Genomic DNA, 56,709 nt, shown 5'->3' with positions numbered 1-56,709 from the left:
GCATGTCGGCGGTGACGGCGGGGAACGCCCCGGCCGCGACCCAGCCGCCCACGCGCCACAGCAGGTTGTCGGCGGACAGGACGGCGACCAGGACCGCGAAGGCGGCCCAGACCTCGCCGCCGCCGGGGCCGGCGGCAAGCGAGTCGATCAGGTTCTTCACCGCGTAGTGCGTACCGACGGAGCAGGCGACCGCGGCGAGGACGGCGCCGAGCACCACGCCGTGCGCCAGCGCGCGCCGGCGCACGTACCACAGCAGGAAGCCGAGGGGGCGCGCGGCGTAGCGGAGGAGATCGGCCGGGGAGGCGCGCCCGGTGGTGTCCGGTCCGGCTCGAAGGTCGGCGACGGCAACGGTCATCCGTGTCCTCTCGGTAGTTCTCGGCTTGGCTTGGCTTGGCTTGGCCTGCCTTCACAGGCGCGCGAGCGAGCGGCTTGGCCGCACTGGTCGCACAGCGAACGCCATGTTCTCGGCGGAATCATGGCATTCGGTCTTCGATATGCGCGTTTGAGCCTTCCCTTCCGATCACCCACGCATCCGGAGCCCTCGACGCATGCGCATTGCCCAGATCGCGCCGCTCACCGAAGCCGTGCCGCCGCAGCTCTACGGCGGCACGGAGCGGATCGTGTCGTTCCTCACCGAGGAGCTCGTGGCGCTCGGCCACGACGTGACCCTGTTCGCAAGCGGCGATTCCGTGACATCGGCCCGGCTCGCGGCCATGTGTCCGCGCGCCCTCCGCCTCGATCCCGGCGTCCGCGACGCGATGGCGCCGCATCTCCTGATGCTGGAGATGGTGATGCGTCAGGCGCACGAGTTCGACATCATCCACTTCCACCTGGACTACTGGTCGTTCTCGCTGTTCTCCCGCCAGGCCACCCCGTTCGTGACGACGCTGCACGGGCGGCTCGACCTGCCGGAGATCTGGCCCCACTACCGGATCCACGGCCGGGTGCCGCTCATCTCCATCTCGGACGCCCAGCGCGCGCCGATGCCGTGGGCGAACTGGGCGGCGACGATCCACCACGGGCTGCCCGAGGGGCCGCTAATGCCCCGGCCGGACGTGACCCCTTCCTACCTCGCCTTCCTCGGCCGCATCGCGCCGGAGAAGCGGGTAGACCGGGCCATCGAGATCGCCGGCCGGGCGGGACTGCCGCTCAGGATCGCGGCGAAGGTCGATCGTGCCGACCGCGACTACTTCGAGCAGCGGATCCGCCCGCTGCTCGCGCAGCCTCACGTCGAGATGATCGGCGAGATCGGGGACGCGGAGAAGCCCGCCTTCCTCGCCGGCGCGCACGCGCTGCTGTTCCCGATCGACTGGCCCGAGCCCTTCGGCCTGGTGATGATCGAGGCGATGGCCTGCGGCACCCCCGTGATCGCCTTCGCGGCCGGATCGGTCCCCGAGGTGATCGAGGACGGGCGCACCGGCTTCGTGGTGCGCGACGTCGCGGGCGCCGTCGCCGCGGTCGGGCGCCTGCCGTCCCTCTCGCGCGCCGCCGTCCGCAGACGCTTCGAGGAGCGCTTCACCGCGCGCCGCATGGCCGAGGACCACGTCGTCTTGTACGAGCGGCTGGTCGCCCAGGGCGGGCTGTCGCGCATCCCGGCGCTGGCCGCCGAGTGACGTGACTCGGCGCCGCGCGCCGCGCGGGCTCCGCGCGGCGCGGTGCCGCCCCGCTCGCCGCGGCGGCCGGAGGCCGCCTTCGCCACCGCGCCCCGGATGGCGGGCAGGGCCGCCCCGGGTCCGTCCCGCCGCCCGAACCGATCGCGGACGGCTGGAAGCCGCCGGGAGCGTGAATCGGTCCGGCGAGCAAGGAGCGCGAGCGGTGGCAGCGCGCACAGCCGAGCGAAACCGGCCCCCCAGCGGTCCGCTCGCCGCATGCCGGCGCCCGCCGGAACACCCCGTCACGCGCCGCGGCGCCGGCGCGCGGCAGCCTCCTTCGCCCGGCGGCGCACATCGCGCCAGAGGGCGAGCTTGCGGCGGGCGTCCTCGGCGGCCCTTTGCGCCGGCGGCAGGGCGGTGGCCGCGCGGCGCGCCATCGAATCCGGGGCGCAACGGATCGAGGCCCCTGCCGCCAAGGAGGCGGGGTCGGCGCGGCCCGATGGCGCGCATCCCACCCGCCCGCCCACTCGCGCCCCGCGCGCCCCGTGCCGATACTGGCGCCGAGGGCCGCGACGGCGAGTCGTGCGGCCGCCGGGGAGAAACGACCAGTGCCGAGCGGTGGCAGCGCCAGGTGAGCCCGACACGCCGCGCCTCGGCTTTCGCGCCCTTCGGGCAGCGCAGCTTCCGGTTCCAGTGGCCGGCCGACCTGGCCACCTCCTGGGCCTTCGAGATGGAGACTCTCATCCTCGGCTGGTACGTGCTCACCGAGACCGGATCGGTCGTCTGGCTGACCGTCTTCGCCGCGCTGCAATCCTTCGGCACGCTGATCTCGCCCATGTTCGGCCTGATGGGCGACCGGGCCGGTCACCGCAACGTCCTTTGCGCCATGCGCGCGACCTACGCGCTGCTCGCCGCGATCCTCGCCCTGCTCGCCCTGACGGGCTCGCTCGGGCCGGCGCAGGTCATCCTCGTCGCGGCGCTGTCCGGGCTGGTGCGTCCGTCCGACATGGGCATGCGCAACGCCCTGATCGGCGCCACCATGCCGCCGGGCCTGCTGATGGGCGCCATGAGCATCGAGCGGATGAGCGCCGACACGGCGCGCGTCGCCGGCGCCCTGACCGGTGCCGGGCTGGTCGCGATGCTCGGCATGGGCCACGCCTACCTGGTGCTTACCGGCCTCTACCTGGCGAGCCTGACGCTTACGCTGTGCGTCGACGGCGAGCCGCGGTCGCATCGCGCCGGCGGGGTTCCGGCCTCCGCCCTCGCGTCGGCCTGGCGCGATCTCGGCGACGGCTTCGCCCACGCCTGGACCACGCCGGCCCTGCTGGCGGCGCTGTGCCTCGCCTTCCTTGCCAATCTGGCCGCCTATCCGCTCTCCGGCGGGCTGCTGCCCTACGTCGCCCGGGACGTCTACGGCATCGACCGGACGGGCCTCGGCTATCTGGTCGCGAGCTTCGCCGGCGGGGCCCTCGCCGGCTCGCTGGTGCTGGGCGTGTGGGGTGCCCGCCTGTGGCCGGGGCGCACCATGGTCGTGGCGAGCCTGCTCTGGTTCTCGGCGCTTCTCGCCTTCTCGCGTATGGAGACCGCCGTTGCCGGGATGGCGCTCCTCGCCCTCGCCGGCTTCGTGCAGAGCTTCTGCATGGTGCCGATGTCGGTGCTCCTGCTGCGTGTCTCGCAGGACGCCTTCCGGGGCCGCGTGATGGGGCTGCGCATGCTCGCAGTGTATGGCCTGCCGATCGGCCTGCTGGTGGCCGGGCCGGTGATCGAGCGGATCGGCTTCGCCGATGCGGCGACGCTGTACGCCGGCACCGGCCTGGCGCTCGCGCTGGCGATCGCGCTCCGCTGGCGGGCGCATCTCTGGCCACGGGGCGCGCCCGCGAATGCCGCCGCGACCGGATCGCCGGAGAGTCGCCGCCCGGGGAGATAGGCCGATGCGGGCTGCGCCGGTTCCGGAGCGAGCGCCGGCCGACCCGGCCGGTTTCCTTCGCAGCCCCGCGCGGCAGCAGGATCGCGAAGCGGACCTCCGGATCGGCGCGGATTGCCGTTCACGACGCCGGTGGCACGCATGGCGTGCGCCGGCCCGTGGCGGGGACCCCGATCGCCCCATGCCGCAGGACAGCGCCGCAGCCGGTGCGGACCGGTCCTCGGGAGGAGCGGCTCACCCCGTGGCCGTGGCCGGGTAGAGCCAGGCGCGCGCGGCGCGGTCGCGCGCCTCATGGGCGGCGATCTCGGCCTCGCGCGACAGCGTCAGCGCGACGTCGTCGAGGCCCTTGAGCAGGGCCTCGCGGCGCAGCGCGTCGATCTCGAAGCGCCAGCGCCCGCCGCTCGGCGCGATGACCGTGCACTCGCGCAGGTCCACGGTGACCTCGGCCCGCCCGGCGGCGGCCTCGACCTCCTCGATCAGCGCGCGCACCGCGGCCTCCGGCAGCACCACGGGCAGAAGGCCGTTCTGGTAGCAGTTGTTGACGAAGATCGGCCCGAAGCTCGGCGCGATCACGCTGCGGACGCCGAAGCCGCGGAGCGCCCAGACCGCCGCCTCGCGCGAACTGCCGCACGCGAAGTTCGGGCCTGCCAGGATGATGCGCGCCCGGCGGTAGGGTTCGCGGTTCAGCACGAAATCAGGCGTCTCGCTGCCGTCCGGGCGGTAGCGGCGGTTCTCGAAGGCGTAGGGGCCGAGCTGGTGCGGCTCGAGGTCGCGCAGCCGCTCGATGCGGATGATCATGTCGGTGTCGATGTTGGGCTCGGGCATCGGCGCCGCGATGGCGGTCAGGACGGTGAAGGGCTCCATCTCACAGCCTCCGGACGTCGGCGATGCGGCCGCTGATCGCGGCGGCGGCGGCCATGGCCGGGCTCGCCAGGTGGGTGCGCGCGCCGGGGCCCTGGCGGCCCACGAAGTTCCGGTTGGTGGTCGAGACGCTGCGCTGCCCGCGGGGCACGCGATCGCCGTTCATCGCGAGGCACATGGAGCAGCCCGGCTCGCGCCACTCGAACCCGGCATCCTTGAAGACGCGGTCGAGCCCCTCCGCCTCCGCCTGGCGCTTGACCGCCTCGGAGCCCGGCACGACCCAGGCATGCACGCCCTCCGCCACCCTGCGCCCGCGTGCGACGGCGGCCGCGGCGCGCAGGTCGGAGATCCGGCTGTTGGCGCAGGAGCCGATGAAGACCCAGTCCACCGGCGTGCCGGCGATCGGGGCGCCGGGCTGCAGTCCCATGTAGTCGAGCGCGGCCTCGATGGCCTGCCGCCGGGCGGGATCGGGCTCGGCGGCCGGATCGGGCACGCGCTGATCCACCGCCACGACCTGCTCCGGGCTGGTACCCCAGGTGATCTGCGGCGCGATCGCGCCGGCGTCGATCTCGACCTCGCGGTCGAAAACGGCGTCCTCGTCGCTCGGCAGGCCGCGCCAGTATCGCAGGGCGGCCTCCCACGCCGCGCCGGCGGGCGCGTAGGGGCGCCCCGCCAAGTACTCGAATGTGGTCTCGTCCGGCGCGACGAGGCCGATCTTGGCGCCCATCTCGATGGAGAGGTTGCAGAGGGTCAGCCGCTCCTCGATCTGCAGCGCGCGTACGGCGGCGCCGGCGAACTCGACGGCGTAGCCCACGCCGCCAGCGGCGCCGATCCGGCCGATCAGGTGCAGGATCATGTCCTTCGCGGTGACGCCCGCCGCGCGCCTGCCCTCGAAGCGGACGCGCATGCGCCTCGGCTTGCGCTGCACGAGGCACTGCGTCGCCAGCACGTGCAGGACTTCGGAGGCGCCGATGCCGAAGGCGACAGCGCCGAGACCGCCATGCGTGCAGGTGTGGCTGTCGCCGCAGACGATGAGGCTGCCGGGAAGGCTCAGCCCCAGTTCCGGCCCGATCACGTGGACGATGCCCTGGCCCGGCTCGCCGATGTCGAACAGCCGAATGCCCGCCGCGGCCGCCCGCGCGCGAATGAGGGCGAGCCGCGCGGCGAAGGCGGAGGCGGTCGCCGGGGTGCGTCCTGGCTCGGTGCTGACGGTGTGGTCCAGGGTGGCGAAGGTCAGCTCGGGACTGCGCACCTTCAGCCCACGGGCGGTCAGCCGCTGCAGCGGCACGCCGTCGCCGTCGTGCATGAGGTGCCGGGTGACGTGCATCAGCGAATGGCCGCCGCCCAGCTCGGCGACGACGTGCGCGTCCCAGATCTTGTCGAACAGGCTCCGTCCTGGCCTCACCGGCGAATCTCCCCTTCTGGCCTGCCTCCGCCCGCGCCCGGGCACCGCCCTCGCGTCCCGTTCCCATTGTGCCAGCCTTCCGGGCGTGCGCCAGCGGGCGCCCCGCGAAACGCCGAAGTCCATCCCCGCAGCACGCGCCTCGTCCATCCCGCTGGACGGCCATCGTCGGCCCCTTGCCCGGGACGGACGCCGCCGTGGGGCCCGACGGCACGGAAGGCGCCATGCCACGGAACGGGGTTCGCGCCGCGTGCGCCGGTGCGGGCCTCAGCGCGCCGCCGGCCGCGGCGAGAAGGGGCCGCTCCGCGCGGCGAGGGCGTAGGCCGCGTCCACCATGCGCATCACCGGCACCATGTCGCCGAGGCCGGCGAGCGGCGCCGCGCCTCGCCGGACGCGCGCCAGCACGTCGCGAAGGAAGGTGCGGTAGTGCGCGACGTTGGTGGTGTGCATCCGGCGCACCTCCCGGCGACCGGAGGGGTCCAGCAGCACCACCGTCCCGGGGTCCGGCGCGACGATGTAGCGCCGCGGCGTGCGGATCGCGAAGTGCATGTCGAAGGTGCTGGTCGGCCCGGGATAGAGGTAGCCGGTCTCGACCAGGCAGAGCTCCGACCCGGTGCGGCCGAGGGTGACGGCGCTGTAGTCCTCGATCGGATGGCCCCAGGCGGCGTTCGACATGGCGGCGGCGATCGGTCGCGCCTCCGGCCCCCAGAGCAGGCGGCAGATGTCGAGGAAGTGCACCGCGAGGTTGATGGTGCAGCCGCCGCCGGCGGGGCCGGGGTCCAGCATCCAGTCGCAGCCCGCCTGCCGGTAGCGGGCGGGGAAGCCGGCGATGAAGCGGAAGGTCATGCACTGCGCGCCCTCCGCCGCCGCCTCCTCGCGCAGCAGGGCGAGGAAGTCGCCGTTGCGGAACACCAGCGGCACGGCGGCGAAGGCGCCGCGCGCCTCGGCCAGGCGGGCGATGCGCTCGACCTGCGCCGCGTCGAGGCCGCAGGGCTTCTCCAGGGCGAAGGGGATGCCCTCCGCGATGAGGAACTCCGCCTCCTCCGCCATGTCGGCGTGGCGGCCGAGGGCGACGACGAAGTCGGGCCTGGTGCGGCGGCAGAGGGCGCGGAAATCGGGGTCCGCGGGGCAGCCGAGCCGGGCGCCGAGCGCCGCCGCGGCGCCCGGGTCTGGGTCGCTGACGCCGGCGAGGCCAACGCCCGGGATCTCGAGGGCGGGGTCGAGGTAGAGCGGCAGGTGCCAGTGCGACGCCCCGATGAATGCGATCCGCATGCCGCGCCCCTCCCCTTCCCCGATCCGCGCTGGTTACCCGATCGGGCGGCGAAGTGTCGACAGGTCGCTTGCCACCTCGCCGGCCCGGCGTATAGTCCGGCGAAAACCACCGCTTCTGTGCACACTCCAGGCCGCGCCGCGCGGCCGGCACGCGTCCGGGCCTGCCCTGCCGGCGGGCGGCGCAGCGAGGGAGGAAGGGATGGCCGTGAACCACATCACGGACGCCGTGCGTGCCCTGATCGGGCTGCGCTCCGACTGGATCGAGGCCTGCCATCCCGTCGAGGCGAGCGAGGTCCGCCGCTTCTTCCAGGCCCTCATGGACCCCAACCCGCGCTACTGGGACGCCGCGAGCCCCGCCGCCGCGCGCTATGGCGGCCCGGTCGCGCCGCCGGGCTTCGCGGTGCACGCCTTCCGCCGCCCGCCCGACGAGATCGAGGACCCGCTCGGCGCCGATGGCGATCCGGAGTTCGACGGCACGTCGCGGCTGGTCCGCCGCGGGCTGCCGCGCGTGCCGGTGCCGCTCCGCGGCGTGCTGAACGGCGGCTACGAGTACGAGTTCTTCTCCTACCCCCGCCTCGGCGAACGCATCCTCTGCCGCAGCGCTTACCGCGACATCACGCAGCGCGAGGGCCGCTCCGGCCCGATGGTGCTGATCGTCGTCGAGGACGAGTACGCCACCGGCGGCGAGTTCCGGCCGCTCCTGAAGTCCGTGAGCACGCTGATCACGCGCTGACCGATGCGCGGCCGGCCGGTCCGTCACGGCGGCCACGCCAGGAAGGCGGAAGGCCATGGCGCCCGTCCGGCTTCGCCTTGCCGTGAACTCGCCGGGGTGGGGGTGATCCGATGAGACGCAGGAAGGACGGAGTGCGCGGATGCTGAAGGTGAGGACCGTCGAGCCGGAGGAACGCTGGTTCGAGGATTTCCACGAGGGCCAGGAATTCCCGGTGATCACCAGGGGCCCGATGATGGTCGGCCACCAGGTCCGCTGGGCGGGCGCCTGCGACAACTACGAATCCGAGTTCCACCACGACGAATACGTCGCCAGGGCGCAGGGACTGCCCGGCATCATCCTCTCCGGGCCGCTCATGGCCTCCTACCTGCTGACCGCGGTGACGCAGTGGCTCGGGCGGCATGCGCGGCTGGTGCGCTTCTTCGACCAGAACCGCGGCCCGACCATGCCGCGCGACATGGCCCATCTGCACGGCAGGGTGCGCCGCGCCTACGAGCAGGACGGGCGCTGCCTCGTCGAGCTGGAGTGCTGGATCACCAACCAGCGCGGCGAGGTGACCACGCCCGGCTCCGCGCTCGCCGAGCTGCCGCGGCGCCCGGGCGGCGGACGCTGAGGAGGACCGCCATGACCGCCGAGATCTCCGACGCCGAGATCGAGAAGCACCTCGCCTCCCTGATCGGCCCGGTCGGCGAGCCGGTGACCGCGCTCGTGGAGTTCGGCGCGGTGCGGAGGATGGCGCTCGCCATCGGCGACCTCGACCCGATCCATTTCGACGAGGCGGCGGCGAGGGCGCGCGGCTACCGCGGCATCGTCGCGCCCTGGCCGCTGCTCTGGCTCTACTTCTTCACCTGCACCGAGTACGAGCACGACTTCCCCTTCGGCCGGGCGACGGTGCACGGCCAGGACGAGTACGAGTTCCACGAGCCGATGATCGTCGGCGACCGCATCACCGTGACGACGGCGATCACCGGGGCACGGCTGAAGCACGGCCGCGTCGGCCGGCTCGGCCAGGTGGTGTCGGAGCGGCGCTTCGTGAACCAGGACGGCGCGCTCTGCGCCGTGCTGAAGACGACGCTGTTCCGGCGCTGAAGGAGGCCGCCCGCATGGGAGCGATCTTCGAGGATGTCGAGATCGGGCAGGAGATCCCGCGCCTCGTGAAGGGGCCGATCACCACGGCGCACATCGTGCGCTGGTCGGCGGCGATGGAGAACTGGCACCGCATCCACTTCGACTGGCACTACGCGACGCAGCACGACGGGCTGCCGGACGTGCTGGTGAACGGAAGCTGGAAGCAGCACGTGATGATCCAGCTCGTCACCGACTGGGCGGGCGAGACCGGCTGGGCGTGGAAGATCGCCTTCCGCTTCCGCGGCATGAACCTGCCCGGCGAGACGCTCACCGCCTGGGGCCGGGTGACGGGGAAGGAGGAACGCGGCCGCTTCGGCGTCGTGGACCTGGAGATCGGCCTGCGGAACGAGCAGGGCGCCGAGGGCACGCCCGGCACCGCGCGCGTCGTGCTGCCGAGGCGCGGCGGGCCGCCGGTGCCCTATCCCTTCGATCCCGCGGTGCTCGCAGGCTGAGGGAGGCCGGTGATGAGCGCCCTGCCCCTCGCCCGCTTCACCGTGCTCGACCTGACGCGCGTGCGCGCCGGGCCGACCTGCGTGAAGCAGCTCTCCGACTGGGGCGCCCGGGTGGTGAAGGTCGAGGGGCCGGGCGAGGACGACATGACCGGCGCGCGCGACGGCTCGGACTTCCAGAACCTGCACCGCGACAAGCGCTCGGTCGTCCTCGACCTGAAGCGTCCGGAGGCGGTGGCGGCGCTGAAGCGCCTCGCCGCGCGGGCCGACGTGCTGGTCGAGAATTTCCGCCCCGACGTGAAGCACCGGCTCGGCATCGCCTACGAGGCGCTGCGCGCGGTGAACCCGCGCCTCGTCTATGCGAGCATCTCCGGCTTCGGCCAGGAGGGGCCCTACCGCGACCGCCCCGGCTTCGACATGGTGGCGCAGGCGATGGGCGGCCTCATGTCCGTCACCGGCACGCCGGCGGGCGGGCCGCTGCGCGCCGGCATCCCCGTGGCGGATCTCTGCTCCGGCCTGTTCGGCGCCATCGGCATTCTGATCGCGCTGCTCGACCGCGAGGCGACCGGCGAGGGCCGCTGGGTGCAGACCTCGCTGCTGCAGGCGCAGGTGGCGATGCTGGACTTCCAGGCGGTGCGCTGGCTGGTGGACGGCGTCGTGCCCGGGCGCACCGGCAACGACCACCCCTACATGACGCCGATGGGGGTCTATCCGGCCGCCGACGGCGAGATCGTCATCGGCGCCTCCGGCCAGGAGCAGTACCGCAAGTTCTGCGCCGCGCTCGGCGCGCCGGAGCTGCTCGAGGACCCGCGCTTCGCGACCATGGAGGCGCGGGTGGAGAACCGCGCGGCGTTCACCGAGGCGGTCGCGGCGCGCACCCGCGCGGCGCCGGCCGGGCACTGGGTGGCGCTGTTCAACGCCGCCGGCATCGCCTGCGGCCCGATCAACGCGATCGACCGGGTATTCGCCGACCCGCAGGTGCGGGCGCAGGGCCTGGTGCGGCCGGTGCGGCATCCGCGGCTCGGGGAGCTGCGCCTGCTCGGCTCGCCGATCGGCCTGTCGGGCGCCGCGCCGGGCGACGCGCGCCCGGCGCCCGAGAAGGGCGAGCACACGGACGAGGTGCTGCGCGAGTTCGGCTTCTCCGCGGAGGAGATCGAGCGGCTGCGCGCGGCGGGCGCCGCGATGTAGCGGCGCCGGGGCGAACACCGCCGAGCCGATGGCGGCGCGGAGGGAATGAGGGAGGAACGAAGTCATGGACAGCATGTCGAGGCGGAGCGTGTTGGCGGCCGCCGCGGTCGCGGCGCCCTTCGTCGGGCGGGTGGCGCGGGCGCAGGCGGACTGGCCGACGCGACCGGTGCGCTTCGTCATCCCCTTCACCGCCGGCGGCGCGGGCGACACGGCAGCGCGGGCGGTCGGCCAGAAGCTCGGCGAGATCCTCGGCCAGAACATCGTCATCGAGAACCGCACCGGCGGCAACGCCGTGGTGGCGGCCAACGTGGTGCTGCAGGCGCCGCGCGACGGCTACACCTATCTCTGGGACGCGGCGAACCAGATCACCAATCCGGTGCTCGTCCGCGATCTCCCCTTCGATTACAGGACGTCCTTCGTGCCCGTCTCGCTGCTGGCGCTGTTCCCGCAGGTGCTGGCGGTGAAGACCGATTTCCCGGCGCATACCCTGGCCGAGTTCATCGAGGTCGCGAAGCGGCGCCCGGGCACGATCACCTGCGGCACGCCGCCGACCGCCGGCATGGGGCACCTCGCGCTCGAGCTGTTCCAGAAGCTCGCGGGCATCCGTCTCGTGCATACCGGCTACCGCGGCGGGGCGGACGCGGCGCGCGACATCACCGCGGGGCACATCGATTCGATCCTACTCACCAGCTCGACGGTCCGCGGCCCGGTGCAGGCAGGCAAGGCGCGCGTCCTAGCGGTGACGAGCGCGCAGCGGATCGCCGCGCTGCCCGACGTCCCGACCTTCGCCGAGCAGGGCTTCCCGGGCTACGAGATGGACGACTGGAACGGCCTCTACGCCCCGGCCGGCGCGCCGCGGGAGATGCTGCCGCGCCTCCAGCGGGCAATCGCCGAGGCCACGCGGGATCCGGCCGTTCTCGCGCGGATGGCGCCACTCGGCACCGTTCTGGTTGGCGCCGGGGCGGACGAATTCGCCTCCTTCCTGGAGCGCAAGCGGACGGTCATCGAGCAGCTGATCCGCGACGTCGGGATCACGCTCGGCTAAGCGGAGCGCAGCGGCGGACTGGCTGTCTCGCCGCCGCACGCCGCCGTGGTCCCGGTCGACCCCGGCAGCCCGGCGTCGCCTCCCGCCAGCATCCGCTCCAGCGCCCGGAGAGCGCCGAGGACGTTCGCCTTGGCCAGGGCCGAGGCAAGCTCCAGGTCTCGGTCCTCGAGCGCGCTGACCAGCCGCAGATGGTCGGCGAGCGAGCGCCTCACGCGCTCCGGATTGGCGAGGGAGAGCCGGCGGAAGCGCAGGCTGCGCAGCACCAGGGAGTCGAGCACGCGCTGCAGCGTGCGGTTGCCGGAGAGCTCCGCGAAGCGCTCGTGGAACCGGACATTGCCCCAGTAGTAGCCGTCGCGGTCGCCGGTTTCGGCGGCCGCGCGCATCCGCTCGACGATGTGGCGGAGCTCGGCGATCTCCTCGGGCGTCGCCCGCTGTCCCGTCGCGGCGGCCACCAGGCCGAGGATCGCGGCGCGGACCTGGTAGATCTCCCGGATCTCGGTGAGGCTCAGCATCGCCACGCGCGGGCGGCGCCGCGGCGGGATCTCGACCAGGCCTTCCTTCTCCAGGATGACGAGCGCCTCGCGCACCGGCGTGCGGCTGGTCCTGAAGCGCCGCGCGAGCTCCACCGAATTGAGGTCGGCGCCGGGCAGCCTAACGCCTTCGAGAATCTCGGCCCCGACCACGCAGGCGATCTCGGCGACGAGGGAGGGGCGTTCGGCGTCCTTCGAAACCGTGCGACGCACGATCGCCTGGAAGCGCTCCAGCGTGGCATCGGCGGCTGGCGCGGACGACGCGCGCGAGCCGAGCGCGGCTCGGCGGCCGCGCGGCAGCACCCCCCGCGAAGGCCGGTCATCCTCCGCTCCGCTCCGCCCGGTCGCGCCCATGCTGCCCGCACTAGCCGGAAGTGCGGACCCGTTTCAACAGGCCGGCGCGGAGGGCCCGGCTGTCGCCGGACAGGCGGGTCTCCGCGGTTCTTGCCTCCAGCAGGCCGAGCGCGCCGGCGCCGCCCCCGAACCGGCGCGCCGCCGCGGCCCCCGCAGACGAGCCGGGGCCGCCTGATCACCGTCGCTCGGAGACGCGCCGCGAAACCGCCGGCGCCCGGTGGAGGACCGGATCTCGGGCACAGCGCTCCCGGACCGGCATGGCCGGAGTGGTGATCGGCCAGGCGGTGCCGGAGTTCCGCATCGTCGAGCATCACCTTCGGGCACGCGTTCGGACGCGGTTCGCGACGCAGCGGGGCACCGCCAAGCAGGACGGCGCATCTGGCGGGCCACAGCGCGGCGCCACTTCCGGCAGCGGTGGAGGCCGATGCGCCTGCCGCCCGGCGAGGCGGTGCGCGGGTGCTGCTGCGGCTCGTCGTCACGGTTGGCCGCGACCGGCTGGATGCCGGATGGCGCAGCCCGCCGGCTCCTGCGCCGATGGAGCGCGGCACGTCGGCGCCGGCGCCGCCAGGCCAGCGGAGGCCGCCGTGCCGCCGGCGCGGTCACAAGCGCGGATGGCGCCGACCGGAAGTGCGTCGGCGACGCGCGCTTCGGCGAATGCCGGCGCTGCCACCGCCTGTCCCACGCGTGGCGACGCCGTCATGCAGCGTGCGTCAACGGGACTCATCGTGCGTGCCTGATCGCACGCCGCGGTCTTCGTACCCGACTTGGCAGGTCGACAATTCCCGATCATGCGCGGTATCCGCAACTTCCATCCAGAGGTTGGTGCACCGGGCGGGGCCGGGGCGGCGCAGTGCGGAACGGCGTCGCGCCGACCGCCAGGGCATGGCTCGACGCGCCCCGGTCGGCGGATGTGCCGGCTCGCCGTCGGGCGCGCTTTACGGCCCGGCATGCAGCAAGGGGAATGCAGAGCTGATGGTCCGCTGCGTCGTATCGCTCGCGTCCGTCCTGCTCCTCGCCGTCGCGGCGCCGCCGCCCGCCGCGGGGCAGGATGCGGCAGCGGGTCAGCGTGTCTTCAACCAGTGCCGCGCCTGCCACACGATCGACCAGGGCGGGCGCAACCTGGTTGGCCCGAACCTGCATGGCGTGGTCGGCCGCAGGGCGGGATCCGTCGAAGGATTCCGCTACTCCCGCCCGATGCAGGAGAAGCGCGAGCAGAACTTCGTATGGACCGAGGAGAACCTGCGCGCCTATATCCGCAACCCGAGAGCGGTCGTGCCCGGCGGCAGCATGTCCTACCCGGGCTTGCGCAACGAGCAGCAGCTCAACGACCTGATCGCCTACCTCGAATCGCAGAGATGAATCCGCGCGGCGTCGCCGGAACGGTGTTCGGGCCGTTCCGCCCCCGCCGCCCATGCCTCGCGAAGGCGATCCTTGGAGCCCGGCCGGCACGTCGGGACCTATTCGAAGGGCATGCGCCAGCGCCGCGGCCTCGCCCAGCCGCTGATCGGCGCCCCGCGGGTCCTGCTGCTCGACGAGCCGACCACCGGCCTCGATCCGGAGATGCGGCAGAGGCTCTACGACATCCTCGCCGAACTCGCGGGCGGCGGCACCACGGTGCTGCTCTCCTCCCACGCGCTCCCGGAGCTGGAGGGACGAGTCGAGCGCGTCGTCATCCTCGACCGCGGGCGCCTAGTGGCCGACGGGCCCCTGGACGAGTTGCGCCGGCTCGCGCGGCTGCCGCTCCGGCTCCGCCTGACGCTGGCGGCGGCCGGCGCCGCACCGCCCCGCCACGCGCACTGAACGGGGCGGCCAGGATGCGCCAGGCGACCACCCCATATCGGGGGCCGGCGCGCTACGGCCCGATCTCGGAAGGGCGCGTCGCCGCAGATCATGACGCGGTGCATCACCCGTGCCTCGCCCGGGTAGTCATTGATCGCGAAGCGCATCGTGCACCGGTTGTCCCAGAAGGCGCGCGAGCCGGCTTCCCAGCGGAAGCGGATCTCTCCCATCGTCTCGTCGTCGAGGTGCCGGGAGAGGTCTGCGCCCTCCAGCTCGGCGCCGAGCATGCCGGCCGCCGCGGGAAGGGCGGCGCCATGGCGGGCCGGATCAGCTCAGGCTGCCGGGGTAGTCCTTCCAGATGCTCGGCTCGAGCCTGAGGTGGCTCTCCTTCGGATAGGTCGCCTTCCAGTGCCGCGCGCACTCGGCCGCCGTCGGGTTCCACAGCCCGGGATGGCGAAGCGCCTGGGCGAGGAACTCGTCGAGCAGCTGCAGCCGGTGCGCCCAGCCGATGTGGCGGGGATGGAGCACCATGTGGAAGTGGCGCCCGCGCCCGTATTGCGCCGCGAACTCCGCCCGCCAGTTGCGGAACAGGAAGTCCGCGTGCTCCAGGCCCGTGCCCTTGGACGGGAACATCAGGAACCACTGGTCGTCGAAGTGGTAGTAGTAGGGCATCGCGAGGATCGCGCGCCGCGTCGCGAAGTCCGTCACCCACCAGTGCGGGATGTCGTCGGCGAGGCCGTTGCCCATGTACTCGTAGCCGGCCTCGATCAGCAGATCCACGGTGTTCGGGCTGATCGTCCCGCCCGCGAAGGGATCGCCCTGGCGCGGCAGCGAATACCAGCCGACCGGCCGGCTGCCCGCGACCTCGGCGAGGATGGCGCCGGCGCGCTCGATGCGCGCCTTCTCCTCGGCGCGGTCGAGGCCGGACACGTCCTCGTGGCGCAGGCCGTTCGCCGCGATCTCGTGCCCCTCCGCGGCGAGGCTCTTCACCGCGTCGGCCTGGATGCGCGCCATCACCGCAGGCACGGCGAAGGTCGCGCGGATCCCGTACCGCGCGAAGACCGCGCGCAGCCCCGAGAGTCCCTCGTGCATGCCGAAATAGGCCGGCCCAGTCGTGAGGTCCGCCGCGCGGATCCCCTCCGGTCCCGCGGCGACGCTGAGGTCCACCGTGACGCTGAAGCAGCAGCGCGCGCCGCCCGGCCAGCGGATCTCGGGGTCCGGCAGGCTCTTCTCGTCCGAGATGGTGTAATTCTGCTTCCAGGGCATCGGCCGCGTTCCTCTCCGCTCACGCCGCGCGCGGCGGGTGGTTGGCGAGGCAGTGCCGCGCCACCTCCTCGCAGGTCGGGAACCACACCCCGGGCAGGCGCTTCATCCGCTGGATCAGCCGCTCCAGCATGGCGATGCGCAGCGCGCGGCCGGAGACGAAGGGGTGCAGGCAGATGTTCAGGTAGCCGCCCTCCTGCTGGTACTGCTGCCAGAAGGCGTTCCACCACAGCTCCTCGACCCGGTCGGTGTCGCTGAGGCGCTGCGCCGGGTTGGCGCTGCCGAGCCAGGCGAAGCTGTAGTACATCGCGTCGTCGATGCTGTAGTGGAACGGCAGGTTGAGCATCCGGCTGCGCCGCTCGGCGTCCCAGATGTAGTACGGCCGGTGGCTCGCGTGGCCGTGCGAGTTGTAGAGGAACCCCTCCCCGACCAGCAGCGCCTGGGTGTGCCAGCTCCGCGTGCCGTAGGGGCGCCGGCCGGTGACGGATTCCAGCGCCGCCATCGTCTTGCGCAGGTGGTCGTGCTCCAGCGCCGGATCCTTCGGGACGTGGTGCTCCCACATGTGGTCCGCCACCTCGTGGCCGCTGCGCGCGGCGGCCCTGAGCGAGTCCGGGTAGAGCTCGGCGATCCGCCCCGGCGTGAAGAAGGTCGCCTTCACGCCATGGGCGTCGAACAGCTCGATCAGCCGCCAGATGCCGACACGGCCGCCGAACTCGCCCTTGGCGAGCTGCATCGGCGGCTCGTTGAGCAGCCGGCGCAGCAGCATGGCGTCGAAATCGGCGGTGAAGTTGACCGCAATGCGCACGCCGTCGGGCCAGCGCAGGTCGGTGATGGGCTCGTGGCGGGCGACGTGGTCGCGGGCGACCCTGACGAGATCCTCGATCTCGCGATCGAGCGTGTCGGCTGCTGTCATCACGGCGTGCGCGAGCCCCTGCGGTTCCGGCGAGGGCGGGGGAGCGGGATGCCCCCGCCGGCGACCTCACCCCTTCTCGATGTTCCAGTAGAACAGCGCCGGCCCGGGCAGCAAGCCGCGCAGCGCGCGCCGGTGCGCGATCACGCTGCGGTACTGGCCGAGCGGGATCTGCGTCACCGTCTCGACATGCACCTTCTCGAGCCGCTTCAGGATCCGCTGGCGCTCCCCGGGATCCGTCTCGAAGGTCCAGGCGCGCGTCAGCTCGCCCACGCGGCGGTCGCAGGGCCAGCCGAACCAGCCCTCCTCGCAGTGCCGGACGAAGGTGTTGAGCAGCGGGTTGGCGATGCCGGTGATCGTCGCGTTGGTGACGAAGACGTTCCACCCGCCCTGCCCCGGCGCCGCGCGCGAGTTGCGGCGCTGCACCAGCGCGCTCCAGTCCATCGCCTGGAGGTCCACGGCCGCGCCGATCTTCCGCAGCGCCTCGGCGATCAGCAGCGCCCCCGGGTGCAGCGTTGCGTTGTCCGCCGGATCGAGCACGACGATCGGCCGCCCGTCGTAGCCCGCGGCGCGCAGCATCGCCGCCCCTTTCGCCGGATCGTGCGGTTCCCAGCCGAGCGTGTCGAACTGCGGCGGCTCGTCCGGCCGGCAGCCGAACACGGCGGCGCATTCGCGCCAGGGCGTCCCCTCCCCCACCGTCCCCGCCATGAAGTCCGACTGCTTCACCGCCGCCATCAGCGCCCGCCGCGCCTCGACCCTGTCGAAGGGCGGGTGGAGGTGGTTGATCACGCAGAACAGGATGTAGCCGAGCGGGTCGTTCGGCACCACCACCACGTCGGGCGCGCGGCGCATCCGCGCCACCAGGTCGGGCGCGGGCGATTCCAGCAGGTCGAACTCGCCGGTGAGCAGCCCGTTCATCGCCGTCGCCGCGTCCGGCGTGTAGAGCGACTCCACGCGGTCTATCCTCGCCACCTTGCCGCCCGCCGCCTGGCTCGCCGGCTCGTCGCGCGGCACGTAGCGCCGGAACTTCTCGTACACGACCTTCACGCCCGGCACCCATTCCTCGCGCACGAACCGGAAGGGACCGGAGCCGACGGCCTCGGTGACCGCCTGGTTCGGGTCGGTGCGCGCGAGCCGCTCCGGCATCATGAACGGCACGCTGCTGTCGATCTTGCCGAGCGCGTCGAGCACGAACCCGACGCGCTGCTTCAGCCTCAGCCGGAAGGTGCGCTCGTCCGCCGCCTCCAGCGAGTCCGTCACCGCCATCAGCGCGCGCCCCATGCCGTCGCGCGCGCCCCAGCGCCGGATCGAGGCGACGCAGTCCGCGGCGCGCACCGGCGTGTCGTCGTGCCACATCAGCCCGGGGCGGAGCTGGAAGGTCCAGGTCAGCCCGTCGCCGCTCGTCTCCCAGCCGCCGACCATCTGCGGCTGCGGCCGGTTCTGCGCATCGAGCGCGAACAGCGTGTCCCAGACCAGATATCCGTGGTTGCGCGTGATGTACGCCGTCGTCCAGATCGGATCGAGGGCGCGGAGGTCGCCGATCGGCACGGAGCGGACGACCTTGCGCCCCTCCTGCGCCGCCGCCTCGCGCGTCGCCCGGGACAGGAGCGCCGGGGCGGCGGCCGCCCCCTGCAGCAGAGTCCTTCGCCGGATGCCCATCGGAACCCGCCTCCCCGCGCTGCAACGGGCGAGCATAGGCCCCGCCGCGCGGCGGGTTCAACGCCCGCGTGCCCAGGCGGCCGGCGGGGGCGCGAAGCCGGGCGGCGCCGCGAGCTCCGGCCGCTCGGCGAAGAGCCGCGCCCAGGCGCGGCGCGCGATGCGGTCGGCCTCGCGGACGATCGCCGCCTCGTCCATGGTCAGCACCCGGCCGTCGCGCATGATCCAGCGCCCGTCCACCATCACGGACTCCACGTCGGACGCCTGGCCCTGGTGGACGAAGTCGGAGACGATGCGCAGCCGCGGCACCAGGTGCGGCCGGTCGGTGCGGATCACGATCAGGTCGGCGAGGTTCCCCGGCGCCAGCCAGCCGCCCTCCGCGATGCCCATCGCGCGGTAGCCGTTGCGCGTCGCCCAGCGCAGCGCCTCCTCGGGCGTCGGCCGGCGCCCGTCCCGGCGCCGCACGCGCTCCATGAAGAGGCCGGTGCGCGTCACCTCCACCATGTCCTCGGCCATGTTGTCCGAGCCCATGCCGATGGTGCAGCCGAGCTCCTCCAGCACCGAGATCCGCGGCGACAGGCCGCGCCGCGCCGCGATCGCCGCGTTGAAGGCGACCGCGGCCCGCGCCCTGCCGAGCAGCCGCTCCTCGCGGTGCTCCATGCAGCGGCAGTGCGCCGCGACCAGGCGCTCGTGCAGGAAGTCGAGGCTCGCCAGGTACTCGGTCGGCAGCATCCCGCCGCGATGCGCCTGCACCGCCGCCACCTCGCCCCAGATCTGGTTGAGGTGGATCGTGCAGATCGCGCCGAGCCTCTCCTGGAGGTCGCGCAGCTTCCGCAGCAGCCCCGGCGTGCACATGTCCGGCGCCCAGGCGGCGACGCCGACCGTGATCCGCCCCTCGCCCGCGCCGTGCCAGCGCGCGTGCAGCGCCGCGATGCGCTCGAGCCCGGCCTCGCCGAGCCGCGCGTCGGCGACGAAGGGTCCCGGATCGCCGATGCCGGCCCCGGCGCGGTCCCAGGCGCGCTCGGCGAGCAGCATGCGCAGGCCGGTGTCCGCCATCTGCGGCGCGTAGTGCGCGATGTCCGCGCCGTCCTCGAGCAGGGCGGTGGTGCCGCTGCGGATCGCCTCCAGCGCGCCGAGCTGGCACATCACCGCGTTCTCCTCCGCCGAGAGCCGCGGCAGCGGCAGCGGCGCGAGGCCGCCGCAGAAGGGCGGCAGGTGCGGCGGCGAGAGGTCCTCGAACACGCCGCGCGCGAGGGTCATGCCGAGATGGGTGTGGATGTTGGCGAAGCCGGGCAGCACCGCCCGGTCGCGGCCGTCCACCAGTTCCGCGCCGGGGAAGCGCGCGCGGAGCGCCTCGCCCGGCCCGATCGCCGCGATCCGGTTGCCCTCGACGGCGATGGCGCCGTCGTGGTGGATGGTGCCGGCGTCGTCGCCGGTGACGATGGTGGTGCCGTGGATGACGATCGCCATGGCGCGCCCCTCCCTCCCGCAGCGGAGGGGAGCGAGCCTAGGACGATTCCGCCCCCGACGCGCCAGCCCGCCGGCGGCGCCGGGGGCCCGGATCAGTCGAAATCCCCCGCCAGCGCCGCGCGCACCCGTTCGGGCAGCACCGCCATGTGGCTGTAGTTCGGGTGCCGCAGCCCGAGCACCACCTGCGCCCCCGGCGTGCGGAACGCCGCGACCTGCGCCTCGGTGAAGGGGAAGTGGACGAACTGGACGGAGGAGGCCTTGCCCTCCGCCGTGGTGCGGTCCTGGTCGGTCTCCGGCACGCCGGCGATGGTCTCGCCGCCGACCGTCAGGAAGGCCGTCTCCTCGATGCCGCCGAGCCCGGCGAGGACGCGCTTGCGCCGCACCGGGTCGTCGATCTCGATCATGAAGGTCGCGACCAGCTCGCGCCCCTTCGGGATCAGCGGGTTGTAGGCGGTGAGCTCGTCGGGCACCTGCTCCGGCCCGCCCTTCTCGATCCAGACCATCTCGTGGACCTGCAGCCACATGGTCTCGTAGTTCTCGAAGTAGAAGGTCACGTGCGGCCCGACCTCGACGCGGCGGTCGCGCTTGAGCGCGGCGATGCGCCGGCGCTCCGCGGCGCGCACCTTGGCGTATTCGGCCATCGGCAGGATGTCGGCCGCGGTCAGCTCGTGGCGGCGGATGGGCTGCGTCGTCATGGCGCGGTTCCTCCCTGCGCGGTGCCGTCGAGGCCGTAGGCGCGGGCGAGGAGCTGGATCGGATGGCGGACCAGCTCCGGCCCGGCCTTCTCGCCCCCGCCGAGCCGCTCGATCCCCTGCATGATGTGCACCCCGGCCAGCGGGCATTCGGAGGTGACATAGGCCTTCCCCGCCTCGCGCGCCTGGCGCGCGACGGGGCGGCCGACCTTCAGCGCGGTCTCGAAATTGGCCTTCTTGAATCCCCAGGCGCCGCCGTGGCCGGAGCAGCGCTCGATGACCTGCACCTCGGCGCCGGGGATCAGGCGCAGCATCTCCGCGGCCTTCTGCCCCATGTTCTGCGCCCGCGCGTGGCAGGCCATGTGCAGGGTCATGCCGCCCTCGATCGGCCTGAGGCCCGGCGCCAGCCCCTCCTTGCGGGCGATGTCCACGACGTACTCGGCGACGTCGAAGGTCGCCTCCGCCAGCCGCTTCACCGCCTGCTCCTCGGGCAGGATCAGCGGCCACTCGAACTTCAGCATCAGCGCGCAGGAGGGGACGAGCGCGACGACGTCGTAGCCCTTCTCGATCCACGGCAGGAGCGCCGCGGCCACTTCGCGCGCCGCCGCCGCGACCTCCTCGATCAGCCCCTGCTCGAGCGTCGGCATGCCGCAGCAGCGCGGATGCAGCACCTCGGTCTCGACGCCGTTGCGCGCCAGCACGGCGCGGGTGGCGAGGCCCGGCCCGGGGTCGTTGTAGTTGCCGAAGCAGGTGGCGTAGAGCACCGCCTTGCGCTTCCCGAAGGCCGGCGCCTCGCGGTTCACCGCCGGCGCCTCCTTCCGCGCCCGCGCCGCGAGGCTCCTGCTCGCGTAGCGCGGCAGCTCCGCCTCGCGGTGCAGCCCGGCGCGGCTCTCGAGCAGCGCGCGGCCGCGCGCGTTGCCGCGGTCGGTCAGCCAGTTCGCCAGCGGCGCGGCGAGGGTGCCGAGCTTCCCGTTGCGGTCCGTCTTCGCCAGCTCCCGGTCCGCGAAGGGCACGCCCTTCGTCTTCGCCTCCATCGCCCGGTAGCGCAGCATCAGGTGCGGGAAGTCGAGGTCGAATTCGTGCGGCGGGACGTAGGGGCACTTGGTCAGGAAGCACATGTCGCAGAGCGTGCAGGCGTCCACGACCGGCTTGAAGTCCTTGCTGTCCACCGAATCCAGCTCGCCCGTCCGCGACGCGTCGATCAGGTCGAACAGGCGGGGGAAGCTGTCGCACAGGTTGAAGCAGCGGCGGCAGCCGTGGCAGATGTCGAACACGCGCCGCATCTCGGCGTCGAGCTTCGCGGGGTCGGTGAAGTCCGGGTCCCGCCAGGCGAGCGGGCGCCGCACCGGCGCCTCGAGGCTGCCTTCGCGCATGGCTCCTCGTTTCTCGGTCGTGCCGATGAGGGTGTGCGGACGAATCACGGGGGGCGCCGGCCGCGCCGGCCGCCCCCCAACCGGTTCGGGCGCGCCGCGCCGCCGCGGCGATCAGGCCTTCCTCAGCTCGTCGAGCGCGCGCTGGAACCGGCCGGCATGCGAGCGCTCGGCCTTCGCCAGCGTCTCGAACCAGTCGGCGATCTCCTCGAAGCCTTCCTCGCGCGCGGTGCGCGCCATGCCCGGATACATGTCGGTGTACTCATGGGTCTCGCCGGCGACGGCCGCGGCGAGGTTCTTCTCGGTCGAGCCGATCGGCAGGCCGGTCGCGGGATCGCCGACGGACTCGAGGAACTCGAGGTGCCCGTGCGCGTGGCCGGTCTCGCCCTCGGCGGTGGAGCGGAACACCGCGGCGACGTCGTTGTAGCCCTCCACGTCAGCCTTCTGGGCGAAGTAGAGGTAGCGGCGGTTCGCCTGCGACTCGCCCGCGAAGGCGTACTTCAGGTTCTCTTCGGTCTTGCTGCCCTTGAGCGCCGGCATCGTTCCCTCTCTGTCCGTCCCGTTCGCGCGACGGAGGACGGGGACCGGGCCGTCATCCCCCGGCCCGGTCCCTCCCGTCGCGTTGCGAGCGTATGCCATGGGCCCGGCTCGCTCGCTAATGGATAGTTTCGAACGGTTTGATCGAACGTTTCGATGAAATGCCGGTGAGCGCCCCGTGTGTCCCCTGCCGATATCCCGATCGGTCCCCCATACCCCGTTGCCGACCGCGCGGCCTGTGTCCGGACCCGCGCCCCCTAGCGCCGGGCCGGCACGGTTCAGTTCGTCACCGCCGCCAGCGCCGCCCGCACAACGGAAACCGCCTTGTTGCCTTCCCTCACTGCCCGCGGACCGGGATCGTCGTGATCTTCGTCCAGCGCGGGCACGTCGCCGGCATTCGCCGTGCTCGGCGGCTGGCCGGCGGCGCCCGCCCCCGCGGCGGCGGCTGACCCGGCCGGCGCGCCCTCGGCGCCGCCGTAGAGGGCGATCAGGCGCCGGATCGCGTCGAGCCTGCGGAAGGTCACGGTCGCGCGGAGTTCGGTGACGAGCTGGCGCTCCTCGCTCTGCAGCGCGGCGATGAGGCTGGCGTGCATCCTGGCCTCCCATCATCAACTTATCGGATTACAACCATACCGGGAACTTCGAGAGACATGCTCGCGTAATAGAATCACGATTTCGTGAACGAAAGGCCGATCGCCGAACTGCTTGCGCGGCGCAGGCGTTCCCGATAAACGAACGTTCGTTCATTTCTGGGCCGCGATGCGAAACGCCCCCGACACCCGCGCCCGCATCCGTCGCGAGGCCCTTGCCCTCTTCGTCGCCCGCGGCGTGGACGCCGTCTCGGTGCGCGACATCGCCGCCGCGGCGGGATGCACCCCCTCCAGCCTCTACACCCACTGGCCCTCCCTCGCCGCGCTGATCGGGGAACTCTTCGCCGAGGGCTACGCCGCCTACGGCCGCGCCCTCGCGGAAGCGGCGGCCCGCCCGCTCCCCTTCCTGGCGCGGCTCGAGGCCATGATCCGCCGCATCTGCGCTCTGCACGCGGAGGACCGGATCCTGTTCGAATTCCTCCTACTCTCCCAGCACCGCGCCCTCCACGCCGCCCCGCCCGTTGAACCGGACGCCAACCCGATCGAGGTCCTGCACCGGACCGTCGCCGCGGCGATCGCCGCGGGCGAGCTGCCGCCGGGCGATCCCGCCCTGCTCACCGCCGCCCTCGTCGGCGTAGTCGTGCAGGCCGCGACCTTCGCCCATTACGGGCGCATCGCCCGCGGCCTCGACGCGATGGCGGACGAGATCGTCGCGCTGTGCCTGCGCCTGACCGCCGCGCAACACGAGGGTGCCCGCCGATGACCGCCTCCTCGCCCGCGCCCGCAGCCCTTGGCGCCGCCGCCCCGGCCGTTGCCCGCCTCGCCGTCGCCGGCGCCCCCGTGGCGCCGGCCACGGGCCCCGCGCACCTCCTGCGCACGCGGCGCTTCCTGCCGCTGCTGGTCGCGCAGACGCTCGGCGCGCTCAACGACAACCTGTTCAAGAACGCTCTCGTCGTGCTCGCGCTCTTCCAAGCGGGCGAGCGCGGGCCGGTCCTCGTCGCCCTCGCCGGCGCGGTGTTCATCCTGCCCTACGTGCTGTTCTCCGCCCTCGCCGGCCAGGTCGCCGACCGCGGCGAGAAGGCGCGGCTGATCCGCGCGACCAAGCTGTGGGAAGTCGGCCTGATGGGCCTCGCCGCGCTCGGCTTCCTCACCGGCAGCATGGCGCTGCTGATGGCCGTGCTGTTCGGCCTCGGGCTGCAGTCCACCTTCTTCAGCCCGCTGAAGTACTCGATCCTCCCCGACCACCTGGAGGAGCACGAGTTGGTCGCCGGCAACGGCCTGATCGAGGCCGGCACCTTCCTCGGCATCCTGGCCGGCACGATCGCCGGCGGCGCGCTGATGCTGTTCGAGGACGGCGGCGCGGTGGTGAGCGCCGCGGGCCTCGCGGTCGCGGCGGCGGGGCTCGTCGCGGCCTTCGGCGTGCCGCGCGCCCCGGCCGCCGATCCCGGCCTGCGGCTCGCCTGGCACCTGCCGCGCGCGACCTGGGCGCTGATCCGCGAGGCGCGCGGCAACCGGCCGGTCTGGCTCGCCATCCTCGCCCTGTCCTGGTTCTGGACCATCGGCGCCACCCTGCTCGCCGCCTTCCCGGTGATCGCCAGGGACACGCTCGGCGCCGACGGCGCGGTGGTGACGCTGCTGCTCACGGTCTTCGCGCTTGGCGTCGGCGCGGGCTCCCTCGCCTGCGCGCGCATCCTGGCGGGCGAGATCAGCCCGCGCCTCGTGCCCTGGGCGGCGCTCGGCATCACCCTCTTCACCGCCGACTTCGCCATCGCCGCCCTCTCCGCCGCCGGCGACCCGCGCATGGCGACGGTGGAGGGCATGCTCGCCGCCCCGCCCGGCTGGCGCATGCTCGCCGACCTGTTCCTCGTCGCCGCCTGCGGCGGCCTCTACTCCGTGCCGCTCTACGCGATCGTGCAGGAATGGTCGCCGGCGGCACTGCGGGCGCGGATGATCGCGGCCAACAACGTCGCCAACGCCGCCTGCATGGCGGCCGGGGCCGGCGCCGCCGCCGCGCTCGCCGCCGCGGGCGTCGGCGCGCCCTGGGTGCTGCTGATCGCCGCCGCGGTCAACCTCGGCGTCGCGCTGCGCATCGCCGGCGCGATCCCGCAGGAGACGGTGCGCGCGGCGCTGCGCCTCTACCTGCGCCTGTTCCACCGCTTCGAGGTGCGCGGGCTCGAGCATTACCGCGCCGCCGGCGACAACGCGATCCTCGTCGCCAACCACCTCTCGCTCGCCGACGGGGCGCTCATCGCCGCCGCGGTGCCCGACCGGCCGAGCTTCGTCGTCAACACCTTCATGGCCCGCAAGTGGTGGGCGCGCCCCTTCCTCGCCCTGGTGCGGACCTTCGAGGTGGACCCGAGCAGCCCCTTCGCCTTCAAGGCGATGGTCCGGGCGGTGCGCGAGGACGGCCGCAAGCTCGTCATCTTTCCCGAGGGCCGCGTCAGCCGCACCGGCGCCCTGATGAAGATATACGAGGGCGCGGGCATGCTCGCCGAACGGACCGGCGCGCCGGTCCTGCCGGTGCGGCTCGATGGGCCGCAGTACAGCAAGTTCGCCTACACCAAGGGCGTGCTCCGCCGGCGCTGGTTCCCGCGCGTCACCGTCACCTTCCTGCCCCCGGTGAGGATCGCGGCGCCCGAGGGCGTGCGCGGCCGCGCCCGCCGCCGCGCCCTGTCGGACGCGCTCGACTCGGTGATGAGCGACGCGGCCTTCCGCACCGCTGAGACGGGCAGGTCGCTCTTCGCCGCCCTGCTCGACGCGCGCGCGATCCACGGCGGCCGCGCCAAGGTGCTCGACGACCCCGACTTCGCCGCGCTGTCCTTCGACCGCGTCGTGCTGGGCGCCGCCGTGCTGGGCCGACGCCTGGCCGGGATCGCGGCGCCCGGCGAGCGGGTCGGCGTGATGCTGCCCAACGCCAAGGGAACGGCCGTCACCTTCTTCGCGCTCCAGGCCATCGGCCGGGTGCCGGCCATGATGAACTTCTCGGCCGGCGCCGACGGCATGCTCGCCGCCTGCCGCGCCGCGGAGATCCGCACCGTGCTCTGCTCCCGCCGTTTCGTGGAGCGCGGCAAGCTCGGCCAGGCGGTGGCGCGCATGGAGGAAGCCGGGCTGCGCTTCGTCTGGCTCGAGGACGTCCGCGCCGCGATCGGCCTCGGCGCCCGGCTGCGCGGCCTGCTCGACGCGCGCCTGGCGCGGCGCCTGCCCGGCGCCCGCGTCGCGGCGGACGCGCCGGCGGTGGTGCTGTTCACCTCGGGCTCGGAGGGCACGCCGAAGGGCGTGGTCCTCTCCCACCGCAACATCCTCGCCAACTGCGCCCAGCTCGCCGCGGTGCTGGACTTCAACCCGGCCGACCGCGTGGTCAACGCGCTGCCCATGTTCCACAGCTTCGGCCTCACCGGCGGGACCCTGCTGCCGCTGCTCAACGGCGTGCCGAGCTTCCTCTACCCCTCGCCGCTGCACTACCGGATGGTGCCGGAGATGATCTACGACCGCGACGCCACCATCGTCTTCGGCACCGACACCTTCCTCAACGGCTGGGCCCGCTACGCGCATCCCTACGACTTCCGCGCGGTGCGCCTGATCTTCGCCGGCGCGGAGAAGCTGCGCGACGAGACCCGCCGCCTCTACGCCGACCGCTTCGGCAAGGGCATGCTCGAGGGCTACGGCGCGACCGAGACCGCACCGGTGCTCTGCGTGAACACCCCGAAGCGCAACCGCGCCGGCACGGTGGGCCTGTTCCTCCCCGGCATCGAGCACCGCATCGAGCCGGTCCCCGGCCTCGACGACCATGGCGCCGGCCGGCTCTGGGTGCGCGGCCCCAACGTCATGCTGGGCTACCTGCGCGTCGAGGCCCCGGGCGTCCTGCAGCCCCCGCCCGGGGGCTGGTACGACACCGGCGACATCGTCTCGGTGGACGCCGAGGGCTTCGTCACCATCCGCGGGCGCGCCAAGCGTTTCGCCAAGATCGGCGGGGAGATGGTCTCGATGGCCGCGGCCGAAGCGCTGGCCGGGGCGCTGTGGCCCGACGCGGCGCACGCCGTCCTGCCGCTGCCCGACCCGCGCAAGGGCGAAAGGCTGGTGCTGCTGACCACGCGGCACGACGCCACGGTGGCCGCGATGCTGGCGCTCGCGCGCGAGCGCGGCGTGCCGGAGCTGCTGGTGCCGCGCGAACTGCTGGTGATCGAACGGATGCCGCTGCTCGGAACGGGCAAGGTCGACTACCCGGCGGCGCAGCGGCTGCTCGCCGAGCTGTGGGCCGCCCCGGCGGGCGCGCCGGGGCCGCGATGACGACCGCCTCCGCGGCGCCCCTCCCGCCCGTCCCGGTGGTGGACGCACGCGCGGGCGGCGCCCTGGCCGCGGTCGAGGCTCTGCCGAGGCAGGTCGAGCTGCTCCTCGCCGCCGCGCGCCGCCGCTACACCCGGCCCGGGCTCGCCCTCGGCGACGTGCTCTCGCGCCGCTGGCTGCGCCGCAATGCCAACCCCTACCTCCCCGAGATCGCCGCCGTGGCCCGCCGCCTGGGCGCGCCCGGCGCCTATGCGCTGAACCTCAGCTACGAGTGGGCCTGCACCACTGGCCTGGTCGCCGGCGGCCCGTTGCTGCGCGTGCTCGACTGGCAGCTCGATGGCCTCGGCCGCGGCCTCGCCGTGCTGCGCCGGCGCGGGCCGGCCGGGGAATGGCTCGACCTCGGCTGGCCCGGCTTCGTCGGCTGCGTCACCGGCCTCGCCCCGGGGCGCTTCGCGGCGGCGATCAACCAGCCGCCCCTGCCGGGCACCGGCCTCGGCCCGGTCGCGGACTGGATCGCCGCGCGGCCGGCCTTCTGGCGTTCGCGCGCGCTGCCGCCCGCGCACCTGCTACGCCGCGCCTTCGACGAGGCGCCGGACTACGCCGCCGCCCTCGCTTTCCTCCGCGACACGCCGGTCTGCGCCGCCGCGTTCTTCGTCCTCGCCGGCGCGGCCGGGGAGGGCTGCGTCATCGAGCGCACGCCGGGAGTGGCCGCGGTCCGCCTCGCCGCGCCCGTCGCCGCCGCCACCAACCATTGGGTCACCATGCCGCGCCGCGACGCACCGCGCGGCCGCGGCAGCGAGGCGCGGCTGCGCGCCGTCGAGGCGCTGCTCCGCGCCGGCGTCGATCCCTGGCCGCTCGCCTGGGTGGCGCCGCCGATCCTCAACGCCGACACCAGGCTCGTCGCGGTGGCCGACCCCGCGACCGGACGGCTCGCCCTCCAGGGCTTCGAGCGCGACGGGCCGGCGACCCGGCCGCTGCGGCTCGACCCGTAGCGCGCCCCCCGGCGCCGGCCGGTCAGACGGCCGCCATCCCCGCCGCACTCCGCTCCCGGCACCAGACGGCGAGCTCCATCCGGCTGGTCACGCCGAGCTTCTGGTAGATCGCGTGCAGATAGATCTTCACCGTGCCCTCGGTGATCTGCAGCCGGTCGGCGATCTGCTTGTTGCGCAGCCCCTGCAGCACCAGGCCGACGATCTCCTGCTCGCGCCGGGTCAGGCGCACCGCGTCCGGCGCGGCGTCCTGGCCGCCCGCGCCACGCCGCCCCGAGGCCGTCCCCGGCCCGGAGGCGACGGGCGACGACGCGCCGCCGCCCGCCATCGCGGCCGCGGCGGCGAGCGCCCGCCGGCCGATCTCGCGGTCCACCCACTGCCCGCCGGCCGCCACCTGCCGCAGGCACTCGAGGAGCTGCTGCGGCGCGGATTCCTTGAGCACGAGCCCGTCCGCGCCGAGCCGCATCGCCTCCGCCGCCTGCGCCTCGGTCAGGCCGGAGGTGAGGAGCACCACGCGCACCCGGCCGTACCCGCCAGACGCCGCCTGCGCCTCCGCGTTGAGCCGCCGGAGCACCGCGAGCCCGTCCATCCCGGGCATGTGAAGATCGAGCAGCAGGATCTCCGGGCGCAGCCGCGGCACCGCCTCCAGCACCTCCTCCCCGCGGGCGCACTGCGCCAGCACGTCGTGCCCGGCCCCGGCGAGGAGGGCGGCGAGACCCTCCATGACGATCGGATGGTCGTCGGCGATCACCAGCGATGTCATGCGGCGACCCTTTCCTTCTGGGGCGCGGCGGCGGCGACCGCGCCGCCGAGCGGGATGTCGATCAGCAGGCGGAGCCCCGCGGGGCTCGAATCCAGCACCAGCGACCCGCCGAGGGCGAGCACCCGCTCGCGCAGCGAGCGCGGCCCGATGCCGCGGGCGCGCAGGGTCGGGGCGTCGAACCGGCCGTGCTGCGGCAGGCCGGTGCCGTCGTCCGCCAGGCGCAGGCACAGGGTCTCCCCGAGATGGGACGCCTCCACCGCGAAGTGCTCCGCCTTGCCGTGGCGCGCCGCGTTGGCGGCCGCCTCCCGCACGAGCTGGCGGAAGTGCCAGACCAGCCGCTCCGGCACCGTCGCGCCCGGCGGGTTGACGGTCAGCGTCACCCGCATCCCCCACTGGACCTGCAGCGCGAGCACCACGCGCTCCAGCTCCGGGGCGAGCTCGACCTCGGCGAGCGTCACCGCCCCGGGCTCCGGCCGGAGGCGATTGATGAAGGCGCGCAGCTCGCGCTGCTCGGCGGCCAGCAGCTCGCAGACCTCGGTCACGCTGGCGGCGAGGCCGGGCGGCGGCGTCTCCCGCCGCAGCGCCGCCTGCAGCTTCAGCACCGCGCCGGCGAGCGACTGCAGGATGCCGTCGTGCAGATCGCGGCCGAGGCGCAGCCGGTCCTCGGCGGCGGCGGCGCGCAACAGGGCGTCCTGCGCCGCGGCACGCTGGAACGCGGCGGCGATGCGCGCGGTGGCCACCGCCCCGATCAGGAAGTCCTCGGCCGAGCCGCTGTCGCGGCCGGGGATCACCAGCCAGGCCTCGAGCTCCTCGGCCCGCACCGGCAGGCAGAGCGCGGTGTCGATGCCGAGGCGGCGGCGCAGGGCCGGGCTGAGCGGCACCTCGGGCAGCGGCTCGAGGACGTCGCCGCCGCGGTGCACCATCGCCATGCCCTCGGCGAGGACGAAGGGGGAATGGCCGACCGCCTCCGACACGACGGGCCCGATCTCGTCGGGCGAGAGGCGCTCCTCGCGGAAGGTGCCCGGCGCCCGGGCGACGCCGCCCGCTCCCGGCCCGCGGCCTCTGCGCCGGCGGCCGGTGCCGTCGGCAGCGCGCCATTCGGCGACGTGGAGCCATGGCTCAAGGGGATCGTCGCGCACCAGCAGCGCGCGCGGCGCGTCGAACACGCCCGCGCCGTAGGCCAGCGCCTCGCGCAGCGGCACCGGGTCGCTCGAGGCCGTGGGCCAGCCGCCCGCCAGCCGCAGCACCTCGGCGGAGAACCGCTGCTGGTAGGCGCCGAAGAACACCAGCATGGCGCCGATCGTGAGCAGGTGCGTCAGGCGCAGCATGAAGCGGTTCGGGTCGAAGGCCCCGCTGGCGAGGCTGCCGATGAAGACGATGCCGACGAGGAAGAACAGGCCGGTCAGGGCCACGGCGGTCCACAGCGCGCCGCGCCAGCCCCAGCGCAGCGCGGCGGCGAGCAGGGAGAAATTGAACAGCACGAAGAAGGGGCTGGCCGGGCCGGCGGTGAGGAACATCAGCACCGTGAAGACGCCGATGTCCACGACATGCGCCACGGTGCCGAGCGCCGGGCGCTGCACCACCCGGAAGCCGCCGAGGGCCACCGCCAGCATGACCGCGTAGAGCGCATAGGCGGCCATCAGCGCGCGGGCATGGATCGAGAGCTGCTCCGGCTGGCCCGGCTCGAGCCGGATCGCCAGGAAGGCGACGATGGCGACGCCCGCCCGGACCAGCGCGATCACCCGGTCGGCCCGGCGGTGGAAGAGGCCGGCGGGCGGGCCGCCGCTCGACCAGGCCTCGGGGGGCGAGGCTGCGCCGCCCGCGACGCTTCCCGAGGCGCGCCCATCGGTGGATGTCTCGGTCATCCCCTCCGATCGTGTCCCGACCCCGCAGCCCCGCGTCCGATCGCCCTCGCCTCGGCCCCGCGGAGCCGTCGGTGCGATCACCGCTCCATTTCTACGCCAGAAACAACCGGGGGGCGAGAAGTGTCCGCCCCGGCGCCGCCCTCCTCCCGGCCGGGCCGATCACGACGCCGCCATCCCGAAGGGCCGGCCGGGCGCCCGCCCGTCACCTGCCGACGAGGCGACGACGGCGATACCGCGGAGCGGATGCGGGAACGGCGCCGGGCGCGCCGGATGCGGGCCTGGTCGCCGGCGCGGCCGAACCGGCGCATGCCCGGTGGAGGCCCGGCACCTCACGCATTTGGCATCGGACCATTCGCGACTTCTTGCGTAAAGCCTCTCCAACAACCCGGGGGGGGAGGGACGGCCGTATGCGCATCCTGGTGGTCGAGGACGAGGCATTGCTCGCCATGCACCTCGAGGACCTGCTCGCCTCCCTCGGCCACGAGAGCTGCGGCGCCGCGCCGAACGGCGCCGCCGCCGTCGCGCTCGCCGAGCGCGAGCGGCCGGACCTCGCCCTGATGGACCTCACCCTGGCCGGCGGCGACGACGGACGGGAGGTCGCCCGCGTCCTGCACGACCGTTTCGGCGTGCGCTCGGTCTTCGTCACGGGCAACCCGGACCTCCTCGAGACCGCCGAGGGACACGCCGCCGCCCCGCTCGGCGTCGTCGGCAAGCCGTTCACCGACGAGGACATCGCCGAGGCGATCGTCCGCGCCGCCGCGGCAGCGGCCCTGCCCCGCGCCATCCAGCGCATCGCCGCCGATTGAGCCGCCGCTGCCGGGATCGCCGGCGCATGGCGATCCCTCCGCGCGGCCGATCCGGCGGGCGCAGCGGCGCCGTGACCGGGGCTGCGGAGCCGCTCGGCAGGGCAAGGCGGAGGGCGGCGGCGCGGCGGAGGGTGGCGGGGCGGCAGGGCGCGTGCCCGGCCGTCCGCTACCGCGGCAGGGGGTCGTAGGGAATGACGGGCGGCCCGGCGGCGCCAGGAGCGCCGGGCGGTGCCGCCGCGCCCCGTCCGACCGGAAGGGGCAAGGCGCCATCCTGCGGGGGAGCCTGCGCCAGCACGCCGAGAACCAGCGCAACCAGGACCAGGAGGACGCCGACGGAGGGAGGCGTTGCCGGCACGACGCCGAGGCCTGGATCGGGGCGGGACGAGCGACTGCCCTGTCCCAATCGGCATCACGACGACCGCCTTCGACGACAAATCCGGACGCAGAGATGCCTACTAGTGCAATCATAGCACGTTATCACGGAAACGTGATCAAAAAATTCGGTGCATTTCCCCGGGGTTTCGCAACTCATCGGCCGAACGCCGATACCCCTGCCCTCCCGCGCCCCGTCCTATGCACGGTCGCGGGCCGCCACCCGGTCGGCCATCCGCGCACCGCGCACCCCGAGCGGCTGCGCCGGCCCGGTGGTCGTGTCCCGCGCCGTCTGGTGCTCGAGCTCCGCGTTCACCTCGCCGCCGAGCAGCACCACGGCGGCCGACAGCCAGATCCAGACGAGAAAGCCGACGACCGCACCGAGCGAGCCGTAGGTTTCGTTGTAGCTTCCGAAGTTCTCCACATACCAGGAGAAGGCAGCCGAGCCCACCAGCCACAGCGTCGCCGCCAGGGTCCCGCCCCAGCTCAGCCATTGCCACCGCGCCGACTCGCGGCTCGGCCCGAACCGGTAGAGCACCGCGAGCATCAGCGAGACCGCGATCAGCAGGATCGGCCAGCGCGCCAGGTGCAGCACCCGCTCGACCCAGCTCGGCACCCCCAGGAACCCCAGCACCACCGGCAGCACGACCACCGCGCCGAGCGCCAGCAGGACGAACACGAGCCCGCCGAGCGTCACCGCCAGCGTCACCAGGGTGAAACGGATGAAGCCGCGCTTCTCCTCCTCGCCATAGACCACGTTCAGCGCGGTGAAGAGCGCCTTGGTCCCCTGGTTGGCGCTCCACAGGGACACCGCGAGGCTCATCGCGAAGCCGAGGCCGAGTTCGGTCCTCCCGCCCGCGGCGACCCGCTGCATCTGGCCGCGCAGCACCTCCAGCGCGCCCCCCGGCAGGATCCCCGCGAGGGCCTCGACCTGCCGCTCGACCGCCTGCGGGTCGGCGAACAGGCCGTAGAGCGAGACCAGCGCGGCGATCGCCGGGAAGATCGCGAGCAGCGCGAAGAAGGCCACCGCCGCCGCCTCGGTCAGCACGCGATCCGCCGAGAAGGCGTGCACGACGCGCCAGAACACGTCGCGCCAGCCGGCGGCGGGGACCTGCAGCGGCCCCTCTGCCTCCCTGCCCCGCCCCGCTTCCCCCGCATCGCGGGCGCCGGCGGGGGTCACTGCAACGCCCGCCCCGGCCTCGCGCCGGCGCAGCCCGAGCGCGAGCAGCATGGCGACCAGCGTGGCGCCGAGCAGGGCGGTCCTCGCCTGGCCGGGCCCGGCCGGCGCTTGCGGCCCAGGGCGTCTCGGCATCATGCCGGCCTCGCCCGCGATTCAGCGCGGCCCTTCGCGCCGGGCCGGGTCCGTCCCGGCGCCATCGCCAGGGATCCCGGGCGTGGCCTCGCCCCCGACGCGCCGCATGGCCTCCCTGGCCTCCGCGGCGCCCCCGTGCAGCGCGTCGCGCACGGCGCCGACGAAGTCTTCCGCAACTCGGCTGGCCGTCTCGCCCGCATGGTGCGGTCCCTCCCGGTCGGCCGCGCCGCGCGTCCCGTGCGCCGCGCCGCCGAGTGCCTGCCGGACCCGACCGTACCGCTCCGACGCCGGCCCGCCAACGGCGGCGGCCACCCGCGCGCCCTGCCCGGCCGTGCGGGCGAGGTTGTCGCGCGTCTCGCCCCTCGGGCGATCCTCGGTCTCGGTCCGAGGCAGCACCGGCGGCATCGCCCCGACGGCCATGCCGATCGCCAGGCCGGTTGCGGTCTCGCCGGCGGCGCGACGGGCCGCCGCGCCTTCCGACCGGTCCGGCCCGCGCGACGGCGGCCCCGGCGCCGGCTCGTTCCTCGGCACCTCGCTCACTTCGCGTACCCCTCTTCGACGTCGCGACCGATGGGCAGTCAACAGCAAGGCCCGGTCCGCGTTCCCGACGGCGACGGTCGCGGCCGCCACGGCCCCGCGCCGGCACGCGGCGCGCACGCCCCGTTGCCAAGCCCGCGGCCCCGCGCCACGCTGCGGTTGACGACGCGCGGCCCGCCCGGCCCGCCGCGCTCGGCGGCCGGGCAGCCCTCGGGCGAGCGGAGGGCCGCCGATGCGCGCGGGGCGCCGGTCGCCGGATCGTTCCGCCGGACCCGAAGAGGCGCGATGCGATGAGCGCGATCCCCCCTCCCCTCTCCAACTCGCCGATCGTCGCCGCCTTCGTCGCGCGCACGCCGGGCTCGGCCGCCGCCTACGCGAAGGCGCGCGAGATCTTCCCCGGCGGCGTGACGCACGACACGCGCTACGTCCGCCCGCACCCGCTCGCCATCGCCCGCGCCGCGGGCGCGCGGAAGTGGGACGTGGACGGCAACGAGTACGTGGACTACTTCGGCGGCCACGGCGCCCTGATCCTCGGCCACGCGCACCCGGAGGTCGCCGCGCGCATCGCCGAGCAGGCGGCGAAGGGCACGCACTACGGCGCGAGCCACCCGCTCGAGCTGCGCTGGGGCGAGCTGGTGCGCGAGCTGGTGCCGAGCGCGGAGATGGTGCGCTTCACCAACTCCGGCACCGAGGCGACGCTGATGGCGCTGCGCCTCGCCCGCGCCGCCACCGGCCGGCCGAAGCTGCTCCGCCTGCGCGGCCACTTCCACGGCTGGCACGACCACATGGCCTTCGGCGTCACCAACCACTTCGACGGCACGCCGACGCCGGGCGTGCTGGAGGGGCTGGCGAGCAACGTCGTCCTCGCCGACCCCAACGACGCCGCGGGCCTCGTCGCGCTGCTGGAGGAGCACGGCCCTGAGATCGCCGCCGCGATCCTGGAGCCGACCGGCAGCACCTACGGCCAGGTGCCGCTGCGCCCCGACTTCGTGCGCCTGCTGCGCGAGGAGACGGCGAAGCGCGGCATCCTGCTGATCTTCGACGAGGTGGTGACGGGCTTCCGCGTCGCCCTCGGCGGCGCGCAGCAGGCGCTCGGCATCCGCCCGGACCTGACCACGCTCGCCAAGATCCTCGCCGGCGGGCTGCCGGGCGGCGCGGTCGTCGGGCGGCGCGACGTGATGGAGCTGCTCGACCCCGAGCGCGCGGCGGCGCGCGGCATCGAGAAGATCCCGCACCAGGGGACGTTCAACGCCAACCCGCTCTCCGCCGCCGCCGGCGTCGCGACGCTCGAGATCCTGAAGTCCACCGACGCGATCGCGCGCGCCCATGCCCACGCGGCGCAACTGCGCGAGGGGATGAACGCCGTGCTCGCCGAGGCCGGCGTGCCCTGGGCGGTGTACGGCACCCACACCGGCTTCCACGTCTTCACCAACCCGCGCGGCCTGCCGGGCATCGGCCCGCGCAGCTTCGACCCCTTCGCCTTCGGCTACGAGGACCTCAAGGTGCCGCGCGGCGCGCAGGCGCCGACCAAGCTCGCGCTGGCGATGCGCGTGCACGGCGCCGACATCATGCCCTGGCCGGGCGGCACGGTCTCCGCCGCGCACGGACCGGCGGAGCTGGACCGCACGCTGGAGGCGTTCCGCAGGAGCGTGCGGATGCTGAGGGACGAGGGCGAGATCCGCTGAGCGCCGGCGCCTGCCGGGCTCAGGTCGCCGACGCCCGGAGACGGCCGGACGGGAACGGCCCCGGCTCCCGCCCGCCCGCGCGCCGGCACTGGATGCGCGGGCGGGCCGCGGCCGCGAGCAAAACACGCGCGCAGGCCAGCGCGGCGCCGCGCCGCGGCACTACGGCACCAGCACCAGCGCGCCTTCCACCTGGCCGGCGCGCAGCCGCGTCAGCGCCTCCTCCGCCCGCTCCAGCGGCAGCGTCTCCACCGCCGTCCGCACCGGCACCTTCGGCGCCAGCGACAGGAACTCCTCCCCGTCGCGCCGGGTGAGGTTGGCGACGGAGCGCACCGTCCGCTCGTGCCACAGGATCTCGTAGGGGAAGGAGGGGATGTCGCTCATGTGGATGCCGGCGCAGACCACGACGCCGCCCCGGTCCACCGCGCGCAGCGCCGCCGGCACCAGCGCCCCGACCGGGGCGAACAGGATGGCGGCGTCGAGCGGCACCGGCCCGGGCGCGTCCGACGGGCCCGCCCAGACCGCGCCGAGGCCGCGCGCGAACGCCTGCGCCGCGGCGTCGCCCGGGCGGGTGAAGGCATAGACCTCCCGCCCCTCCCAGCGCGCCACCTGGGCGACGATGTGCGCCGCGGCGCCGAAGCCGTAGAGGCCGATCCGCCGCGCCTCCGCCCCCGCCATGCGCAGCGCGCGGTGGCCGATCAGGCCGGCGCAGAGCAGCGGCGCCGCCTCCGCGTCCGCATAGGCGTCGGGCAGGGCGAAGCAGAAGCGCTCGTCGGCCACCGCCAGCTCGGCATAGCCGCCGTCGAGCTGGTAGCCGGTGAAGCGGGCGGACTCGCACAGGTTCTCCCGCCCGCCCACGCAGAAGCGGCAGGCGCCGCAGGCGAAGCCGAGCCAGGGCACGCCGACCCGCGCGCCGGGCGCGAAGCGCGTCGCGCCGGGCCCGGCCTCGACCACGCGGCCGACGATCTCGTGGCCCGGGATGACGCCCGGCTTCGGGTCGGGCAGCTCGCCGTCCACCACGTGCAGGTCGGTCCGGCACACGGCGCAGGCGCAGACGCGCAGCAGAACCTGGCCGGGACCGGGCCGCGGGTCCGGCCGCGTCTCCGCGCGCAGCCGGCCGCGCGCGGCGGGGTCGAGCGCCATGCAGCGCATCGCCGCCTACCCCGATGCCGCGAGCGCCGGCCGCCGCTGCCGCCATGCGGTCGCGCGCTCGAAGGCGTGCGCCGCGCGCAGCACCGTCGCGTCCTCGAACGGCCGGCCGGCGAGCTGCACGCCGACCGGCATCCCGCCCTCGCCGAAGCCGGCGCAGACCACCATCGCCGGCTGGCCGGTGAGGTTGAAGGGGATGGTCAGGTTCGGCGCCTCGAAGCTCGCCCACTTGCCCATCTGCCCGATCGGCCGCGCCTCGCCGGGCTGCGCCGCGGTGAGCAGCAGGTCGCAGCGCGCCATCGCCGCGGCCACCGCGGCGCACAGCTCGCGCCGCCGCCGCTGCGCCTGGACGTAGTCGGCCCCGGTGATCAGCGCGGCCAGCGCGAGCCGCTCGCGCAGGTATTCGCCGTAGTCGTGGAAGCGCGTGCGCAGCCACTCCTCGTGCACCGCGTAGGCCTCGGCGGCGAGGATCAGCCAGCCGGCGGCGTTGAAGTCGTGCAGGCTCGGCAGCCGCACCTCCTCGATGCCGGCGCCGAGGCCGCGCAGCGTCTCCGCCGCGCGCGCGACGGCGTCGCGCACCGCCGGGCTGGCGGCGAGGTCCTCCTCGTGGAAGTGCCGCACCACGCCGATGCGCAGGCCCTTCACGCCGTCGTCCAGGCGGGAGAGCAGGTCGGGAGCCGGGCGGTTCGCGCTCGAGGGGTCCTCCGGGTCGTGGCCGGCGATCGCCTGCAGCAGGATGGCGCAGTCCTCCGCCGTCCAGGCGAGCGGCCCGGTGGTGTCGAGGCTGTGCGCCAGCGGCAGCACGCCCACCCGGCTGCACAGCCCGTAGGTCGGCTTGATCCCGGCGACGCCGCAGAACGCCGCGGGCATGCGGATCGAGCCGGCGGTGTCCGAGCCGGTGCCGCCGAGGATCATCCCCGCCGCCACCGCCGCCCCGGTGCCGGAGGAGGAGCCGCCGGTGAAGCGCTCCGGGTCCCAGGGGTTGCGTGCCGGGGGCCAGGGCAGGTCGAAGCTCGGCCCGCCCCAGGCGAATTCGTGCGTGGCGAGCTTGCCGAGCGAGATCGCGCCGGCCTCCGCCCATTTCCGCACCACCGCCGCGTCGCGCTTCGGCACGTGGTGTTCGAGGAGGCGCGAATGCCCGGTCGTCGGCACGCCGGCGGTCTCGTAGATGTCCTTGTGCGCGATCGGGATGCCGTCGAGCGGCCCGCGCGGGCCCTCCCGCATGATCCGCGCCTCGGCGGCGCGCGCCTGGTCCATCGCGGCCTCGGGGGTGAGGCGGATGAAGGCGTGCAGCGTCGGGTTCAGCCGCTCGGCGCGTCGCAGGCAGGCGGAGACCAGCTCGACCGGGGAGAGCTCCCTGGCCGCGATGCGCCGCGCGGCCTCGGCGATGGTCGGGATCACCGCGGCGCTCCCGCCGGCGCGAGCGGCGCGAACACGGTGGCCGGCTCCGCCGCGAGCGGCAGGACCGGCGTCCGCACCCGTGCGCGCAGGCGCTGCAGATGCGCGGTCGCGCCCGTCACGCTCGCCCGCTCGGCCTCGGTCAGCTGCGCGAGGCCCGCGCGCGCCAGCGCGGCGTCCACCTCCTGTCGGCTCATCGGTTCGGCCATGCGGACTCCTCCGGCTCCCGCGCGCGCGCCATGATGCGCGGCGTTCCCGCCCCGGAGGATGCGCCGTGTCCGGCAAGCCTGCCAACCTCGCCGTGCTCGTGCTCGCCCAGGTGTTGGCGCTGGGGCTGTGGTTCTCCGGCACCGCCGCCGGCCCCGGCATGGCGGCCGAGGCGGGGGCGGAGGCGGTCGGCCCGGGCTTCCAGGCCTGGCTGACCGGGGCGGTGCAGGCCGGATTCGTCGTCGGCACGCTGGTCAGCGCGACGCTTGCGCTGCCCGATCGGTTCGACCCGCGCGGCGTCTTCGCCGGTTCGGTCCTGCTCGGCGCGGCGGCGAACGCGGCGCTGCTCGTGCTGCCGGTCGGATCGGAGGCGGCGGTCGCGGCGCGCTTCGTCACCGGCGCGGCGCTGGCGGGCGTCTATCCCGTGGGCATGAAGCTCGCCGCCGGCTGGGCCGACCGCAACGACACCGGCGCGATCGTGGGACTGCTGGTCGGCGGGCTGACCCTCGGCTCCGCCCTGCCGCACCTGGCCAACGCCTTCGGCGGCGCGGCGTGGCGCGCGACCGTGCTCGCCGCCACGGCGGCGGCGGTGGCGGCGGCGGCGCTGATCGCCCTGGTGCGGCCCGGCCCGCTGCACGCCAGGGCGCCGCCCTTCCATCCGGCGCTGGCGCTCGGGCTGTGGCGCAACCGCGGCACGCGGCTCGCCACCCTCGGCTATCTCGGCCACATGTGGGAGCTCTACGCGATGTGGGCCTGGATCGGCCTCTACCTCGCCGCGAGCTTCGCCGCCGCGGGGGGAGCGCCCGCGGGCTCCGCCGCGGCCGCCGCCACCGCCTCGCTCGCCACCTTCGGGGTTTTCGCCGCCGGGGCGGCGGGCTGCATCGTCGCCGGGCTGCTGGCGGACCGGCTCGGCCGCACCCGCATCACCATCGCGGCGATGGCGACGAGCGGCGCCTGCTGCCTGCTCGCCGGCCCCCTCTTCGGCGCCCACCCGCTGCTGACGACCGCGCTCTGCCTGGTCTGGGGCGTCGCGGTGGTGGCGGATTCGGCGCAGTTCTCGGCGAGCGTGGCGGAGCTTTCGGAGCCCGGGCTGACCGGGACGATGCTCACCGTGCAGACCTGCCTCGGCTTCGCGCTGACGCTGGCGACGATCCACGTGATGCCGCCGCTGGTCGCCGCCGCCGGCTGGGGCGGGGCCTTCGCCGTGCTCGCCATCGGCCCGGCGCTCGGCTGCGTGGCGATGGCGCGGCTGGCGCGGAGCCCGATGGCGGCGCGCCTGGCCGGCGGGCGCGGTTGAGCCGGGCGGCGGACGGGACGCGGCGGCGGGTCCGCCGGCGCGCCTAGCGCTTCGCCCCCGCCCGCTCCTTCGCCAGCAGCGCCCGCTTGCGCGCGATCCCCCAGCGATAGCCCGTCAGGTCGCCGTCCTTGGCGACGACGCGGTGGCAGGGCACGGCGAGGCCCACCGGGTTCTGCGCGCAGGCCCGCGCCACCGCGCGCACCGCCGCCGGCGCCCCGATCTCCGCCGCGAGCTGCGCGTAGTGCCGCGTCTCGCCGAAGGGGATGCGCGTCAGCGCCTCCCACACGCGGCGCTGGAACGCCGTGCCGCGCAGGTCGAGCGGCAGCGCGAGCGCCGCCTTCGGCTCCTCGAGGAAGGCGACGACGGCGCGCACCGTCGCGGCCAGCGCCTCCGGCGCGTCCTCGATCCGCGCCTCGGGGAAGCGCCGGCGCAGGTCGCCGCGCAGCGCCGCCTCGTCCTCGCCGAAGCCGAGGAAGCAGACGCCCTGCGCCGTCGCGCCCACCAGCAGGAGGCCGAGCGCGCTCCCGGCGAGCGCGACGCGGATCGTCTCGCCCCGCCCGCCGCGCCGCGCCGTGCCCGGCGTCATGCCGAGCAGCCTGCCGGGCCGCCCGTACACCCGGCTCTCGGAGCCGAAGCCGGCCTCGGCCACCGCCTCGGCGACGCGGGCGCCCCCGGCGAGCGCCGCGGAGAGGCGGCGCGCGCGGACGGATTCGGCGTAGGATCGCGGGGTCACGCCGGTGATCTCCCTGAACAGCCGCAGGAAGTGGTGCTTCGCGTAGCCCGCGCGCTCCGCCAGCGCCGCGAGCGAGGGGATGGTCTCGGAGCGTTCGATCAGGAGGCAGGCCGCGCGCACCGCCTCGGCGTGCAGGGCGGCGCGCTCGCCCTTCGGGTCGCAGCGTTTGCAGGCGCGGAAGCCGTCGGCCTCGGCGGCGTCGGGCGTGGGGTAGAAGCGCACGTTGCGGCGCAGCGGCGGCCGCGAGGGGCAGCCGGGGCGGCAGTACACCCCCTGCGTCGTCACGGCGTAGAGGAAGGGCCCGCAGGCCGGCCGCGGATCGCGCGCGAGCACGGCCTGCCAGAGCGTCTCGGGATCGGGCATGGCGAGGGCGTCGGGCATGGCGCGCCCTGTGTCGCATGCCGGCCGGCGTCCGGGCCATCCGCGCGTTGCGCCGGAGCGCGGGCGGAGCTCCGGCGCGTCCCGGAGACGTGAGCGGCGCCTGCGTGCCGGGTGCCGCGAACGCGGCGCTTGCGCCGGTCACGAAGCGGGGCGACGGCGGGCGCGGCCGGCCGACGACCGGCGCTTCCAGGAGCTGCGCGGCCGGTCAGCGCGGCCCGTGCGCGGGCGGCCCGCTCAGGTCTCCTCCCCCTGCGCCCGGCGCCGAAGATCCCGCAGCCGCATCTCGGCGCCGCGCATCTTCGGATGAAGCGCGAGCGCGGCCTCGAGGCTGCGCACTGCCCCGGCGAGGTCGCCCGCCTCCTCCTGGATCGTGGAGAGCGTCGTCAGCGCGCCGAAATGCCGCGGCTCGAGCCGCAACGCCTCCTGGAGATCACGGGCCGCCGCGGCGAGGTCGCCCGACGCGGCATGAGCCTGGGCGCGCCGGTGCCAGGCCTCCGCGAAGTCGGGCGCGAGGGTGATCGCCGCATCGAAGTCCTCGAGCGCCTCTTCCGGCGCGCGCGCCTCCATGTTGCGAAGGCCGCGCCGCATCAGGAGCTGGACCGCGGGGCTCGCGGCCTGTGTCCAGAGCGCCCAGATTCGCGCCTCCACCAGCGCGGCGCCCGCCTCGTCGGGCGCGTCGCGCAACGCGGCGAACAGCCGGTCGAGCTCGGCGCGGCGCGCCTCGTCCGGGCTCATCCGCGGCGGACGGCGGGGATCGCCGCCATTCCGCGCCCGCGGTTCGGCCTGGGCCTGCTGCCACGCCACCGCCGGCGGCAGCGCCTGGCCCTCGGCGCGGGCGCTCCCGCCTCCGCCATGCCGGTCGGGTGGCGGGCCGAACCACAGCGCGGCCGCCACGGCAGCGGCCGCCGCGAGGTGCCGGGGCCTCGGGCATGGCGACGGCCACCGGCGTCGCGCGGCAGCGACGGTCCGATCGGCCGGCGCGCCTGCGGAAGAGCGGCTTTCCGGGGAGCGGCGGCGCATGGTCTCGGACGGCCAGGCGCCGGCGGCACCGGCCGCCGGTCGGTCGGCCGCGCGCGGCGTCCGCTCCCGATCGGGCCCTTCGCTCACCAGGGACTTGGCTCTCATGACAGGGCGATGCTCCGCACGCCGGGTATCGCATGCAATATCGGCGGGATCCCGGCAAGATGACCGGCCGCCCGCGACCCCTCGCGGCTCCTCCGACCGAGCGGCAACCCTCGCAGCCGGGGGATGGTTCCGGCGTGCCGCCGGCCGGCGCGATCGGCCATTCGCATGCCGGCAGGCGGCGGATGCGGTCAGGGCGCCGCGCCGACGGGCGCTTCTTCCGGCACCTCCGCCGTCGCGATCCGAGCCGGTGCGCCATGCGCGCCGAGCGCTGACCCGGCGAAAGCGGTCCCGCCATCCTCGGCCGGCGGCGGTGGGGCGGCGCCCCCCGTTCCCGTCGCCGCCGCGGTTCCCCGCGGCGCGTGACCGGTGCCGCCGAGCGGCGCACGGCCGCGATCGCCATCCTCGCCGGCGGCAGGGGGCGTCGCGAGGGGCAGGCGTGGCGGCGATCGGCCGAACACCGTCTCGCCGCAGCGCAGGAACCGTTCGGCTGCGATGCCGGCGGGAGGCAGCCGGGTCTGACCGACGGTGGTTCCGGCAGCGGCGACCGCGAGCGAGCCGCCGCGCAGCAGATCGGCCACGCGCGCGCTGCCGGAGGGGTCCTCGGGAACCGCCCAGACCACCGTGTCGGCACTCACCGCCTGCGCCCCGGCGGTCCAGGCCGCCGCGGTGCCCGAGCCATCGCCCGTGAAGCGCAGCTCGTATCGGCGCCCGCGCTCGAAGGCGCCGTGGCCGTGCACCGTCACGGCCAGGCCGGCGCCGCGCAGGCCGGCGACCGAGACGCCGATCGGCCCATCCAGCCGGTGCAGGCCGCAGGCGTCGCGCCGCCGAACGACCTCCCAGCCGCCCGGCAATCCCGCCTCGACGACCGGCGGACCGGGCCGGGAGGCGGCAACGGTTTCGACGCAGCCCACGAAGTCCTCCGCCGCCGCGGCGCTGGGCGCCAGGGCAAGGGCCAGTGCCAGGCCCGGTCCGCGGACCGTCGCCGCCCGCGCGGCCGGGATGGCGACGAGCAGCCGCCCGCCGGCGACGGTCGGGGGGATCTCGGCTTCGGCGACCCACGCATCGCGTGCGGCGAGGGCGATCTGCGGCGCTGCGGCGCCGGAGCCGGAAGCCCGGTCGTCACCGGCAAGGCGCAGCGCGTACCGGCCGCCGGGCCGGAAGCGCATGGGCCGTGCCGTCCCGCCCGGGACGGCCAGCCGGAGCCGCACGAGCGCCGGCGCCCCGCCTCCGCCGCCTTCGAGGCTGAGCCTGGCGGCACCCGCCGGCGCGGCGGCGGAGAGCCGGCAGCCGCTCTCGTCCATCGCGGTCTGCCATGCGGCCAGTTCGACCCTCCGGGGAGGCCCGGTGCGCGGCGGCACCGGCGCGCCGACGCTCCGCACGACGCGCGCCTCCTTCGCGCGGGGGACGGTGCAGGCGGAAGCGAGCAGCGGAAGGCCGAGGGCGAGGAGCGATGCGGCGCCCCGCCACGCGGCCCGCGGCCGATCCCGGGATCGGCCGCGGGCCGCGCCGTCGGGGTCCGGCCTCGGGTCACTCCAGCCCATGCGCCGAGCATTCCGGCGCCGGCCGTACTCGCAACCCAATCGGACGCGACCGCGCACGGTCGTGACCGGCGGGATCGCGCCGCCGCGCTGCGCTGCCGCAAGGTTACGCGCCTGGACCGCCGCGCCAGAACGCTTGCGCGGCGCCCGCCGACAGGCACAAGTTTCTCAAATTGGCAAGGCGGGGGCGACCTTTGGGGGCCGACTGGCGTGCACGACCCGTTCCGGCGCTCGCTGCGGATGCCGGCGAGCTGGCCGAGGCGCAGGCGCCGGCCGCGGGCGCGTGCGCCAAGGGCGCTGCCCTCGCGGCGGAACTGTCGCGGGCGCGCCTCGAGAACGCCGCGCTGGCGGCGGAGCTGGCCGAGGCGCGCGCCGAGCTGCGCGCCCGCGCCGCCGATGCCGCGCGCGAGGCCGGGGAGCTGCGGGCGAGAGCCGACGCCCTCGCCCGGGAGAATGCCGAGCTGCGCGCGCGCATCGAGGCGCGCAGCGCCGCGCTGGCCGCGACGGAGGCCCGCCTGCGCCTGGCCTTCGACGCCGCCGGCATGGGCAGCTGGGACTGGGACCTGGCCACGGGGCGCGCGGAGTGGGACGACGCGCTGCGGCGCCTGTTCGGTCTGCCGCCCGACACGCCGCCGGGCGACATCGGCCGCTTCAACGCGCTCATCCATCCGGAGGACCGCACCGCGCGCGACGCCGCGATCCGGATCGCGGTGATGGAGACGGGCGAGTATCGCGCCGAGTTCCGCATCCGCCGCGCCGACACCGGCGAGGAGCGCTGGCTCGCCGCCCGCGGGCGCGCGGTGACGGGGCCCGACGGCCGGGTCGAGCGACTGGTCGGCGTCGATTTCGACATCACCGACCGCCGCGCGGCGGAGGCCGCGCTGGCGGAGAACGAGGCACGGCTGCGCCTGGCGCAGGAGGCCGCCGGCGCGGGTGCCTGGGAGGTGGACCTGAGGACCGGCCGGATGCGGCTCTCGGGCGAGAGCCGGCGCCTGCACGGGCTGCCCGCGGACCATCCCGAGGTGTTCGACGAGGCCGAATGGGCCGAACGCATCCATCCGGAGGATCGCGCCCCGGCGCGCGCGGCGGTGGCGCGCGCCCTCGCCGCGCGCGGCCTCTACGACTTCACCTACCGCGTGCCGCTGCCGGACGGTTCGGTGCGCTGGATCCAGGGCCTCGGCCGCGCCGTCTACGACGGCGACGGCCGCGCGACGCGCATGCTCGGGCTGAGCATCGACGTCACCTCCAGCAAGCGGGCCGAAGCCGCGCTCGCGGCGAGCGAGGCGGAGTTCCGCGCGGCCTTCGAGGGGTCCGGCCTGCCGATGGTCCAGTCGGACTACGCGACCGGGCGCTACGTGCGGGTCAACGCCGCCTTCTGCCGCCTGGCCGGCCGCCCGGCCGCGGATCTCATCGGCCGCCACTACTCGGAATTCACCCACCCCGACGATCTCGCCGCCCAGCGTGCCGCGATCCGGCGCGTCACGCGCGGCGAGGCGGCGTCCTACGAGACGGTGAAGCGCATGCTCCTGCCCGACGGCGGCATGCGCTGGGTGCGCGTGTCCTCCTCGCCGGTGCGCGACCCCGCGGGGCGGCCGATCCGCACCGTGGCGGTCTTCCAGGACATCACGGAGGCGAAGGCGGCGACGGAAGCGCTGCGCGTCTCCGAGGAGCGGCTGCGCCTGGCGCAGAACGCTGGCGGGATCGGGGCCTGGGAGGTCGACCATGCGACCGGTCGGAGGCACTGGTCGGAGAGCACCTACCGCCTCTGGGGCATCGAGACCGACTCGCCGGTCACGCTGGACCTCATGCTGTCGGTCATCCATCCCGAGGACCGGGATCGGTTCCGCGCGAAGGTCGCGGAGGCGGCCACGCGGCGGGGGCCCCTGCCGGAGGCGGAGTTCCGGATCGTGCGGCCCTCCGACGGCGCGGTGCGCTGGCTGTACTCGACCGGCGAGGCGATGACCGACGAGGACGGCCGTCCGGTCCGGCACCTCGGCATCATGCGCGACATCACCGCGCAGAAGGAGGCCGAGGCCGCGCTCGCCGAAAGCGAGGAGCGGTTCCGCACGTTGTTCGAGGCGGTGCCGGTCGGGGTGGCGGTGATCGACCCGGAGACGCTCGGCTTCGTCGCGGTCAACGACCGCGCGTGCGCGCTGCTGGGCTACACGCGCGAGGAGTTGGCCCGCCTGCGCCTCCCCGACATCGAGGCCGCGATGTCGGAGGCCGAGATCCGGACCGAGGCGCTGGCCCACGCCGCGCGGACCCGCCTTAGGGAGTTCGAGACGCGGCACCGGACGAAGTCGGGCGCGATCCGCGACGTGCTGGTCCGGACCGCCGACGTCCAGCTCGGCGGACGGACGCTGCGCTACTCGGCATGGGTCGACATCACCGGGCGCAAGCTGGCCGAGGCACGCCAGGCGCTGCTGGCGAAGGAGCTGGACCATCGGGCGAAGAACGCGCTGGCGGTGGTGCAGGCGGCGCTGCGGCTGACGCCGAAGGACGACCCGGAGGCCTATGCGCGCGCCGTCGAGGGCCGCGTGGCGGCGCTGGCCCGCGCCCATACGATGCTTGCGGCGGGGCGGTGGGAGGGCGCCGAGCTGCGCGCCCTCATCGAGGCCGAGCTGGCGGCGTTCCTGCCCTCCGCGGAGGCGGGTCCGGATCGGGGCGACAGGCCCATGCCGCGGGTCGAGGTGGACGGCGCGGAGGTGACGCTCGCGCCCTCCGCCGCGCAGGCGCTCTCGATGGCCTTGCATGAGCTGGCGACGAACGCGGTGAAGTACGGCGCCCTGAGCGTGCCGGCCGGGCGGGTCGCGGTGCGCTGGCACCTGGACCACGCCGCCGGGATGCTGCGGCTGCGCTGGGCCGAGAGCGGTGGCCCGCCGGTCGCCGCGCCGCCGCGGCGGCGCGGCTTCGGCTCGCGCGTGATCGAGGGCACGGTGAGGGATCAGCTCGGCGGCCGGATCGAGCGCCTGTGGGATGCCGGCGGTCTCGCCTGCGAGATGTCGGTGCCGATCGGGCGCGCGCTCGCCAGGACCGAGCGGGACCGCCACCCGGGCGACGCACCGTGACCTGGCCTCGAGGGCGGCGGCGCGGCGGCCGCGGCCCGGCAGGTCGCGCGCCGTGGGATCCGGCATCGCCGGCCCCGCCGCGGGGCGGCAACGCAGGCGGCCCCGGCCGGCCAGGCGCCCAGCGGCGGAGCGGCGCGCCCCTGGAGGATGCCGAAGCCCGCGATCCGGACCCGCGCCGCGAGCATGCCGATGCGGCCCTGCACGGCGCGGCGCCAGCTCGCCTCGCGCAGGACCTCGGCGATGCGCTCGCGCAACGCCTCGAAGGGCGGCACTCGGCCCTCGACCTTGCGGGGCATCTGGAGCACGTGCATGCCGTAGCGGCTCCGCACGAGCACCGGCAGGGCGGCAGGACCGGCCGCGGGGCGGGAGGCTTCCCCGCCTGCGGCGACCTCCCCGCGGCGTCGCCGCGCATCCTGCAAGCCACGGCTCGCGCCCGCGCCGACGGCGCCCGCGCCGGCTCGCGGACCAGGCCGCCGGCGGCCTGCGCGTCACCCTTCCGGGAGACCGCGGTCGCGGTAGCGCTCGCGTAGCGCCGCCTTGCTCACCTTGCCGGTCGCGGTGCGCGGCAGCTCGGCGACGACCAGGATCTCGTCGGGCAGCCACCAGCGCGCCAGCCGCGCGGCCAGGAAGCCGCGCAGCGCCGCCGCATCCACCGCGCGCCCGTCGCGCGCGACGACGAGCAGCAGCGGGCGCTCGCCCCATCTCGGGTGCGGCACGGCGACGGCGGCCGCCTCGGCGACGTCCGGGTGCGCGGCGGCGGCGGTCTCGAGCGCGATCGAGCTGATCCACTCGCCGCCCGACTTGATCATGTCCTTGGCGCGGTCCACGACGCGGAGGTAGCCGTCCGGGTCGATCGAGCCGACGTCGCCGGTGGCGAGCCAGCCGTCCGGGGTGATCGCGGCGGCGGTCGCCGCCGGGTCCCCGAAGTAGCCGCTGATCACCCACGGGCCGCGGACCTGCAGCTCGCCCACCGCGCGCCCGTCATGCGGCAGGACCGCGCCGTCCGGTCCGACGATCCGCATGTCCACGAGGAAGGGCGGGCGGCCCTGGGTCTGGTTGACCGCGTCCCGCTCGGCCTCCGACGCGCCGAGGTGCCTGTGGCGCGGCGCGGCGGTCGCGCCGAGGGGGTTCATCTCCGTCATGCCCCAGGCCTGGATCACCCGCACGCCGTGATCGCGCCGGAACGCCTCGACGAGCGACTGCGGCACCGCCGAGCCGCCGCTGACGACGCGGCGCAGCGTCGTCAGCCGCAGGCCGCGCGGCGCCGTGTAGGCGAGCAGGTCCATCCAGACCGTCGGCACGCCGAGGGAGAAGGTCACCCGCTCCTCCTCGAGCAGCCGGAACAGGGTCTCGCCGTCGAGCTGGCGGCCGGACAGCACGAGCTTGGCGCCGGCGGCGGTCGCCGAGTAGGGGATGCCCCAGGCGTTGCCGTGATACATCTGCACCGCCGGCAGGACGCAGTCCTCGCCGGAGACGGCGTGGCCGTCCACCGCGCAGCAGTTCATCGTGTGCAGGACGGTCGAGCGGTGGCTGTAGAGGGCGCCGCGCGGGCGGCCGGTGGTGCCCGAGGTGTAGCAGAGCGCGCAGGCGCTGCGCTCGTCGAATTGCGGCCAGGCGAAGTCGTCGTCCTCCGCCTCCAGCAGCTCCTCGTAGCTGAGCAGCCCGGGGAGGGTCGTGCCGGCCGGCAGGGCCGCGCGCGGCGCGAGCGCGACGCAGGTGCGGATCGTCGCCAGCCGCCCGCGCAGCGCCTCGACCAGCGGCAGCAGCGAGAGGTCCACGAACAGCAGCCTGTCCCCGGCGTGGTTGGCGATGTAGGCGATCTGGTCCTCGAACAGCCGCGGGTTGATGGTGTGCATCACCGCGCCGATGCCGGAGATGCCGTAGTAGAGCTCGAAGTGCCGGTGGCCGTTCCAGGCCATGGTCGCCACCCGCTCGCCGGGCCGCACGCCGAGGCGCAGCAGGGCCTTGGCGAGCCGCTTCGCGCGGCCGCTCGCCTCGGCGTAGGTGTAGCGGAAGAGGCTGCCGTCGTGCTCGCGCGAGACGACGGGCACCGCGCCGTGGAACCGTTCCGCGTGCTCGATCAGCGCCGAGACCAGAAGCGGCCGGTCCATCATCATGCCCGGGATGGGGTCCATCGCGGCGTTGCCTCCCGATCCTCTCCGGGGGGGCGCGGGATGCGGCGGCCCTCTCCCGGCGTTCCCGTCTTTGCGGTCGAGGGAAGCGCCGATGTCCGACGGGGGCAAGCGTCCCGCGCCCCGGCCCGGTCCGGAGCCGATCGGGGGCGCGCCGTCCCGACCCCGGCGACGGCGGAACGCGCCCCCTCGGACGGGACCGATGCCGGTTCGCGCGACTTGCCTGCCGGTTGCCGCTCCCGTAAGGCAGGCGGAACGGGGCCCGACGCCAACCGCGGCGCCACCGAAGGAACGAATGGGAGACGCAGCATGCTCACGCGACGCAGGACCTTCGGCCTCGCCGGCGCTGCAGCCGCCGGCGCGCTGGCGCGCCCGGCCATCGCGCAGCCGCGGCCGCTGCCCGACCTGCCCTCCACCATGGTCTGGTCGGTCTACGACGTCGGCTCGACCGGCTATGTCGAGGCTTCGGCCATCGCCGACGCCATGGGAAGGGCCTACGGCACGCGGGTGCGGCTGCAGCCCTCCGGGACCTCGATCGGGCGCGTGCTGCCGCTGCGCCAGGGCCGTGCCAGCCATGGCTGGCTCGCCAACGAGCTCTTCTTCGCCGTGGAGGGCCTCTACGAATACGCCGCGCCCGACTGGGGCCCGCAGGAGTTCCGCACCCTCTGCGGCCGGGTGAACGGCTTCTCCGTGGTCGCCACGCGCGAGAGCGGGATCACCAGGCCGGAGCACCTGCGCGGCAAGCGCTTCGCCTTCGTGCCCGCCAATTCCTCCGTGAACATCAAGGTCGAGCCGGTGCTGGCCTTCGCCGGCCTCACCTGGAACGACGTGCAGCTCGTGCAGTTCCCCTCCTACGTCGCCAGCCTCCGCGCGCTGATCGAGGGCCGCGCCGACGCCGCCGGCGCCGCTCCCGCCACGGCGGTGCTGCGCGAACTGGAGGCGAGCCCGCGCGGCATCTCCTGGGTCGAGCTCGATCCGCAGAACGCCCGGGGCTGGCAGGCGGCGCAGCGCGCCGTGCCGTTCGTCGAGCCCTTCCAGGAGACGGTGGGCGCCGGGCTCTCGCAGCAGAACCCGGCCTGGGTCATGGGCTACCGCTACCCGATGATCACGGTGAAGACCGAAACCCGCGAGGAGGAGGTCTACGCCCTGATGAAGGCGGTCCACGAGACCTTCGACCTCTACAAGGACGTCAATCCGATCATGCCGCGCTGGGAGATGCGCCTGGCCGGCACGCCGCCGATGGATGCGGCCTTCCACCCCGGCGCGCGGCGCTATCTCCAGGACGTCGGGATCTGGACGCCGGAGCACGAGCAGTGGCAGGAGCGCACCCTGCGCCGCCACGAGGCCATCAAGCGGGCCTGGGAGCAGTTCCTGCCCGGCGCCCGCAGCCTCGGGCAGCAGGAGTTCGAGGCCGCCTGGGCCGAGCGGCGCGCGGCGGCGATCGCCGCCCTCGGCTGATGCATCCGGGGTGATCGGCGCCGGCCGGCCGGACTCCACGGGAGCCCGCGCCGGCCGGCGGTACCTCGTCCGTCATCCGAGCACCCCACCGCCCCCCGCATCCCCGCCAACCGAGGTCGTCTGCCCGCATGTCGGAAGCCCGCGCCGTTCCCGGCGCCGACCCGCAAGCCCGCACCGCCCGCGCGCTCGACGCGACCGCGCCGCCGGACCCGGAGGCGCGCTCCGGCCGCCTCAGCGGCCTGGCGTTCTGGGTGGCGTTCCTGCTCGCCGCTGCCGGGCTGGCGGTCGCGGTCAACCAGATCTTCAACCTCGGCATCGCCGGGTTCCGGCCGATCAGCACGGCGTACTACTATCTCGTCATCGGCTTCTTCGGCGCCTTCGCCTTCCTCGCCTTTCCCGCACGCCGGTCGCAGCGCGACCGCATCCCCTGGTTCGACTGGCTGCTCGCCGCCATAATGCTCGCCCTCGGGCTCTGGCTCGCCTCGGAGGCGCTGACGATCCAGCTTCGCGGCTGGCAGGCCATGGCGCCGCCGTGGGCCGTCCCGCCCGCCGCCCTGCTCATCCTGCTGGTGCTCGAGGGCGTCCGCCGCACCGGCGAGACGGTGCTGTTCGTCGCCTGCCTCCTGTTCGCCGCCTTCCCGCTCTTCGCCGGGGAGATGCCGGGATTCCTGTGGGGCGTGCAGCTCGACCTGCCGACGACGGTGCAGGAGCACGTCTTCGGCACGGAGAGCATCATCGGCATCCCGATGCAGGTGGTCTCCGACACGCTGATCGGCTTCCTGGTCTTCGGCGTGGTGCTCGCGGCGACCGGCGGGGCGACCTTCTTCATGGACTTCGCGCTGGCGCTGATGGGCACGAGCCGCGGCGGGCCGGCGAAGGTCTCGGTCGTCTCCTCCGCCACCTTCGGCATGCTCTCGGGCAGCCCGACCTCCAACGTGCTGACCACCGGCACGCTCACCATCCCGACCATGAAGCGCTGCGGCTACGCGCCGCACTACGCGGGCGCGGTCGAGGCCTGCGCCTCCACCGGCGGCGCGCTGATGCCGCCCGTGATGGGCGCCGCGGCGTTCATCATGGCGAACTTCCTCAACGTCCCCTACGCGGAGGTGATGATCGCCGCGGCGCTGCCCTCGCTGCTCTACTACCTCGCGCTGTTCCTGCAGACCGACCTCTACGCGGTGCGCAACGGACTGCGCGGCGTGGGGCGGGACGAGGTGCCGCCGCTGCTCCGGACGCTGGCCTCGGGCTGGTACTACATCGCCGCGATCGTCGGGCTGACGGTGCTGCTGCTCGCCTTCCGGATCGAGGCCGAGGCGCCGTTCTGGGTGTCGCTGTTTCTGCTCGTCGTCGCCGTGGCCCGGCGGCGCGCCATCGGCTTCGGCCTGCGCCGCTTCGCCGGGCTGGTGGTGGATTCCGGCCAGGCGGTGGCGCACATCGTCGCGCTGATCGCGGGCATCGGCCTGATCATCGGCTCGCTCTCGGTCACCGGGGTCGCCAATTCCTTCTCGCGCGAGCTGGTGCAGTACGCGGCGGGCAACGTCGCGCTGCTGCTGTTCTTCGGCGCGGTGACCAGCTTCATCCTCGGCATGGGGATGACGGCCTCGGCCTGCTACATCTTCCTCGCCATCGTACTGGCGCCGGCGCTGGTGCAGGCCGGGCTCGACCCCATGGCCTCGCACCTCTACGTGCTCTACTGGGGCATCGTCTCCTTCATCACGCCGCCGGTAGCGCTGGCCGCCATCGCCGCCTCCTCCATCGCCAAGTCGAGCCCGATGCGGACGGGGATGATGGCGCTGCGCATCGGCATCCTGCTGATGCTGCTGCCGGTGCTGTTCGTGCTGCAGCCGGCGCTGATCCTGCGCGGCGACACGCTGCTGATCCTGCAGACCACGGCGACCGCGGTGGTCGCGGTGCTGATGCTCGCCTCCGCCTTCGAAGGCTACGTCTACCGGCTCGGCCCGGCGCCGGTCTGGGCGCGGGTCGTCATCGGGATCGGCGGGCTGCTGATGCTGATTCCGGAGGCGCGGACCGACCTCTTCGGCTTCGGGCTGGCGGTCGCCGGCATCCTGGCGATGGGCGCGCGGCGCCTGGCCCGCCGCTGAAGGGCAGCGGCCGCCCCGGGGCACGGGCGCCCGCCGCCCGGACCGGAGGAGCGCCGTCCACCGGAGACGCGGGGCCCGCGGCCGGGCGCGCGCGGCGCCCCGCCTCAGCGGCGGGCCGGCGAGGCTCCCGCCGCCGCCGCGATCGCCAGGAAGTCCGCCGCGACCAGGCTCGCCCCGCCGACCAGGGCCCCGTCCACGTCCGGCTGCGACAGGATCGCCGCGGCGTTCCCCGGCTTGACCGAGCCCCCGTAGAGGATGCGGACGCGCGCCCCGGCCGGTCCCCCCGTGCCGCGCGTCAGCTGCGCGCGGATCGCGCCATGCATCGCGGCGATGTCGGTCTCGGTCGGCGTCCGCCCGGTGCCGATCGCCCAGACCGGCTCGTAGGCGACGACGCCGCCCTGGACGGCGAAGTCCTCGGGCAGGCTCCCGGCGAGCTGGCGCGCCACCACCGGCTCGGCTTCGCCGGCCAGGCGCTGGGCCTCGCTCTCGCCGACGCAGACGATCGGGGTCAGCCCCGCGGCGAGGGCCGCCATGGCCTTCGCGCGCACCTGCGCGTCGGTCTCGCCGTGCTCCGCCCGCCGCTCGGAATGGCCGAGGATGACGTAGCGGGCCCCCGCATCGGCGAGCATCGGCGCGGAGACGTCGCCGGTGTGCGGGCCCTTCTCCCGCTCGTGGCAGTCCTGCCCGCCGACCGCAACCGGGGTGCCGGCGAGCGCCTCGGCCACCGCCGCGATCAGGGTGGCCGGCGGGCAGACCAGCAGCTCGGCCGCGACGCCGCCCGCCCCCGCGGCCACCGCCCGGGCCAGCGCGAGGCCCTCGGCGCGCAGCCCATGCATCTTCCAATTGCCGGCGATCAGCGGACGTATCCCGGGGGTCATGGCGGCGCGTCCCTCCTCGCATGCTGCAATCGGCTGCGGTATCACCCCGCGGTCGCCGGTTTGGCAACGGCGGCCCCCTCCCCTATGGTCCGCCGCCTTCCTGCCGCACCGGATCGCGCATGCTGACCGCCCTTCGCCGCTTTGCCGGAACCTGGATCGCCAAGATCCTGTTCGCCGTCCTGGTGATCTCCTTCGCCGTCTGGGGCATCGGCGACATGGTGCAGGGCTTCGGCCGCGACCGCGCGGTGGCCCGTGTCGCCGGGGAACCGATCGAGCTCGAGGAGGCCCAGCTCGCGGTGCGGCGCGAGATCCAGCGCCTCGCCCGCCAGCTCGGCCCAAGCTTCGAGGGCGACGAGGCGGTGCGCCGCGCGGTCGCCGCCCAGGCCGTCGAGGCGCTGATCGCCGAGCGCGCGCTGCGCGCCGAGGCGCGGCGCCTGTCCCTGGCGGTCCCGGAGGAGGCGGTGCGCGACTTCGTCTGGGCGATCCCCGCCTTCCAGGGCGCCGACGGCCGCTTCTCCCGCCCGCTGTTCGAGGACTTCCTGCGCCAGAACGGCCTGACCGAGAGCGAATTCCTCCGCCTCGTCCGCTCCGACCTGGCGCGCCAGCAGCTGGTCGGCGCCGTGCGCGCCGGCGCCGCCGGACCCGACACGCTGACGCGTCCCCTCTACGCCTTCGAGGCCGAGCGCCGCGTTGCCGACGTGGTCGCGCTGCCGCTCGCCGACGCCCCGGAGCCCGAGCCGCCGACCGAGGCGCAGCTCCGCCGCTTCCACGAGAACAACCCCGACCGCTTCTCCGCCCCGGAATATCGCGAGGTGACGGTGGCGGCGATCACCGCCGAGCACCTGGTGGACAAGGTCACGGTGGGCGAGGAGGAGGTCGCGCAGGCCTACGAGGCCCGGCAGGACGAGTTCGCAACGCCGGAGCGGCGCACCCTGCGCCAGGTCCTGGTCCCGGACGAGGAGGCGGCCCGCGCCATCGCCGAGGCCTGGCGCGGCGGCGCCGACTGGACGACGATCGAGGCCCGGGCCCAGGAGGCCGGCGGCCAGGCCATCGCCTTCCCCGACCCCCTGGACCGTCCCGGCCTGCCGGTGCCCGAGCTGGCCGAGGCCGCCTTCGCCGCGCCCGAGGGCGGCGTCGCCGGGCCGGTACGGAGCCCCTTCGGCTGGCACGTGCTGCGGGTCGAGAAGGTCGAGCCCGCCGTCACGCGCCGCCTCGACGAGGTGCGCGAGACCCTGCGCCGCGAGATCGCCCTGGAGAAGGCCGCCGACCTCGTCTACGCCCGCGCCAACCGGATCGAGGACGCCCTCGCCTCCGGCGCGCCGCTGGCCGAGGTGGCGCAGCGCTTCGGCATGGCCGCCGCCACCCTCACCACCGACGCGGCCGGGCGCGACCCGGACGGCAGGCCGGTGGCCCTGCCGATCCGCGAGACGGCCCGCGCCGAGCTGCTGCGCCGGATCTTCGCCGTCAACCCCGGCGACGCGCCGCGGCTCGAGGAGGTGCAGGACGGCTTCACCGCCGTCGAGGTGCGCTCCGTCATCGGCCGCGCGCTGCGGCCCTTCGAGACGGTGGCGGAGCAGGTGCGCAACGCCTGGCTCGCCGATGCGCGCCGGCGGGCGCAGGAGGAGCGGGCCGCCGCCCTGCTCGCCGCGGTGCGCGGCGGCGCCTCGCTCGCCGATGCGGCGCGGGAGGCCGGGCTGGCGCATCGCGGCGACCGCATCGGCCCCCTCCCCCGCCAGCCGGGTCCGGGAAACCCGGCCCCGCCCGAGCTCCTCGCCCCGCTCTTCGAGGCGAGGCCGGGCGAGGCCACGATGGTCGAGGTCCGCGACGGCTACCTCGTCGCCCAGGTCGTCGAGGTGTTGCCGGCCAACCCGGACGCGGATCCGCTCGCCCTCGGCCGGATCCGCGATCAGGTGGAGCAGGCCCTGGCGGAGGACCTCGAGCAGCAGTACCTGATCGCGCTGCGCAACCGCGCGGATGTCAGGATCAACCCGGGCCTCATGGAGCAGGTGGCGCGATGATGGACGGTGGCGGCCTCGGCGCGACGGGTTTCGCCGCGTTCCGCGCGGCGCTGGAGGCGGGACGCGGCCAGATCCTGGTACGCGAGCGGGTGGCCGACCTGGAGACCCCGGTCGGCGCCTTCCTCAAGCTCGCGCACGGCCGGCCGAACGCGTTCCTGCTCGAGAGCGTCGAGGGCGGCTCGGCGCGCGGGCGCTATTCCGCGATCGGCTTCGCGCCGGACCTCGTCTGGCGCTGTCGCGGCGGGAAGGCGGAGCTGAACCCGCACGCGCTCTCCGCGCCGCATGCCTTCGCGGAGGAGGCGGCGGCCCCGCTCGATTCGCTGCGCGCCGTCATCGCCGCCTCGCGGCTTCCGGTGCCGCCCGGCCTGCCGCCGATCGCCGCCGGGCTGTTCGGCTATCTCGGCTACGACATGGTGCGGCTGATCGAGCGCCTGCCGGCGACCAAGCCGGACGTGCTCGGCATCCCCGACGCGGTGCTGGGGCGGCCGACCGTCATCGCGGTGTTCGACCATGTGCGCGACACGCTGACGCTCTGCGCCCCGGTCTGGGCCGGCACCGCCGCCGCCCGCGACCCGCGGACGGCGTGGGAGGAGGCGAACCACCGCCTCGACGAGGCGGAAGCCGCGCTCGACCGCCCCGTGCCGCGCCCGGCGCCGCCGGCCGACCTGCCCCCGCCGCCGGCGCCGGAGAGCAACTTCACCCGCGAGGGCTTCATCGCCGCGGTCGAGCGGGCGAAGGAGTACATCCGCGCCGGCGACGCCTTCCAGATCGTGCCCTCGCAGCGCTTCTCGATCCCCTTCGCCCTGCCGCCCTTCGCGCTCTACCGCGCGCTGCGGCGGATCAACCCGGCGCCGTTCCTGTTCTTCTTCGACTTCGGCGGCTTCGCCGCGGTCGGCGCCTCGCCGGAGATCCTGGTGCGGCTGCGCGACGGGACGGTGACGGTGCGCCCGCTCGCCGGCACGCGCCGGCGCGGCGCGACGCCCGAGGAGGACAAGGCGCTGGAGGCGGAGCTGCTGGCCGACCCGAAGGAGCGCGCCGAGCACCTGATGCTGCTCGACCTCGGCCGCAACGACGTCGGCCGGGTGGCGGAGATCGGCAGCGTCCGCGTGCCGGCGCAGTTCCAGATCGAGCGCTACAGCCAGGTGATGCACATCGGCAGCGAGGTGCAGGGGCGGCTGCGCGCCGGCCTCGCCGCGCTCGACGCGCTGATGGCGGGATTCCCGGCGGGGACGCTGACCGGCGCGCCGAAGGTGCGGGCGATGGAGATCATCGAGGAGCTGGAGCCCTCGCGGCGCGGCATCTACGCCGGCGGGTTCGGCTATTTCGGCGCCGACGGCGGCATGGACACCTGCATCGGCCTGCGCACCGCGCTGGTCAAGGACGGCGTGATGCACGTGCAGGCCGGGGCCGGCGTGGTGGCGGACTCCGACCCGGCGGCGGAGTACGAGGAGACGGTGCAGAAGGCGCGCGCCCTGTTCCGCGCCGCGGAGGAGGCGGTGCGCTTCGCGGCGGGGCGGCGGTAGCATTCGCGGCACCGCGCGGCGGCAGCCCGGGACCGGCGCCCGCGCCGGCAGGATGCGCCCTGTCCGCGCCTATCCGCCCGCCCGCGCCGGCACGCCGGTCACCCGCGCCCCGTCCGGCACGTCGTCCACCACCGCGGCGCCCGCGCCGACGAGCGCCGCCGCGCCGATCCGCACCCGCGGCCGAACCACCGCCCCCGCGCCGACGAAGGCGTGCGCGCCGACCCGCACGCCGCCGGTCAGCACCGCGCCGGGCGCGACGTGCGCCGCCTCCCCGACCACGCAGTCATGCTCGACGATCGCGCCGGTGTTGATCAGCGCGAGCGGGCCGATCCGCGCCTCCGGCCCGATCG

The 56,709-nt window shown here is 74.9% G+C and carries 47 protein-coding genes (2 of these 47 running past the window's edge); 21 read left to right on the top strand and 26 right to left on the bottom strand.

Translation table 11 applies throughout. The features are described 5' to 3' along the window. A protein-coding gene (locus tag IEX99_RS17040; protein ID WP_188902495.1) for an ABC transporter ATP-binding protein crosses the window boundary here: on the bottom strand, positions 1-355 show its 5' portion. 1,466 nt of this gene lie to the left of the window's left edge; 355 of the gene's 1,821 nt are visible here — the first part of the coding sequence; its start codon is at positions 353-355; its stop codon lies beyond the left edge, outside the window. A 193-nt stretch (positions 356-548) separates the two neighbouring features. Here IEX99_RS17040 and IEX99_RS17035 point away from each other — a divergent pair, with 193 nt between their 5' ends. Together IEX99_RS17035 and IEX99_RS17030 are read left to right on the top strand one after the other, a co-directional pair. Next, positions 549-1,613 carry a glycosyltransferase family 4 protein gene (locus tag IEX99_RS17035; protein WP_188902493.1) on the top strand — a complete coding sequence of 355 codons (1,065 nt, stop codon included), beginning with the start codon at positions 549-551 and terminating at the stop codon, positions 1,611-1,613. A gap of 610 nt (positions 1,614-2,223) precedes the next feature. Beyond that, a complete protein-coding gene (locus tag IEX99_RS17030) occupies positions 2,224-3,519 on the top strand; it encodes an MFS transporter (RefSeq protein ID WP_188902491.1) in 1,296 nt (431 codons plus the stop codon). A gap of 231 nt (positions 3,520-3,750) precedes the next feature. Here the strand turns inward: IEX99_RS17030 and leuD are convergent, their stop codons facing one another. The 3 genes from leuD to IEX99_RS17015 form a co-directional block, all read right to left on the bottom strand. Further along, positions 3,751-4,380 carry a 3-isopropylmalate dehydratase small subunit gene (leuD, locus tag IEX99_RS17025; RefSeq protein WP_188902489.1) on the bottom strand — a complete coding sequence of 210 codons (630 nt, stop codon included), beginning with the start codon at positions 4,378-4,380 and terminating at the stop codon, positions 3,751-3,753. Position 4,381: 1 nt separating this feature from the next. Continuing rightward, positions 4,382-5,782, bottom strand: coding sequence for a 3-isopropylmalate dehydratase large subunit (gene leuC / locus IEX99_RS17020; RefSeq protein ID WP_229678097.1), 1,401 nt, complete (start codon positions 5,780-5,782; stop codon positions 4,382-4,384). Positions 5,783-6,046: 264 nt separating this feature from the next. Next, positions 6,047-7,051 carry a Gfo/Idh/MocA family protein gene (locus IEX99_RS17015; RefSeq protein WP_188902485.1) on the bottom strand — a complete coding sequence of 335 codons (1,005 nt, stop codon included), beginning with the start codon at positions 7,049-7,051 and terminating at the stop codon, positions 6,047-6,049. A 205-nt stretch (positions 7,052-7,256) separates the two neighbouring features. Between IEX99_RS17015 and IEX99_RS17010 the strand changes: the two genes are divergently transcribed. The 6 genes from IEX99_RS17010 (at position 7,257) to IEX99_RS16985 (ending at position 11,591) form a co-directional block, all read left to right on the top strand. Beyond that, positions 7,257-7,784 (top strand): FAS1-like dehydratase domain-containing protein, encoded by a 528-nt coding sequence (locus IEX99_RS17010; RefSeq protein ID WP_229678096.1) that lies wholly within the window; start codon positions 7,257-7,259, stop codon positions 7,782-7,784. A 139-nt stretch (positions 7,785-7,923) separates the two neighbouring features. Continuing rightward, positions 7,924-8,394 (top strand): MaoC family dehydratase, encoded by a 471-nt coding sequence (locus IEX99_RS17005; protein WP_188902481.1) that lies wholly within the window; start codon positions 7,924-7,926, stop codon positions 8,392-8,394. 11 nt (positions 8,395-8,405) lie between these two features. Then, positions 8,406-8,870: an FAS1-like dehydratase domain-containing protein gene (locus IEX99_RS17000; RefSeq protein ID WP_188902479.1), complete on the top strand. Its 465-nt coding sequence runs from the start codon at positions 8,406-8,408 to the stop codon at positions 8,868-8,870. A 14-nt stretch (positions 8,871-8,884) separates the two neighbouring features. Beyond that, a complete protein-coding gene (locus tag IEX99_RS16995; protein WP_188902477.1) occupies positions 8,885-9,361 on the top strand; it encodes a hotdog family protein in 477 nt (158 codons plus the stop codon). 12 nt (positions 9,362-9,373) lie between these two features. After that, positions 9,374-10,546 carry a CaiB/BaiF CoA transferase family protein gene (locus tag IEX99_RS16990; RefSeq protein WP_188902475.1) on the top strand — a complete coding sequence of 391 codons (1,173 nt, stop codon included), beginning with the start codon at positions 9,374-9,376 and terminating at the stop codon, positions 10,544-10,546. A 64-nt stretch (positions 10,547-10,610) separates the two neighbouring features. Then, positions 10,611-11,591, top strand: coding sequence for a Bug family tripartite tricarboxylate transporter substrate binding protein (locus IEX99_RS16985; RefSeq protein ID WP_188902473.1), 981 nt, complete (start codon positions 10,611-10,613; stop codon positions 11,589-11,591). Here the strand turns inward: IEX99_RS16985 and IEX99_RS16980 are convergent. Further along, entirely contained in the window at positions 11,588-12,334 is a 747-nt protein-coding gene (locus tag IEX99_RS16980) for a GntR family transcriptional regulator (RefSeq protein WP_188902471.1), read from the bottom strand. The two genes, IEX99_RS16985 and IEX99_RS16980, sit on opposite strands and share 4 nt — an antisense overlap. 1,113 nt (positions 12,335-13,447) lie before the next feature. Between IEX99_RS16980 and IEX99_RS16975 the strand changes: the two genes are divergently transcribed. Then, complete coding sequence (locus IEX99_RS16975) at positions 13,448-13,834, top strand: c-type cytochrome (RefSeq protein ID WP_188902469.1); 387 nt, start codon at positions 13,448-13,450, stop codon at positions 13,832-13,834. Positions 13,835-13,906: 72 nt separating this feature from the next. Next, positions 13,907-14,275 (top strand): AAA family ATPase, encoded by a 369-nt coding sequence (locus tag IEX99_RS16970; protein ID WP_268237506.1) that lies wholly within the window; start codon positions 13,907-13,909, stop codon positions 14,273-14,275. A 306-nt stretch (positions 14,276-14,581) separates the two neighbouring features. Here the strand turns inward: IEX99_RS16970 and IEX99_RS16965 are convergent, their stop codons facing one another. The 8 genes from IEX99_RS16965 to IEX99_RS16930 form a co-directional block, all read right to left on the bottom strand. Beyond that, a complete protein-coding gene (locus IEX99_RS16965; protein ID WP_188902467.1) occupies positions 14,582-15,520 on the bottom strand; it encodes a polysaccharide deacetylase family protein in 939 nt (312 codons plus the stop codon). 19 nt (positions 15,521-15,539) lie between these two features. Continuing rightward, entirely contained in the window at positions 15,540-16,430 is an 891-nt protein-coding gene (locus IEX99_RS16960) for a polysaccharide deacetylase family protein (RefSeq protein WP_188902465.1), read from the bottom strand. Positions 16,431-16,496: 66 nt separating this feature from the next. Further along, positions 16,497-18,086, bottom strand: a complete 1,590-nt coding sequence (locus IEX99_RS16955; protein ID WP_188902463.1) for an ABC transporter substrate-binding protein — start codon at positions 18,084-18,086, stop codon at positions 16,497-16,499. 57 nt (positions 18,087-18,143) lie between these two features. Further along, positions 18,144-19,553 (bottom strand): amidohydrolase family protein, encoded by a 1,410-nt coding sequence (locus IEX99_RS16950; RefSeq protein WP_188902461.1) that lies wholly within the window; start codon positions 19,551-19,553, stop codon positions 18,144-18,146. Positions 19,554-19,645: 92 nt separating this feature from the next. Next, positions 19,646-20,248, bottom strand: coding sequence for a DUF3501 family protein (locus tag IEX99_RS16945; RefSeq protein WP_188902459.1), 603 nt, complete (start codon positions 20,246-20,248; stop codon positions 19,646-19,648). After that, positions 20,245-21,618: a heterodisulfide reductase-related iron-sulfur binding cluster gene (locus IEX99_RS16940; RefSeq protein ID WP_188902458.1), complete on the bottom strand. Its 1,374-nt coding sequence runs from the start codon at positions 21,616-21,618 to the stop codon at positions 20,245-20,247. The genes IEX99_RS16945 and IEX99_RS16940 overlap by 4 nt, the downstream gene beginning before the upstream one ends. A 111-nt stretch (positions 21,619-21,729) precedes the next feature. Next, the gene (locus tag IEX99_RS16935) at positions 21,730-22,155 is read right to left on the bottom strand and encodes a rubrerythrin family protein (protein WP_188902455.1); all 426 of its coding nucleotides are present in this window, start codon (positions 22,153-22,155) and stop codon (positions 21,730-21,732) included. A gap of 275 nt (positions 22,156-22,430) precedes the next feature. Beyond that, positions 22,431-22,745, bottom strand: a complete 315-nt coding sequence (locus IEX99_RS16930; protein ID WP_188902453.1) for a hypothetical protein — start codon at positions 22,743-22,745, stop codon at positions 22,431-22,433. Positions 22,746-22,911: 166 nt separating this feature from the next. Here IEX99_RS16930 and IEX99_RS16925 point away from each other — a divergent pair, with 166 nt between their 5' ends. From IEX99_RS16925 to IEX99_RS16915, 3 genes are read left to right on the top strand one after another with little or no spacing between them, the layout of a single operon-like run. After that, positions 22,912-23,505, top strand: coding sequence for a TetR/AcrR family transcriptional regulator (locus IEX99_RS16925; protein WP_188902451.1), 594 nt, complete (start codon positions 22,912-22,914; stop codon positions 23,503-23,505). Next, on the top strand, positions 23,502-27,029 hold the full coding sequence (locus IEX99_RS16920) for an acyl-[ACP]--phospholipid O-acyltransferase (RefSeq protein ID WP_188902449.1): 3,528 nt from the start codon (positions 23,502-23,504) through the stop codon (positions 27,027-27,029). The genes IEX99_RS16925 and IEX99_RS16920 overlap by 4 nt, the downstream gene beginning before the upstream one ends. Continuing rightward, positions 27,026-28,018, top strand: coding sequence for a carcinine hydrolase/isopenicillin-N N-acyltransferase family protein (locus IEX99_RS16915; protein ID WP_188902447.1), 993 nt, complete (start codon positions 27,026-27,028; stop codon positions 28,016-28,018). The genes IEX99_RS16920 and IEX99_RS16915 overlap by 4 nt, the downstream gene beginning before the upstream one ends. 22 nt (positions 28,019-28,040) lie before the next feature. On the opposite strand, the gene IEX99_RS16910 is transcribed toward IEX99_RS16915, so the two are convergent. Then, positions 28,041-28,778 carry a response regulator gene (locus IEX99_RS16910; RefSeq protein WP_188902445.1) on the bottom strand — a complete coding sequence of 246 codons (738 nt, stop codon included), beginning with the start codon at positions 28,776-28,778 and terminating at the stop codon, positions 28,041-28,043. Further along, positions 28,775-30,643, bottom strand: coding sequence for a sensor histidine kinase (locus IEX99_RS16905; RefSeq protein ID WP_188902443.1), 1,869 nt, complete (start codon positions 30,641-30,643; stop codon positions 28,775-28,777). Before IEX99_RS16905 ends, IEX99_RS16910 begins: the two co-directional genes overlap by 4 nt. Positions 30,644-31,050: 407 nt before the next feature. Between IEX99_RS16905 and IEX99_RS16900 the strand changes: the two genes are divergently transcribed. After that, positions 31,051-31,449 carry a response regulator gene (locus tag IEX99_RS16900; RefSeq protein ID WP_188902442.1) on the top strand — a complete coding sequence of 133 codons (399 nt, stop codon included), beginning with the start codon at positions 31,051-31,053 and terminating at the stop codon, positions 31,447-31,449. Positions 31,450-32,020: 571 nt separating this feature from the next. Here IEX99_RS16900 and IEX99_RS16895 read toward each other — a convergent pair. Together IEX99_RS16895 and IEX99_RS16890 are read right to left on the bottom strand one after the other, a co-directional pair. Continuing rightward, the gene (locus tag IEX99_RS16895) at positions 32,021-33,133 is read right to left on the bottom strand and encodes a YihY/virulence factor BrkB family protein (protein WP_229678095.1); all 1,113 of its coding nucleotides are present in this window, start codon (positions 33,131-33,133) and stop codon (positions 32,021-32,023) included. A gap of 21 nt (positions 33,134-33,154) precedes the next feature. Next, positions 33,155-33,763, bottom strand: a complete 609-nt coding sequence (locus IEX99_RS16890) for a hypothetical protein (RefSeq protein WP_188902438.1) — start codon at positions 33,761-33,763, stop codon at positions 33,155-33,157. A 197-nt stretch (positions 33,764-33,960) separates the two neighbouring features. On the opposite strand from IEX99_RS16890, the gene IEX99_RS16885 reads away from it, so the two are divergent. Then, positions 33,961-35,355, top strand: coding sequence for an aspartate aminotransferase family protein (locus IEX99_RS16885; RefSeq protein ID WP_188902436.1), 1,395 nt, complete (start codon positions 33,961-33,963; stop codon positions 35,353-35,355). A gap of 159 nt (positions 35,356-35,514) precedes the next feature. On the opposite strand, the gene IEX99_RS16880 is transcribed toward IEX99_RS16885, so the two are convergent. From IEX99_RS16880 to IEX99_RS22545, 3 genes are read right to left on the bottom strand one after another with little or no spacing between them, the layout of a single operon-like run. Beyond that, on the bottom strand, positions 35,515-36,495 hold the full coding sequence (locus IEX99_RS16880; protein ID WP_229678094.1) for a zinc-dependent alcohol dehydrogenase family protein: 981 nt from the start codon (positions 36,493-36,495) through the stop codon (positions 35,515-35,517). A gap of 15 nt (positions 36,496-36,510) precedes the next feature. Continuing rightward, positions 36,511-37,902, bottom strand: coding sequence for an amidase (locus tag IEX99_RS16875; protein ID WP_188902432.1), 1,392 nt, complete (start codon positions 37,900-37,902; stop codon positions 36,511-36,513). Next, entirely contained in the window at positions 37,899-38,108 is a 210-nt protein-coding gene (locus IEX99_RS22545) for a hypothetical protein (protein ID WP_229678093.1), read from the bottom strand. Before IEX99_RS22545 ends, IEX99_RS16875 begins: the two co-directional genes overlap by 4 nt. A 65-nt stretch (positions 38,109-38,173) precedes the next feature. Between IEX99_RS22545 and IEX99_RS16870 the strand changes: the two genes are divergently transcribed. After that, positions 38,174-39,403, top strand: coding sequence for an MFS transporter (locus IEX99_RS16870; RefSeq protein WP_229678092.1), 1,230 nt, complete (start codon positions 38,174-38,176; stop codon positions 39,401-39,403). A gap of 43 nt (positions 39,404-39,446) precedes the next feature. Here IEX99_RS16870 and ada read toward each other — a convergent pair whose 3' ends face one another. The 3 genes from ada to IEX99_RS16855 all read right to left on the bottom strand — a co-directional run bounded on the left by ada (position 39,447) and on the right by IEX99_RS16855 (position 43,021). After that, complete coding sequence (ada, locus tag IEX99_RS16865; protein ID WP_188902428.1) at positions 39,447-40,517, bottom strand: bifunctional DNA-binding transcriptional regulator/O6-methylguanine-DNA methyltransferase Ada; 1,071 nt, start codon at positions 40,515-40,517, stop codon at positions 39,447-39,449. Between the two features lie 234 nt (positions 40,518-40,751). Next, a complete protein-coding gene (locus IEX99_RS16860; protein WP_188902426.1) occupies positions 40,752-41,411 on the bottom strand; it encodes a tetratricopeptide repeat protein in 660 nt (219 codons plus the stop codon). 419 nt (positions 41,412-41,830) lie between these two features. Next, a complete protein-coding gene (locus IEX99_RS16855) occupies positions 41,831-43,021 on the bottom strand; it encodes a hypothetical protein (protein ID WP_188902424.1) in 1,191 nt (396 codons plus the stop codon). A gap of 353 nt (positions 43,022-43,374) precedes the next feature. On the opposite strand from IEX99_RS16855, the gene IEX99_RS16850 reads away from it, so the two are divergent. Then, entirely contained in the window at positions 43,375-46,248 is a 2,874-nt protein-coding gene (locus IEX99_RS16850) for a PAS domain S-box protein (protein ID WP_188902422.1), read from the top strand. Positions 46,249-46,736: 488 nt separating this feature from the next. Here the strand turns inward: IEX99_RS16850 and IEX99_RS16845 are convergent, their stop codons facing one another. Continuing rightward, entirely contained in the window at positions 46,737-48,383 is a 1,647-nt protein-coding gene (locus tag IEX99_RS16845; RefSeq protein ID WP_188902420.1) for a long-chain fatty acid--CoA ligase, read from the bottom strand. Between the two features lie 306 nt (positions 48,384-48,689). On the opposite strand from IEX99_RS16845, the gene IEX99_RS16840 reads away from it, so the two are divergent. Both IEX99_RS16840 and IEX99_RS16835 read left to right on the top strand, forming a co-directional pair. Further along, the gene (locus IEX99_RS16840) at positions 48,690-49,838 is read left to right on the top strand and encodes a TAXI family TRAP transporter solute-binding subunit (protein WP_188902418.1); all 1,149 of its coding nucleotides are present in this window, start codon (positions 48,690-48,692) and stop codon (positions 49,836-49,838) included. A gap of 128 nt (positions 49,839-49,966) precedes the next feature. Then, entirely contained in the window at positions 49,967-51,940 is a 1,974-nt protein-coding gene (locus IEX99_RS16835; RefSeq protein ID WP_188902416.1) for a TRAP transporter permease, read from the top strand. 104 nt (positions 51,941-52,044) lie between these two features. On the opposite strand, the gene tpiA is transcribed toward IEX99_RS16835, so the two are convergent. Then, positions 52,045-52,806 (bottom strand): triose-phosphate isomerase, encoded by a 762-nt coding sequence (gene tpiA / locus IEX99_RS16830; protein ID WP_188902533.1) that lies wholly within the window; start codon positions 52,804-52,806, stop codon positions 52,045-52,047. Positions 52,807-52,937: 131 nt separating this feature from the next. Between tpiA and IEX99_RS16825 the strand changes: the two genes are divergently transcribed. Both IEX99_RS16825 and trpE read left to right on the top strand, forming a co-directional pair. Then, complete coding sequence (locus IEX99_RS16825) at positions 52,938-54,836, top strand: peptidylprolyl isomerase (protein ID WP_188902414.1); 1,899 nt, start codon at positions 52,938-52,940, stop codon at positions 54,834-54,836. Continuing rightward, the gene (gene trpE / locus IEX99_RS16820) at positions 54,833-56,359 is read left to right on the top strand and encodes an anthranilate synthase component I (protein ID WP_229678091.1); all 1,527 of its coding nucleotides are present in this window, start codon (positions 54,833-54,835) and stop codon (positions 56,357-56,359) included. Before IEX99_RS16825 ends, trpE begins: the two co-directional genes overlap by 4 nt. 69 nt (positions 56,360-56,428) lie before the next feature. Here the strand turns inward: trpE and IEX99_RS16815 are convergent, their stop codons facing one another. Further along, on the bottom strand, positions 56,429-56,709 hold the 3' portion of the coding sequence (locus tag IEX99_RS16815) for a NeuD/PglB/VioB family sugar acetyltransferase (protein WP_188902412.1). The gene runs 343 nt beyond the window's last position; the window shows 281 of its 624 coding nt (coding positions 344-624); its start codon lies beyond the right edge, outside the window; it ends in the stop codon at positions 56,429-56,431.

Source organism: Caldovatus sediminis (assembly GCF_014644455.1).
In the GTDB taxonomy this organism is placed as follows: domain Bacteria; phylum Pseudomonadota; class Alphaproteobacteria; order Acetobacterales; family Acetobacteraceae; genus Caldovatus; species Caldovatus sediminis.
The sequence above is the reverse complement of the archived record's forward strand: the minus strand, read 5'-3'. Positions and strand labels throughout refer to the sequence as shown.

What these genes read in the sequence shown, in the direction of transcription:
- IEX99_RS17035 (WP_188902493.1), top strand. Translation starts at nt 549, where the DNA reads ATGCGCATTGCCCAGATCGCGCCGCTCACCGAAGCCGTGCCGCCGCAG.
- leuD (WP_188902489.1), bottom strand. Translation starts at nt 4,380, where the DNA reads ATGGAGCCCTTCACCGTCCTGACCGCCATCGCGGCGCCGATGCCCGAG.
- IEX99_RS17015 (WP_188902485.1), bottom strand. Translation starts at nt 7,051, where the DNA reads ATGCGGATCGCATTCATCGGGGCGTCGCACTGGCACCTGCCGCTCTAC.
- IEX99_RS17005 (WP_188902481.1), top strand. Translation starts at nt 7,924, where the DNA reads ATGCTGAAGGTGAGGACCGTCGAGCCGGAGGAACGCTGGTTCGAGGAT.
- IEX99_RS17000 (WP_188902479.1), top strand. Translation starts at nt 8,406, where the DNA reads ATGACCGCCGAGATCTCCGACGCCGAGATCGAGAAGCACCTCGCCTCC.
- IEX99_RS16995 (WP_188902477.1), top strand. Translation starts at nt 8,885, where the DNA reads ATGGGAGCGATCTTCGAGGATGTCGAGATCGGGCAGGAGATCCCGCGC.
- IEX99_RS16990 (WP_188902475.1), top strand. Translation starts at nt 9,374, where the DNA reads ATGAGCGCCCTGCCCCTCGCCCGCTTCACCGTGCTCGACCTGACGCGC.
- IEX99_RS16985 (WP_188902473.1), top strand. Translation starts at nt 10,611, where the DNA reads ATGGACAGCATGTCGAGGCGGAGCGTGTTGGCGGCCGCCGCGGTCGCG.
- IEX99_RS16975 (WP_188902469.1), top strand. Translation starts at nt 13,448, where the DNA reads ATGGTCCGCTGCGTCGTATCGCTCGCGTCCGTCCTGCTCCTCGCCGTC.
- IEX99_RS16965 (WP_188902467.1), bottom strand. Translation starts at nt 15,520, where the DNA reads ATGCCCTGGAAGCAGAATTACACCATCTCGGACGAGAAGAGCCTGCCG.
- IEX99_RS16960 (WP_188902465.1), bottom strand. Translation starts at nt 16,430, where the DNA reads ATGACAGCAGCCGACACGCTCGATCGCGAGATCGAGGATCTCGTCAGG.
- IEX99_RS16955 (WP_188902463.1), bottom strand. Translation starts at nt 18,086, where the DNA reads ATGGGCATCCGGCGAAGGACTCTGCTGCAGGGGGCGGCCGCCGCCCCG.
- IEX99_RS16950 (WP_188902461.1), bottom strand. Translation starts at nt 19,553, where the DNA reads ATGGCGATCGTCATCCACGGCACCACCATCGTCACCGGCGACGACGCC.
- IEX99_RS16945 (WP_188902459.1), bottom strand. Translation starts at nt 20,248, where the DNA reads ATGACGACGCAGCCCATCCGCCGCCACGAGCTGACCGCGGCCGACATC.
- IEX99_RS16940 (WP_188902458.1), bottom strand. Translation starts at nt 21,618, where the DNA reads ATGCGCGAAGGCAGCCTCGAGGCGCCGGTGCGGCGCCCGCTCGCCTGG.
- IEX99_RS16935 (WP_188902455.1), bottom strand. Translation starts at nt 22,155, where the DNA reads ATGCCGGCGCTCAAGGGCAGCAAGACCGAAGAGAACCTGAAGTACGCC.
- IEX99_RS16930 (WP_188902453.1), bottom strand. Translation starts at nt 22,745, where the DNA reads ATGCACGCCAGCCTCATCGCCGCGCTGCAGAGCGAGGAGCGCCAGCTC.
- IEX99_RS16925 (WP_188902451.1), top strand. Translation starts at nt 22,912, where the DNA reads ATGCGAAACGCCCCCGACACCCGCGCCCGCATCCGTCGCGAGGCCCTT.
- IEX99_RS16920 (WP_188902449.1), top strand. Translation starts at nt 23,502, where the DNA reads ATGACCGCCTCCTCGCCCGCGCCCGCAGCCCTTGGCGCCGCCGCCCCG.
- IEX99_RS16915 (WP_188902447.1), top strand. Translation starts at nt 27,026, where the DNA reads ATGACGACCGCCTCCGCGGCGCCCCTCCCGCCCGTCCCGGTGGTGGAC.
- IEX99_RS16910 (WP_188902445.1), bottom strand. Translation starts at nt 28,778, where the DNA reads ATGACATCGCTGGTGATCGCCGACGACCATCCGATCGTCATGGAGGGT.
- IEX99_RS16905 (WP_188902443.1), bottom strand. Translation starts at nt 30,643, where the DNA reads ATGACCGAGACATCCACCGATGGGCGCGCCTCGGGAAGCGTCGCGGGC.
- IEX99_RS16900 (WP_188902442.1), top strand. Translation starts at nt 31,051, where the DNA reads ATGCGCATCCTGGTGGTCGAGGACGAGGCATTGCTCGCCATGCACCTC.
- IEX99_RS16895 (WP_229678095.1), bottom strand. Translation starts at nt 33,133, where the DNA reads ATGCCGAGACGCCCTGGGCCGCAAGCGCCGGCCGGGCCCGGCCAGGCG.
- IEX99_RS16885 (WP_188902436.1), top strand. Translation starts at nt 33,961, where the DNA reads ATGAGCGCGATCCCCCCTCCCCTCTCCAACTCGCCGATCGTCGCCGCC.
- IEX99_RS16880 (WP_229678094.1), bottom strand. Translation starts at nt 36,495, where the DNA reads ATGGCGCTCGACCCCGCCGCGCGCGGCCGGCTGCGCGCGGAGACGCGG.
- IEX99_RS22545 (WP_229678093.1), bottom strand. Translation starts at nt 38,108, where the DNA reads ATGGCCGAACCGATGAGCCGACAGGAGGTGGACGCCGCGCTGGCGCGC.
- ada (WP_188902428.1), bottom strand. Translation starts at nt 40,517, where the DNA reads ATGCCCGACGCCCTCGCCATGCCCGATCCCGAGACGCTCTGGCAGGCC.
- IEX99_RS16845 (WP_188902420.1), bottom strand. Translation starts at nt 48,383, where the DNA reads ATGGACCCCATCCCGGGCATGATGATGGACCGGCCGCTTCTGGTCTCG.
- IEX99_RS16840 (WP_188902418.1), top strand. Translation starts at nt 48,690, where the DNA reads ATGCTCACGCGACGCAGGACCTTCGGCCTCGCCGGCGCTGCAGCCGCC.
- IEX99_RS16835 (WP_188902416.1), top strand. Translation starts at nt 49,967, where the DNA reads ATGTCGGAAGCCCGCGCCGTTCCCGGCGCCGACCCGCAAGCCCGCACC.
- IEX99_RS16825 (WP_188902414.1), top strand. Translation starts at nt 52,938, where the DNA reads ATGCTGACCGCCCTTCGCCGCTTTGCCGGAACCTGGATCGCCAAGATC.
- trpE (WP_229678091.1), top strand. Translation starts at nt 54,833, where the DNA reads ATGATGGACGGTGGCGGCCTCGGCGCGACGGGTTTCGCCGCGTTCCGC.